This window comes from Ochrobactrum sp. AN78, from assembly GCF_029909885.1.
Taxonomy (GTDB): Bacteria; Pseudomonadota; Alphaproteobacteria; order Rhizobiales; family Rhizobiaceae; genus Brucella; species Brucella quorumnocens.
The window spans coordinates 1-57,671 of sequence record NZ_JASAMU010000017.1 but is presented as its reverse complement, the minus strand read 5'-3'; the positions used below and the strand labels follow the sequence as shown (position 1 = coordinate 57,671).

Genomic DNA, 57,671 nt, shown 5'->3' with positions numbered 1-57,671 from the left:
CCGGCAAAATTGTCGGTGCCGACAAAGGAAGTCACCTCGACATTGTTCGCCGGCACGTCAACAGTAATGACCTTGATGCCCGCTTTCTGCGCCTTGTTGATGGCGGAGCGGATGCCCTTGCTGTCGACGGGCGAAATAATGATCACATCGACGCCCTTGGTAATGAAATCCTCGACATCCGCCAGCTGCTTGCTCAGATCCTGATTGGCAATGGACACTTCCAGCGCGATGCCGTCGGACTTGGCCTGCTTCTTCATCGCCTCAGCGAGTGAAATATAAAAGGGGTGCTGCTGGGTGAGGAGGGATGCGCCAATGCCTTCGGCGGAGGCGATTCCACTGAGCATCGCCAGGGCAATGCCAGAGAAGAGAATACGAGCGAGCGACTTACGAAACATAATTTCCTCCGACGAGAACCGGCCTGGCCGGCTCCTCCTGATAATTGGGGTCCCATGGCAATCCGTGCGGCGTGGACACCGAACCGGTGGCCAGGGCGTGCGGAAGGCAGGCTCCGTGCGTGGCCCAAGCGAGCCGACTATAGACATGCGGAAGCTTGTTCGGGGAGTCAATATAAAAATTAGCGCGTGTAAAAAAGTGGATGATTTTTACACTGGCTTTGGTCGCGACACCCCGGTGTTTATGGGCGAGAAATGCCGGGACTGCGGGGCGCATTTTACAAACGCAGTTGCTTCTGTGTAAAAAAAATTTTACGCATAGAAAGAAATATGCCGCTGGAGATATGACTCGAGGGGCTCGGGAAGAATGGGCAATGGCTGACCACAAGATCCGAACGATGGAGGAATTCGCGGCGGCCAGTGGGCTTTCGCGGCCAACCGTTTCGAAATATTTCGACAATCCCGAAAGCGTCAAGGCCTCGACCCGCGCCCGCATCGAACAGGCGCTGAAGGACCACAATTATCAGCCCAATATTTTTGCGGTCAGCCTCAATCGGAAAAAGCCGAAGAATATCGGGGTCATCGTCCCGCACATATCCGATCCCTTCTACGCCGAAATCATCCGCCAGATTGAGATGCGCTGCCTTTCCGAAGGCTATTGGACGATTGTGCTGTCATCGCATGGCGACCGCAAGCTGGAAGCGCGGGCAATGCGCACATTGATGTCGCTGAAGATTGCCGGCGTGCTGATGGCGCCGCTGGGATTTGATACCGACACAAAACTCTTGGCCAGTCTGTCCAACGCCATGCCGGTGGTGTTCCTGGACAATCGGATTGGCGAGGATCAGCCCTTTGTCGGCACCGATAATCGCCAGAGCATTGGCAATATCACCGAATATTTGTGCCGGACCGGCGAGCATCCGTGTTTTCTGGAAATGCCTGCTGTCAATCAGAACGCTTTGGACCGGCGGTCTGCCTATGTCGCGACGATGGAACATCTGGGTGTCGAGCCGATCGTCCTGCCGATGGCGGCGCGCAACTGGAATTTCGAGGAACTGGGCTATTGCGAGGCGGGACGGATCCTGGATCGTGGCGGCTTTCCGACACGCACGGTGCTTTGTGCCAATGACCGACTGGCATTTGGTGTCATTGCGGCAGCCTTTGAAAGACGGCGGCATGTCGGCCGTGAGGCCGGTTGCGATTTGCGGGTTGCCGGCCATGATGATCACCCGCTCAGTCGCTTTACCTGTCCGCCCCTGACCACAGTGGCGCAGGATTATCGCATGATCGCCCAATTGGGGCTCGACATGTTGTTTTCGCGCATTCATGCGCAGGAGAGCGGCGCTGCGGTGGAGACCGAGCTGCGCAGGCTCGACAGCCATCTGATCATGCGCGGCTCGGCCTGATCGGGCCTGTTGCGGCCCTATATCCGATGCGGATGCGGGCAATGGACCGTCAAACCGCATCTCTCACCAAAACCCATTTAAGAATTTGCTTATTGAAACGGCAGTTTTGCTGTTAGCATTGTGCGAAAGCGGGCAAGAAAAAGCCTCGCTTGACAAGCCGCATGGGACTGTTCATAAATTTTACACATGTAAGAAATTTGCTATGCATTCGTAAAGGAGGAGACGAAATGCGAACCAAATCTTATCGTGCAGGACTGATTGCATCGGTGGCGATGCTCGCCATTGGATGTGGAGCGGCGAGCGCTGAGGAACTCACCATCGCCACAGTCAACAATGCTGACATGATCATCATGCAGAAGCTGTCGTCGGAATGGGAGAAGGAAACCGGCAACAAGCTCAATTGGGTGGTTCTGGAAGAAAACGTGTTGCGTCAGCGTGTGACCACCGACATTGCCACCAAGAGTGGACAGTTCGATATCATGACCATTGGTGGCTACGAAGCGCCAATCTGGGGCAAGGCAGGGTGGCTGCTTGAGGTGGGCGATCTGGGTGATGATTATGATTATGATGATCTGATCAAGCCGGTGCGCGCGGGTCTCACCGTTGATGACAAGCTTTACGCCGTGCCATTTTATGCTGAAAGCTCGTTTACCCTCTACCGCAAAGATCTGTTTGAAGCGGCTGGTCTGACCATGCCCGAGGCACCAACCTATGCGCAGATCAAGGAATTTGCCACCAAGCTGACCGACAAGTCGAAAGAACAATATGGTCTCTGCCTGCGCGGCAAGCCGGGCTGGGGTGAAAACATGGCCTATCTTGGCACGCTGGTGAACACCTATGGTGGTCGCTGGTTTGACGAGCAGTGGAAGCCGCAGATCAATTCGGATGAATGGAAAAAGGCGATCAATTTTTACGTTGATCTGATGAAGGAAGCAGGCCCTCCCGGGATCACCTCCAACGGTTTTAACGAAAATCAGGCCTTGTTCTCGACCGGACATTGCGCGATGTGGATCGACGCAACCTCTGCTGCTGGCCGCATCTATGACAAGACCCAGAGCCAGGTTGCAGACAAGGTCGCCTTCACCAAGGCGCCCGTTGAAGTGACGCCGAACGGTTCCGCCTGGGCATGGTCATGGAACCTTGCGATCCCGGCATCGAGCGCCAAGGCGGAAGCAGCAAAGTCGTTCCTCAAATGGGCGACCTCGAAGAAATATGTCGAGCTGGTCGGCGAGAAGGAAGGCTGGGTTGCAGTTCCCCCAGGCACCCGTCAATCGACCTATGCCAATGAGAACTATCAAAAGGCGGCACCTTTTGCCGAGACGGTTCTCAAGGCGATCGAGTCTGCTGATCCAACCAAGCCGACGAAGGACCCGGTACCCTATACAGGGATCCAGTTTGTGGCGATCCCGGAATTCCAGGCCATCGGCACGATTGTCGGTCAGGCGATTTCCTCGGCGGTTGCTGGTCAGCAAAGTGTTGATGCAGCGTTGGATGGCGCCCAGCGTCAGGCAGAGCAGATGATGACGCAGGCCGGTTACATCAAGTAGACCGGTCCCACAGCCGGATCCTGCCGCTTGAGTTCAGATCAGGCGGCAGGGCCAGGCGTTGCATGGCTCATGAGCATGGGGACCAGGATTGTGAAGCGGTTCTGCGTCCTAACCTGCGAAAAAAGGCAACCGAAGAGCGGCCTGACGATGCCGTTTAACCGTCACTGCTCTTGGTGGAGTGAGAGCAAGAGCGGGAAGGGAGGGGCATTTCATGCCATCTAGCAATGTCGCCGTTGCCGGCACCAAGTCTCGTTTTGCATCCAGATCGCGCCGGACCATTCGCACCGGCCCTCTGCTTGCACCAGCGGTTATTGTGCTGCTTTTATGGATGATTGTTCCACTGGCAATGACGCTGTGGTTTTCATTCCAGTATTATAATCTGATCAATCCCTTCGTGACAGGCTTTGCCGGTGTCTCGAATTACAGCTTCCTTCTGTCCGACCCCGGCCTGTGGTCAGCGATTGCCAACACCTTGATCCTGCTGGGATCTGTATTGGCGATATCCATCATCATGGGCGTGGTGTTTGCGGTTGTTTTTGACCAGGATTTCTTTGGCAAGAACATTGCGCGGCTGCTGGTGATCGCGCCTTTCTTTGTGATGCCGACGGTCTCGGCCTTGATCTGGAAAAACCTGCTGATGCATCCGGTCAATGGCTTATTCGCCTTCATTTCGCGCAGCCTTGGCCTGCCGGTGGTGGACTGGTTTTCGCAATTCCCGATGGCTTCCATCATCATGATCGTCTCCTGGCAATGGGTGCCTTTTGCGACGCTTATTCTGATGACGGCGATGCAGTCACTGGATCGTGAGCAGATGGAGGCGGCGCGCCTGGATGGCGCGAAAGGTCCAGCGATGTTTTATTACATCATTCTGCCGCATCTTCTGCGTCCGATCTCCGTTGTCATCATGATCGAGACGATTTTCCTTTTATCGATTTTCGCGGAAATTCTTGTCACCACCTCAGGCGGTCCTGGCATTGCCACCACGACGCTGACCTATTTCATCTATCTTAAAGCGCTGTTGCAATGGGATATTGGCGGGGCATCGGCGGCGGGCGTCATTGCCATTGTGCTGGCCAATATTGTCGCCTTCTTCCTCATTCGCACCGTTGCGCGCAATCTGGATAGTTAGGAGGCTGCGATGGCTCAAAAACGTAAATTCAACAAGGCCACGGTCACAGCCGGGATCATCGGCTGGGCGGTTGCGCTGCTGATGTTCTTTCCGATCCTGTGGATGCTGCTGGCGGCATTCAAGACCGAGATTGATGCGGTGGCGCCGCCAAAACTGTTGTTTTCCCCCACACTTGAGAATTTTGCGGCGGTCAACCAGCGGGCTGATTATTTCCGCTATGCGATGAACAGCGTGGTTGAAAGCCTCGGCGCGACCATTCTGTCGCTGATCATCGCGGTGCCAGCGGCTTATGCGGCGGCGTTCTTTCCGGGAAAACGCACCAAGGATCTGCTGCTGTGGATGTTGTCGACCAAGATGCTTCCGGCGGTTGGCGTGCTGGTGCCGATCTATCTTCTCGCCCGCGACAGCGGCATGCTGGATACCCGCACCGGGCTGATCCTCATCTTCACGCTGTCCAATCTGCCGATTGTCGTCTGGATGCTTTATTCCTTCTTCAAGGAGGTACCGCACGAGATATTGGAGGCCAGCCGTATGGATGGCGCCAAGGTCGGACAGCAGATCCGCTATCTGTTGCTGCCGCTCAGTCTGCCGGGCATTGCATCGACAGCGCTGCTCTCGATCATTCTATGCTGGAATGAAGCTTTCTGGAGTCTCAATCTGACGGCGTCTCGGGCCGGGCCCTTGACGGCGTTCATTGCGTCCTTTTCATCGCCTGAAGGTCTTTTCTGGGCAAAACTCTCGGCGGCTTCGACGCTCGCCATCGCGCCAATTCTTGTGTTTGGTTGGATTACGCAGCGCCAGCTGGTGCGCGGTCTCACCTTCGGCGCCGTGAAATAAAGGGAACCCCATGGCTACGCTTTCTTTTCATAATGCGACAAAATCCTATGGCAATGTCGATGTCATTCAGGGCGTTGATCTGAATATTGAAGACCGGGAATTCGTGGTCTTTGTCGGCCCGTCGGGTTCGGGGAAATCAACGCTGCTGCGGATGATTGCCGGCCTGGAGGAAATCACCGGCGGCGATCTTACGATTGACGGCCAGCAGTGCAATGACGTGCCGCCTGACGAACGTGGTCTGGCAATGGTTTTCCAGACCTATGCTTTGTATCCGCATATGAATGTGCGGGATAATATGGGTTTCGCCCTCAAGCTTGCAGGGGTGTCCAAGAGCGAACGTGACGGCAAGGTCGAGGAGGTGGCAAGGACCCTTCAGCTCGACAAGCTTCTTGATCGCAAGCCGCGTCAGCTTTCCGGTGGCCAGCGCCAGCGTGTTGCCATCGGTCGTGCGATGGTGCGGGAACCGAAAATCTTCCTGTTTGATGAGCCATTGTCAAACCTCGATGCTGCGTTGCGCGTTCAGATGCGCATCGAGCTTGCGCGTCTGCATGACCGATTGAACGCGACGATGATCTATGTGACGCATGATCAGGTTGAAGCGATGACGCTGGCCGACAAGATTGTGGTGCTGCGCGACGGTCGGGTTGAACAGATGGGGTCGCCGCTGGAACTTTATCATCATCCGGTCAATCGCTTTGTGGCTGGTTTCATCGGCTCGCCAACGATGAATTTCATCGATGTCACGGTCAGGGCCGCCGACAGCGATGGGGTGAGGGTTGAACTGAGCAACGGCAACAGCATCACGGTTCCCGTCAAAGCCCAAGGGGCGGAGGCTGGCGACACACTGGTTCTGGGCGTTCGCCCAGAGCATCTTCATCCTCAAAGCGATGGCATTCTGGACGGTGAAATCATGGTGGTGGAGCGACTGGGCGGGGAGACCTATCTTTACGTCCAGAATTCTGCGGCCAGGGATCTGATTGTCGCGGAGGCGGGTGGCGGCAGCACGGCGCGCACCCATGAGACCGCCCGGCTGGGCTTTAACCCGGCAGATGCGCATCTGTTTCAATCCGACGGTCTGGCATTGGAGCGTCAGGAGCGGCATCCGCTTTTGCAATCTGAAAAGAAAACGCATCTTTAAAGCGCACTCAGCGCTGAGTTTATAACGCGCATCCAGTCCGACGGCCTGTTGGCATGTTCGGGATGTGCTTGGACTGCACGCAATAACTGTCCCGGAGAATTCCCATGAGACTGAAAGATAAGGTTGCCCTCATCACCGGCGCTGCACGCGGTATTGGTCTTGGCTTTGCTGAAGCCTATGCGCGTGAGGGGGCCAAGGTGATCATCGCCGACATCAATATCGAACGCGCGGAGGAAGCGGCGCGTGGCTTGGGTGGCGCGGTGACAGCGGTGAAGCTTGATGTGACCAATCTTGCAGATATTGAACAGGTGGTGGCCGCCGTCGACAAGGATTTTGGCGGCATCGATATTCTGGTTAACAACGCAGCGATCTTTGATATGGCACCAATCAACGCCATTACCGAAGAGAGCTATGAGCGTGTTCTTGGGATCAATTTGAAGGGACCGCTGTTCATGATGAAAGCGGTATCGAATGTGATGATTGAACGTGGTCGTGGTGGCAAGATCATCAACATGGCGAGCCAGGCCGGTCGCCGCGGAGAGGGACTGGTGACGCTTTATTGTCTGTCCAAAGCAGCGATCATCTCCGCCACGCAATCCGCAGCTCTCGCCCTGGTTAAGCACAATATCCAGGTCAATGCGATTGCACCGGGGGTGGTGGATGGCGAGCATTGGGATGTGGTCGATGCGAATTTTGCAAAATGGGAGGGCTTAAAGCCGGGCGAAAAGAAGGCGTCCGTTGCCAAGTCCGTCCCGATCGGGCGCTTTGCAAGCCCTGACGACATTACCGGCATGGCGATTTTCCTGGCTTCGTCGGAAAGTGATTATATCCTCGCCCAGACCTTTGGTGTCGATGGCGGAAACTGGATGGCTTGAGCCATTTTTAGGTGCACAGATGAAAGCCATATATTTTACCGGGCATGGTATCGCGGCGCTTGCCCAACGCCCTGACCCTGAGCTTAAACCCGGCCATGCCTTGATTGAGGTCAAGGCTTCCGGGCTCTGTCACACCGATATTGACGTGTTGCATGGTCGGTACGGATCGAGTGCATTTCCGCTTATTCCGGGTCATGAATATGCCGGTGTGGTGATCGCGGTTGCGGATGACGTACGCCATGTGAAGGCTGGCGACCGGGTGGCCGTCGATCCCAATATTCCCTGCGGCCATTGTCGCGCTTGCCGGAAGGGGCTGACCAATCTTTGTGCTGAGTTGAAAGCCTATGGCGTCACCCATGATGGTGGTTTCGCCGATAAAAGCCTGGTGGATGCGCAGCATCTCCACCCAATCGGCGATTTGCCGTTCGATGTGGCGGCACTTGCCGAACCGCTGGCCTGTGTTCTCAATGGGCTTGGCGCGGCGGGGCTGAAAACGGGTCCGCAAGGCTGTGAAACGGCTCTGGTGTTTGGAGCAGGGCCGATCGGCCTGTTGCTTGCTTTGTCACTCAAAGCGCAAGGCGTTGAAAAAGTCGCTGTTGCCGATATCAACGAACATCGGCTGGCTTTAAGCGAAAGTCTTGGCCTGGAAGCGGTTGTCTCGGGATCTGGGGAGATTGATGCGCGCAGACAGAGTTTTGATTTTGTGGCTGATGCGACCGGCATTGCCAACGTCGCGGAAGGCATGGTCAGCTTTGCGGCAGAGGGTGGGACGGTGCTGGTGTTCGGGGTTTGCGCACCCGATGCACGCATTGCGGTCGCGCCATTTGAAATCTTCCGGCGCCAGATCCGGATTGCCGGTTCGCATTCGCTCAATCGCAATATTCCGCAGGCGCTTGAGATTCTGCAAAAGGATAAGGGCGAAATGGCGCGACTTGTCTCACATCGCCTTCCGATAGAGGAAATGCTGCCTTTCTTCACAAAACAGGCTGGTGATCCTGCGACGATGAAGGTCCAGTTTTATTCGGATGGAAAGCACTGATTTATAGGATTGCTATCAGAAGAAGGGTGCGGCGTAACTGCACCCTTCTTGGTGTTCAGTGCCGTAAAGGTTGTCCTCATACAGATTGATAACCGAGAGCGCGCTCTGTAACCGATCCCAGCCGGCAGCCTCGGCCTCATCAAACAGTTTCTGCAATGCTGGTTTAAGCGCAAGGTCGCTTTCGCACTGGCACTTGCTTTCACCCACTGCGGTTGTCGGTGCATTGATCTGGCGCAACATTAAAGATTTCCTCGCATAGATCGATTGCCATGTTGACCAGTTCCTTGCGTTGATCACAACGCGCCGCAAAAGGGGATTTGGGACGAGCTTCAGTTTTCAGGAACACGCTTTTCATTGCAAAACGGATCGGGTGCGCCAAGGTTTTCCTGTGCCACTTGTTTCTTCCTATTCAAACATTACAGGGTTTATACAAAGTCTATATGAAATTCGGCTCACATCATCCATCGGGCAAATGACGTATTTCCGTCGTCGTCTGAAAGGAAAGGGCCAGATACGAGACCTGACCCTGAGAAGGTGATGATTAGCGTTGTGCGACAGGTCGAACCAACGGTGTGACACGTCTGATGGTCACACGTCTGTTTTCCTGTTCGGCTGTCTGGGTGCGGATTTTCAGGAAACGCTCGCCATAACCCTGGGTGACCAGATTTTCTGCCGGAATATCGTAAACCTCGGTCAACAGGTTTGCGACCGATTCCGCGCGCTGATCAGACAGGACGAGATTGGAGCGATCAGAGCCGACGGCATCGGTATGGCCTTCAATGAAAAAGGTTTCGCCAGGATCTTTTGCCAGCACTTTTTGCATGGCATTGGCGACTTTTCGCAATGTCTTAGCCTGTGACAAGGAAACTTCGGCACTTCCGGTTGCGAAATGTATCGTATCGAGATCAATACGGCGCACCTTATCCCGCAGACGTGCGGAGTGACGCACCTCATCGATGGTATAAACCCGTTCAACACGCTCTACAGGCGGCATCGCTAAAAAGTCATAAAAGTCGCGTTCCGGATCTTGCGCCACATCGATAATGTAGTCGTTGACCGGAATTGTCAGCCGCATCGGAGGCAGATCATAGCCGACGTCGAAGATTGCCGCACGCGGGCTATCGTCATATTCAGGAGCATAAATCATTAAATATTCATTGCCATCGCGATCAATGCGCGAGCGCTGCAGGATATCGCCATAGCGGTCATAGACAGTAACGATTTCATGGCCGCCGGGGCGCACGATCGTTTCCCGTAAGCGCCCGCGTGGAAGCTCATCATAATAGGTGTTTTCGGCGTTGCGGCGCAGGCGAGGGCGGTCATCGCCACGCACAAAGATGCGATCACCAGCATCCAGAATGACCCGGTTATCGATCTGCTCAATGACCTTCACATTCGTCACGTTGTCGTTGACAGTCGTGTTGTTGACTGTGGTGTTGTTGACGACAGTGTTGTTAATGACCGTGTTGTTGACGATGTTTGTCGTCTCAGGAACCATGAAAGCCGGCGCGTCTTTCACACGTGTGCCTTCCTCTTTGAGGTTTGCCTCAATTTTTTGCGGGAGGGCGGCCTTCAGATTCTCTGGAATTTCGACCTGAGCCGCAGCGTCGTCAACTGGGGGAGGCAGTTTCTGCTCCTCTGTCGCACGCTGTTGCTCTCGCGATTTGCGGCGCTCTTCCCTTGATTGTTGACCGCCGAAATTGTCAGCATCCTTGTCGCTATCGAGAATAGCAGCGCCGTTTTCGACCGGCAGCACCACAGTCTCGTCGGTGCTGTCGGGATCACGGGCAATCTGCTCCTTGAGCTCGGGTGTGCGTTCGTCGATGATGTCAGCCGGCGGGTTCTGTGCGGCATTTTCAGGCTGTAACACTTGCGGCGTCCCACCGGCTGGTTGCGATTGGGGCTTTTCCCCGCTATCGGGTTCAGGGCTAGCCGAACTTCCGCTATCCGCGGGCGCCTGAGGATTGTCGGGAAGCGCGGGACTGTCGGTTTGCTGCGGCGGCGAGCCAGGCTGTTCGGCATCCGGCGCGGGCGCCTGCTCCTGCGGTGCGGGTTGCGGCTGCGGCGTTGCGGGTGGCTGCGGATCGGCTTGGGGCGCCTGCTCCTGCGGTGTCGACTGCGGTTGCGCGTTGTCCTGCGCTGATGCGGCTTCCGCCGCTTCGCGTGCCTTTCTTTTGGCTTCGTCCTCTATCGTCTTTTGTTGCTCAACGCTCGGCTGTTGTTCTGCCGCTTCACGTCGGGCTTTCTCCTGGGCCTGCTTTTGCTCTTCAGCTTGACGCTGAGCTTGCTCATCAGCGGCTTTTTGTTGCTGCTCGGCTTCACGCTTTGCCTGTTCTTCGGCCGCCTTTTGTTGCTCGGCGGCCTGACGCGCGGCATCCTCAGCCTGTTGGCGACGTGCTTCCTCTTCAATGGCATTTTGTTCGTCAGCGGCGCGCTGCTGTTCCGCCGCCTCGCGCTGCGCCTGTTCGGCGGCGCGCTGCTGTTCCTGTGCCTGTTTGTCCGCTTCCTGTTGCGCCGCACGCTGCTGTTCTTCAGCGTTGCGTCGGGTTTCTTCTTCCGCCGCGCGTTGCTGCTCTGCGGCCTGCCTTTGCGCCTCTTCGGCGGCGCGCTGCATTTCTTCGGCCTGTTGCTGCCTTAGCAATTCCGCGTCGGAGTCTTGTTCACCGCTGTCCTGCGCAAGCAGGATGGCTGGCTCGCCGAGCGGTTGTGCGTGGACCGGCTGCATCATCACGGATGCAGAGAGTGCCGGCAGAACAACGGTTGCGAGAAGCTTGCAACGAATTTTCATAATCCCTCTCCTTAAGGACGGCAGACATAGCTTTGGCCAACAGACGCGTGGCAGATATGGGACCGGTTGCGCTGTTGCTTTTTATTGCTTGAGCGCAGAATCCGGCGAGATCACGACTTCGTTAGCGAAAAGACGATGAATGGGAGCTGAATAAGCGTGAAAAAGCCGCGTTCACCAAGGTCACAGCGGGCCACAGGGCGTGAATGCTTAAAATTTAACAGCAAATCTATTCTGCTTTACGCGTTTGTTTGCAGCCCATATGAATGTGGGGGTGTGTTTGCAGTGCAGGATGGAGCGCAAGAGAACACAGGGTTGCGTTGCGGCAAGAACTGTTACGGTATGCGAGGCAAGGGCAAGGGGACAGGGTGGACGCAAAATCTGTTTATTTAACTGTCACGATGATCATCCTTGCCAATGGCGGGATGCTCCTGGCGATCAACCGCGATTTTCCCGTCTCGCTGCGACCGGCTGCTATGAACTGGATGTGGGCGACACTTGTCGTTGCAGCGGGCTGCGTGACGTTTGCCGTTGGCGGGTTGCTGCCGCGTAGCCTGTCAGTGCTGGTGGCCAACAGCTGTCTTTTTGCCGGGCTCTGCCTGTATTACCGGGCGATCAGGACTTTCCAGAATCTCGGCGGCAATCTGTTTCCATGGCTGGTTTTTGGCCTTGGCATGGTGGTTTTCCTGTATTTTCTGGTGATTTTTCCCGACACGCTGGCGCGGATCGTGGTGGTTTCGATTGTCTGGATATGGTTGATGGCTGCCAGTATCCGGCTGCTTGCCGACAAGCGCCACCGGGATGGATCGCGCAGCCGCATCATGCTGATCTCGCTTTACTGCGCTGCGTTGATTTTAACAGCGCTCAGGGCGCTGTTCTATATAGCCACCAAGGCCGGTGCGCAGCTTGACATTGCTGACAACAGCAACTGGATGAACACCATCACCCCAGTATTTCTGGCCATTCTGCCGATTATTGGCACCACGGCCTTTATTCTGATGTGTACCGATCAGGTTCGTCGCCGCTGGGAACGGGTGGCATCAAAGGATTATCTTACCGGACTGCCCAATCGCCGGACATTGAATGATGTGGGGACGGAACGATTTGAGCGGGTCAGGCACTTGCAGGTGGCGCATGCCGTGGCTGTTCTTGATATTGATGACTTCAAGCGCATCAATGATAATCATGGCCATGAGGTCGGCGATCAGGTCCTCAAGCGTGTCGCGGCCTGCTTGCAGGCGAGCATGCAGGCAGATGATTTTGTCGCCCGTTCGGGGGGTGAGGAATTTGTCATCATATTTGGTGAACGCAACAGCGAACTGCCGCTGATCGCGACAGAAGCCATCCGCCGGACGATAGCGGAGGCTCCATTCATCGTGGGGGAGGACGCCTTGCATGTGACGGTATCCATCGGTGTTGCCCAAAAGAAGGCAACATCATCAAGCTTCGAAAGCCTTCTGCGCAAGGCTGATCGCGCGCTTTATCTCGCCAAGTCGAATGGCAAGAACCGGGTGGAGACGGCCGCGCAGCCCGACGCTACGTCAGGATCTGTGTGACGGAGCGGGTTGCCGAAATCATCATCGGCACAAATTGCCGGACGAGCGTGTCTTCATTGTAGCGCAGATTTGAGGCAGCAAGGACGGCTGCGGCGGTCGTGTATCCGTCCGGCAGATAGATAGGAGCCGCCAGCGCAATGTCGTTGGTATAGACTTGCTCCTCAGCGATGGCAAAACCACGCTGTCTTGTCTCGGAGATACGGCGCCAGATCTTTTCGGGATCAAAGACGGTTCTGGGCGTATAGGCACGCAGATCACTGCGCGCCAGAATATCGTGAATTCTGGCATCTTCGAGCCCGGCGAGAAAGACCAGGCCGGCTGCCGAACAATAGGCGGGAAGCCTGCTGCCGACAATCACATCATTGTCGAGCGTATTGGCTGACAGATAGCGGGCGAGATAGATAATATCGGTATCGTCAAGCAGGGTCAGCGAAATGGTTTCGCCCGTGCTCCGGTTGAGGTGAAGCAGATAGGGATGGGCCCTTTGCACCAGCAAGCTTGAACGCGTGTAGCGATAAGCCATGTTGAGTGATTTGGCTGCAAGCTCATAGGTCTTGCTGCCCGGGACCTTTTGCAAATAGCCAAGGGCAAGCAAAGTATGGGCGAAGCGTTGCGCGGCGGAGCGATCAATACCTGCTCTTTGCGCCAGTTGCGTCAGCGTCTGACGCGGATGCAGGGGGTCGAACGCTTCCAGAACGCGGAAGGCCTTTTCGACCGCCCGGACCATCATCGGGTCATCATGCTCGTCTTCGTTCAGTCCCATTCATGCCTGTCCTCTGGCTGTGGTGGCATTGCCGATGCCATTCACACGTCAATCTTTTACTCTGTGTTCTTGAAGAGCGAAGCGACTTTTTTGACGTCTCCACAATCAAAAGCTGCAGGATGCGGCGACCAGGAAGATGCCGCCCGGCGGCACCTTCCATGGTGATGTCAGAAACGGATGCTCTGAAGCGTCGTGATATCCATGCCCGCATCTTTAAAACCTTGAAGAAGCAGCGGTACAATGGTTTGTTTGCTGCGGTTCTCGTCGGCCCAGGTCTGCAGGAATTGCTGAACGCGCCCGTCCTCGTCCTTGCGGGTGGCGGCGGAGACCGGGATGCCGTGAACGGGTTCTGGCAATGTGTAGCTTGAGAACGCGCCGCGCGCGCTTTCGAAGGTTTTCATGCAGATCGGAAGTTCCTGCAGCATATAATCAGCTCGACCCGACTGCACGGCCATGATGGCCTCACTCATTTCCTTCAGGCTCATGATCTTGGCCTCAGGCATGTCTTTCTTGATGAAAGCGGTCTGTGCGGCGCCGGTCACCATCGCAAAGGTGACATTGGGAGAATTATACTCGGCCCATGTCTTCATTGGCTCCTTGCCCTTGGCGCCGATCACACAGTCGGACATCTGCCAGACCGGGCCAGCCATCGCCAGCGCCTTCTTGCGCTCTTCGGTTGCGGTCATGCCGGGGAAGATGTCGAGACGACCCGACTGCAGGTCTAGCACAATGCTTTGCCAGGTCACTTCACGCCATTTCAGCTTGAGATCCTTGCCCATTGCCTTGCCAAGATCGGCCGCCATCTGGCGACAGACGCGGGGACCATAGCCAGCATATTCGAGTTCGCCGCCGACATGGAAGGAGGTCGGCGGATAATTCCTCACGCCGCCACACACCACTTCGCCGGTCCGCTCGATCTTGTCCCATACGGATTCAGCCATCGCCGGCGCCGCGATTGTGATGCCGACGCAGCCCAAAAGCGCCGCCGTGATTGTTTTCATCATTGTGTTCATTCCCTTCAACTGCCCTTCTGTGTGGGGGCTTGATATGACCGGATGCACCTTGTGACCATTGTGTGTGTTGCGACAAGAGAAAAATCATTTCCAAGCGATTCTTTGCATAAGAACAGCGATAAAACTGCTTAAATGATTTAAAACAATCATAAAGCGATTACAAATAATCGCATCGCAATTAAAAAAGAATATTTGTGTAAAAATACTTGGTGGTTTTGTCGAATCGGGCTAGCTGCCAGAAAAAGGCAGCCTGATCCGGACTCGGTGCCGCCGTTAAAAATGGGAGTGCATTCGGATGTATCAATTTGACTGGTCCGTTATTCAGGACGGACAATTGTGGCTCAATGCGATCGGCGTGACGGTCGCTTATGCGGCTGTCACCTCCTTGGCTGGCCTGTTGATCGGTGTGTTTCTGGGGCTCGCTCTGGTGGCGCGGATCCCGGTGCTGACCTGGATCATCAACGCCTATATCCATCTGTTCCGATGCACGCCGCTGCTGGTTCAGATTGTCTGGTTCTTTTACGCGCTGCCGATGCTGACCGGCTATACTTTGCCGGACTGGTTTGCGGCCGGGCTCGGGCTGACCTTGTATATGGCGGCATTTTCGGCGGAGATATTCCGCGCCGGCGTCATTTCCATCGACCGCGGCCAGTGGGAGGCCTCAACGGTGTTGGGGTTTTCCTATGTCACCAAGATGCGCCATATCATTCTGCCTCAGGCGACCCGGCGGATGATCCCGCCGATCGTCAGTCAGACCATTTTGCAGCTTAAAAACACCTCGCTTCTTTCGGTGGTGGCGGTGCCCGACCTGATGTACGCGGCTGGCAGCCTGACGATGGAAACCTACCGACCGCTGGAAGTCTACACCTTTGCGGCGCTGCTCTACCTGGCGATCCTCACACCTGTGACGCTGATTGCGAACCGTTTCGAAATCAAACATTGAAGGTGGCTGCGATGATCAGAGTTCAGAACCTCCGCAAGACATTTGGCACGCATGAGGTGCTGCGCGGCATAGACCTTGTTGTGGAGCGCGGCGACGTCGCGGTGCTCATTGGCCCGTCGGGCTGCGGGAAATCAACGCTGCTGCGTTGTCTCGATCTGCTTGAACAGCCGACGGAAGGCTTGATCGAAGTGGCCGGCAACCGCCTTGAATTCGGTCCCAAGAGCAAATATCCAGAACGGATGAAAGCCCAGTTCCGTTCAAAGACGGGGATGGTGTTTCAAGGCTTTAATCTTTTTCCGCATATGACTGTCTTGCAGAACGTCATGTCAGGCCCTTTGCTCAACAAACTCAAGAGCAAGCATGAGGCCCGCGAACTGGCACTCAAACTGCTCAAACGGGTGGGGTTGTCAGATAAGCTTGATCTGTATCCCCGCCAGATATCGGGTGGCCAGGCGCAGCGTGTGGCGATCGCTCGTGCTCTGGCACTGGAACCGGACGTGATGCTTTTTGACGAACCGACATCCGCGCTCGATCCGGAACTGGTCGGCGAGGTTCTTGACGTGATGCAGGGGCTGGCTGCGGAGGGAACCACGATGATCGTGGTTACCCATGAGATGAGCTTCGCCCGCAACGTCGCATCCAAGGTCATTTTCATGGAAGCCGGGCATGTTGTGGAAACAGGTGCCCCTGAAAAAGTGCTTCGGGAGCCCAAAACCGAACGTCTCAAAAGCTTCCTTTCCAAAGTTGAGCACTAATCGATTTACCAGACACAAGCGGATGATTGACAATGAAACATTTTGATCTGCAGGGCATGTTTCCCGCCATTCCAACACCATTGACCGAAGAGGGTGCGCTCGATGTGGCCAAGCTCGAAGGACTGATTGAAGCCAACATAGCTGGCGGTGCGAGGGGGCTTGCGCCGGTAGGGGGGACGGGAGAATTTACCGCACTGTCCGCGGCAACGCGGATCGATGCCGTGCGCGAAACGGTACGGCTCGTCAAGGGTCGTGTTCCGGTGGTAGCTGGTGTTGTTTCTCCGGGCTGGGCCGAAGCGGTAGACCATGGGCGGGCTTTTCAGGAGGCGGGTGCCGATGCCTTGTTACTGGTGACGCCGTTTTACGTGATACCGAGCCAGCAGGGTGTGATCGATTATTTCCGTGCCTACCGCAGCACGGTCGATTTGCCGCTTGTTTATTATGACGTTCCGGCGCGAACCAGCTTTGTCACGGCAGTTGATACGCTGCGGACACTGGGAGAGGATGGCACCATTATCGGTGCCAAGATCTGCAATACGGATGCCTATTACTTCCAGCGTCTGTCGGCGGCCATTGGCGAGCGTATCGCATTGCTGTCTGGCGACGACATGATGTATGCGATCCATATCATGCATGGCGCAACGGGAGGTATTCTGGCCAGCGCACCCATGTTGCCGGCTTATTGGACGCAGATCCACGATACACTTGCCGCTGGCAAGTTTGCTGAGGGGATTGCACTGCATCGAAAGCTTCTGCCGACTTTCGCGGCGCTGTTTAATGAAGTCAATCCGGGCCCGCTCAAAACCATGATGGCGCATTTGGGACTGCCCGTTGGCCCGGTGTCATTGCCGTTGAAGGCGCCGAGCAATGCGACACAGCAACTCATCGCTGAAGCCGTTGAGGGTTTGCGGGCCCAAGGGATCGCTTAAATTATGGCAGGCGGGGCGCAATTTCTTGATTTTGCAGAGGCGCGGGAACAGGCGAAAAGCTTTCTTCCGCGCGCATTGTTTGATTATATCGATCGGGGAACGGAAGCAGAATCAGCCTTGAAAGCGCTGCATCATGGCTTTGCCACACGCCGTATCGTGCCCCGCGTTTTGCGCCCAGTTTCAGCCCCGGATGTCGCGGCGCGATATTTGGGCGCGACGCATAAATGTCCGTTTGTGATCGCGCCGACTGCGCTCGCTGGGATGGTGCGCCATGATGGAGAAGTCCTGATGGCGCGTGCGGCTGGGCAAGCAGGCTTACCTTTTGTCGTGGCAACGCAGTCATCGACAAGTATTGAACAAATATCGGCAAATGCTCCTGGAAGTGAGTTGTGGTTTCAGCTCTATGTTTGGCAGGACCGTTGCGAAACGTGGAAACTCCTCGAGCGTGCCAGAGCCTGTGGTGTTGAGACATTGGTTCTGACGGTTGATACGCCTGCGTCGCCAAAAAAAATTCATAACCGCCGCAATGGATTTGGCGTTCCTCTGCAGCCCTCAATAACGCTTGCCCTGGACCTTATGCTGCATCCGCGTTGGACCTTGGGAGTCATGGGAAGCTATCTGATGCGTAACGGATTTCCTTCCTATGCGCATTATCCCGGCGATGTTGCCAAAGCGGTTACCAACTCCATTCGTGATCCGCGCTTTGCCCTCGACACGGTTCTTGATCCCGACTTTCTCAAGGACCTTCGCCAGCGCTGGCCGCACAAACTGTTGATCAAGGGGGTGCTGTCCGCAGCGGATGCAGTCGAGATTTTCGATTTAGGCTGCGATGGGGTTGTGGTATCGGCGCATGGCGGTCGAAATCTTGATAGTGCTGTTCGACCATTGGATGTCTTGCCCCGGATACGAGAAGCGGTTGGCCCAGACAAAACGCTTTTTGCTGATAGCGGTGTGAGGCGTGGGTCGGACGCAGCAAAGCTGTTGGCTGCGGGCGCTGACGGTGTGTTGCTGGGGCGTGCGCCGCTTTATGGACTGGCGGCGAGCGGCGCTCATGGTGTCGTCGAGATGATCGAGCAGTTGAGGGAAGAATTACGCCTGTTGCTGGCTTTTGCAGGTGCTGAGGATATTTCCGCACTGCGTCAGACCGAGTGGATCATGGAGAGCGCATCGAGACAAGGGTGATCGGCCTGCGGGGATCCCGCTTCGACCGGAAAAAGATGCGCGCTAAAACAGATAATGAGAGCGCCGATCTGATCCAATCAGATCCAGACGCGCTCATCCGCCACGCCCCCCAATTTTCTTTAGAGTTCACAGGTAGGAAGATGCTGTCCAAGCCAAGCTCCAACGATGTTTTCTTAAACGACCTTATCCAGGCGATTGGAAGCCAATATGTGCTGACAGAAGCCCATGACAAAGAACCTTACCTGACGGACTGGCGCGGGTATGAAAAAGGAGAAGCACTGGCTGTTGTCTTGCCTGCAAATACCGCTCAGGTCTCAGCCCTTATGAAGCTTGCGGTTAAACATGCGAGCAAGATTGTGCCTCAGGGGGGAAACACCGGACTCTGTCAGGGCGCGGTGCCGTCAGGGTTGGACCGCACAATTGTCATGGCTTTGCGTCGTCTGGATGTCATCCGCGAAATCGATAAAGCGTCAAATATCATTGTCGCGGATGCCGGATTGACACTGACCGCCGCCCATGATGCCGTTGCGGCCGTAGACCGACGTATTCCATTGCATCTCGGCAGTGAGGGCAGCGCGCAATTGGGCGGTCTTGCCTCCACCAATGCAGGGGGCACCAGCGCGCTTCGCTATGGCCCAATGCGTGACCTTATTTGTGGCATCGAAGTCGTGTTGCCTGATGGTCGTGTTTTGAGTGATTTGAAGGCGCTTCGCAAAAACAACACCGGCTATGATCTGAAAAACCTATTCATTGGCGCTGAAGGCACATTGGGTATCATCACAGCGACGGCGTTGCGTTTGCAGCCCATGTTGCGTTCATCGGGTCATGCCTGGATCGCACTTCCCGATCTTGATGCTGCGGTGAGCATATTGATGGGTTTGCAGGATCGCTTTGATACGGCGGTTCAGGCGGCAGAACTTTTATCAGGCACTCAGGTTGAACTGGTGCTTCAGCATATTCCGCGTGCCAGACATCCGCTCGAAAGCCGTCCCGAATGGTCGCTGCTGGTCGAGCTCGGCAGTACAGACCCAACAGCACAGTTGCATCAAGCGCTCGAAGAGTGGTTATCCGAGCAGTTCGAAGCCGGATTGGTTGTCGATGCCTTCATCGCACAGAGCCAAGCCCAGGCTGAAGACATCTGGCATTTAAGACATTCCGTCTCGGAAGCCAACAAGGTGCATGGGCATAGCCTCTCGCACGATATCGCCGTTCGAACGACGCTTGTTCCTGATCTGATCAAGCGGGCGCGTGCCGCGGTCCATGAAATTTATCCTCAAGCCCAGATTCTCATTGTGTCGCATATTGGGGATGGAAACATTCATTTCATTGCGCATTTCACCCATGATCAGTGGTCCTGCTTTCCCGATGACGCGACGGTAACCAGACAGATTATGAAGCGCGTTCATGATGTCGTCGATGCGCTCGGCGGTACGTTTTCGGCAGAACATGGGATTGGTCGAAAACTCGTGCAGGAGCTCGCTTTGCGCGCAGACCCAGTTCACATGGCGCTCATGCAATCCCTACGCGATCTAATTGATCCTGACCGTCAAATGAATCCGGGAAGCGTGCTGGCTGTCGAGCACGTAGCCTAAACGGACAGGGGAATAGGGATACTCCAAACTTTATCGGGACAATCTGTTCTCATCATCGATTAAGACGAGGCGGAAAGGGGCTGATGAGCCCCACCGCCACAACACGACATTGAGATCATCCAAGCCTGCTCCTTTTGCAAAGCTGCGCACCAACAAGCCGTTATAGCCTGCAGCTATCAGGCGCCGAGCAAAGACTTGAGTTGGTGCCTCTCGGTTCAAACGCATTTGTTCACGCCAAGCCGCGTCGCCGAGCAATGACCCATCCAGATCCATCTTTTTTAATGCGGTTTCATCACGGCAATCGAATAGGCGATCGATTTCTGCCTCATAGGCGACGAGTTTTGTGGGTTGCAGACTGCCAACCTGGTTGGCTTCACGAAGTGCGGTCATTATAGTGAGAGAGGCGTAAAGCGCCGGAACCCCTTTTGGATTGAAGCGACCGCCAAAAAGCGCGGCGCCGCGCCCAAAAAGCGGTTCGCGCGCATAAACAGGGTTTAAGGCCCGATAGAGTTTGTCACGATAAACAATCGACATGGTTAGGCATGCACGCCAGCATCGACCGCATCGATATAGTCGAGAATCTCACTGGCTCTCCCGTTGAGAACCAATTGCATCGCCGTTCGGCCCGAAAACCCGGCCAAGGGTACGGAACGATACCAGGCATAAGCCATCAGTGCTGAACCGAAACGCGGTTCGACTTTGTTGAGGACTTCTACCATTTCCCGCAGTCGCCTTTGGGTTTTGTCGGATTGCACGCGATCTTTGCGTTGCACCGCATCGCGCCCCAAACCTGCAGAGCGGGCGACTTCATCGCTTGTCGTGCGCAACGCAACTGCGATTTTGCGCGGCGCAAACAGACCATTATCCGAATATTGTGCGAGCCCCATCCTAGAGACTCCTTCCATCAAGCCATTCATTCTGACGCAATATAACGTCATTATAAATGGCATTCAAGAGAATTGGCCATGTCCCGTGTCAAAATCGCAAGTTAACTCAGCTCACGATCAATATCACGGCGCAGAACGATCGCTGTTGTGAGGTCTTCAACAATATCGTGGCCTGCAATCAGATCGCGTACGCGATTAAGACCGTCAATTGAACCGGTTTCGAGTTCGACGATAAGGTCAAGCTGACCACTCACCGACGATACCCGTCGCACTTCTGGATGACGGGCCAGGAGATCGAGCAATTCATGCGCAGGGGTGCGTCGCAGGTTGATCAACAAGGCCGCTCGAATGACATTGGCATCGATCTCACCAATATCCGCCCGATACCCTCTGATCACGCCACTTCGCTCGAGATTGGTGACGCGTTCGCTTGTCGCGCTTCGCGACAATCCAATACGCCCGGCAAGCGTTTTCAGCGCGATACGCGCTTCCTTTGACAGGATTGCCAGTATTTCACGATCTTTCGCATCAAGTTCACGCATCATTATCCTGTTCACGTCACCGGACATATGCCGGTTCATTCCGACAAAGTGCCGGTTATCCCGACAGGATACTTGATGCCCGAAAATCCTTTGCATGCCAAGCTGGAGACAAGAAATGTAACCTGGAAAAATATTGGCTATGACTGATCTCTCTCACCCCGCGCCTCAGTTTTCAGCGATTGAGGCGGAACGACTGGCGCAAGACCTGTTCGGCGTTCAAGCGACAGCTTCGCAACTCGATAGCGAGCGTGATTGTAATTTTCGTCTCAAGACCGGCACGGATGCGGATTGGATACTGAAAATCGTCAATGCCAGCGAACCAAAAGTAGAAAGCGAGTTTCAAACGGCGCTGCTTCATCATCTCTCGGCGGCGAATGCCCAGCTCGCCGTTCCTCATTTAAAGCCCAGTCTTTCAGGGGATGTGCTGGCCTCGACACGCGCCAGAGGCGGGGAGAAACATGCGCTGCGTCTTGTTGGCTGGTTGCCGGGAATCCCGCTGGCTGAAGTCAAGAGAACGTTCGAACTGATGCGCAATCTGGGCCGCTCGCTTGGCGAACTCGACCATGCGCTGCAGGGCTTTATTCATGTGGGCGCATTGCGTGATCTTGATTGGGATTTGCGCCATGCGGCGCGCGCACGCGACCGCCTGCACTTTATTGAGGATGCGGGTAAGAAGGCATTGCTCGAGCGCTTCATAACCCGCTTTGAAAGCTTTGTGGCCCCCAAGCTTGCAAGCTTGCGTGCGCAGGTTATCCATAATGACGCGAATGATTGGAATGTGCTTGTCGATAACGACAATCATGAAAAAATCGCTGGCCTGATCGATTTTGGTGATGCCGTTCATACGGTGTTGATCGCAGAAGTCGCAATCGCCTGTGCTTACGCTGCGCTGGATACTGAAGATCCAATGGGGGCTGCGGCAGCCCTGGCTGAAGGGTTTCACGAGCGTTATCCGCTCAAGGCGGAAGAAATTGATCTTCTCTTCGATCTGATTGCGATGCGCCTTGTCACCAGTGTTACATTTTCTGCGTCGCGCCGCGAAAAGACGGAGGACAATCCATATCTTGCGATCAGCGAAGCACCTGCCTGGCGTCTCCTGGAAAAAATGGATGCCATGAACCCGCGCTTTGCCACTGCGATTTTGCGCAAGGCATGCGGCTTCGATGCAATCGACGGAGCCGGCACCATCCGCCAGTGGGTATCTGATCATGCGAAAACATTTGCGCCAATTGTTCGCCCCGCACCGGCCACGCTGAAAAAGGCAATTGTGCCCTATGGTGATGCTTCGCATTTCATGACGGTGGCCTCGGCAGAGCAACGCGCACAAGAAGCGACACAATGGTGGGACGATTTTTGTGCACAAAATGATATAGAGCTCGGCATTGGTTCCTGGGGCGAAAAGCGAACGGTCTATACCGACAAGGCATTTCAATCACGGTTCATTGACGGACAGCGGCGCATTCATCATCTTGGCGTCGATTTGTTCATGCCAGCAGGCACACCGCTCTATACGCCCCTGGCTGCGACTGTTCTCAGTGTTGAAATCGAGCATGAGCCGCTCGGCTATGGCGGTCTGGTGACGCTTGAGCATCAACCAGAAAACTGCCCGCCCTTCGTGACGCTGTGGGGGCATATGGCCCATGAGGCGCTCGGCAGATTGAAGCCGGGCCAGAAACTGCAACCCGGTGACCTTGTTGGCCATATGGGTGATATTGATGAGAATGGCGGGTGGACCCCCCATCTTCACTTTGCGATGACAACAAATGTCAATTTGACCGCAACTGAAATCCTCGGCGTTGGTGAAGCAGCATATCTTGACGTGTGGGCCGACCTGTTTCCGGATGTTGCGGATCTGGCTGGCATTCCGTCAGAGATCTTTGCTCAAGATGGGAGAACTCGCGCTGAAATCATCGAAAGGCGCAAAGAAATACTGCTGCCAAACCTTTCGATTTCCTATTCCGAGCCGATTAAGTTCGTCCGTGGAGACGGTGCCTGGCTGATTGATGACCGGGGACGGGCTTATCTCGATTGTTTCAACAATGTCTGCCATATCGGGCATGCTCATCCGGAGGTGGTAGAGGCAATTGCGCGTCAGGCGGGCCTGCTGAATACCAATACCCGATACCTGCATGACACCATTGTCGAATATGCAGAGCGGCTGACCGCCACATTGCCCGAAGGGCTGACTGTCGCATCCTTCGCGTGCTCGGGAAGTGAGGCCAACAGTCTGGCTTTGAGAATGGCGCGCAATCATACGGGCAGCAATGAAGCCATCGTCCTTGACTGGGCTTATCACGGCACCACGCAGGAACTCATTGACCTCAGCCCCTACAAGTATAAGCGCAAGGGAGGGAAGGGGCGCCCCGAGCATGTGTATGAAGGCACTATTCCCGACAGCTATCATGCGCCCCACGACTGGCCGTTCGAGGAGCATGGCAAGCGATTTGCGCAAAATATTGCCGAGAAAATTGATCGCATGCGCGGCCAAGGAAAAGCACCGGCATTCTTTTTGGCTGAATCCATCCCCAGCGTCGCTGGTCAGGTGTTTCTGCCCGAAGGCTATTTGAAAGAAGTCTATGCTATGGTGCGTGGAGCCGGCGGTGTTTGTATCGCTGATGAAGTTCAGGTTGGCTTCGGTCGCGTTGGCAGCCATTGGTGGGCATTCGAGCTGCAGGATGTCGTGCCTGATATTGTCACGATGGGCAAGCCGATCGGCAACGGCCATCCGATGTCTGCCGTTGTGACCACGCGGGAAATCGCTGATAGTTTCAACAATGGCATGGAATATTTCAACACATTTGGCGGCAATCCGGTCTCCTGTGCAGCAGGACTTGCGGTGATCAACGTCATCGAGCGGGATGGCTTGCGCCAAAATGCGCTCGACGTCGGTAACTATCTGATTGATGGCTTTCGCGAAATGCAAAAGCGTTTTGAAATCATCGGCGATGTTCGCGGCCAAGGTCTGTTTCTGGGGATTGAACTGGTCACGGATCGTAAGACCAAGGCGCCCGCGACCGATTTAGCGAGGCGTATTAATGATGGGGCACGCCAGCGCGGTATTTTGATGGGCACTGAAGGCCCTCATGACAACGTGCTGAAAATGCGTCCCTCAATGGTGTTTAGTCGCGACAATGCTGACCATTTGCTTGATGTGCTCAATGACAGTTTTGTATCTGCGCTGAAATAGCCGCTCGTTAAAACCTCTCACAGGAGGCCATGACCGCCCGGCGTGTTTCGGGGTGGTGATGGCCTTTTGCCGTCTACGCGCGGCTTAAGGCTTTGCGTAAGTCGCGTCACGCCTCGCGGACGGGTCCCTGTGAGGTGTTGGGAGCGCCGACAATATGCCGGTAGATTCCGGCAATGTGTCGGGCCGGCAGACAAATTGCAGGATGCTTGCAAAGGGAGCCTGTGCCAAGCTCATTCTCGAAGGTTAATGGCAAACCATAACCCCAAAACAAAAAGACAAATCCAGAGGAAACTCAAAGTCATGCGTTCCAAGTTCAACAGCCTTTTTGCTGCCGCCGCTCTCGCCCTCGCGGTTGGCTTTTCGAGTGCTCCCGCCCAGGCGGACGAGCTGGAAAAGCTCAAGACCGCCGGGGAAATGCGGATTGCCATGAGTGGCCAATATCCGCCGTTCAGCTTCACCAATGAACAGAATGAAGTGGTTGGTTTTGACGCATCGATCGGCTCGGAAATCGCCAAGCGGATGGGGCTGAAGGCCAAGATCGTCACCACCCCTTTTGACGGCATCATTGCGGGGCTGCTGGCCAAAAAATATGATGCCGTCGTCGCGTCCATGACCATCACGCCCGAACGCGAGAAGGCGGTGGATTTTGTGGGACCTTATTATCATGCCGGTCGAACGATTGTCGTCAAGGAGAGTTCTTCCATTCAGAAACTTGCGGACTTGAATGGCAAGACTGTCGGTGTGACCATGGGTGACGCCCATGAAAAATGGGCCAAGGCGCAAGGGGATTTGAGCGTACGCACCTATAAGGGCCTCCCTGAAATGCTCATTGATCTGGATGCGGGCCGGCTGGATGCTCTGGTCATGGACAGCATTCCGGTGATGATTGCCGTCAAGGAGACCGGACAGAAAGTGCGCATTCTGGACACCCCCGACATTGAAGGCGGTCGGGTGGCTCTGGGTATCGCAATCCGCAAGAACAACCCTGAACTCAAAGCGGAAATGCAAAAGACCCTGGAAGCCATGCTGGCTGATGGCGGCTACGAAAAGATTTCAATGGATTGGATCGGCAGCGACATCCGCTGATTGGATTACAGTCCGGCCCGAAGCAGTTCGGGCCGGTTCCCTTGACGTTTCGGAGTATGCTTATGGATCTTGCTTTGATGCAGCGGGTCCTCCCGTTCTTTCTGGAGGCTGCGTGGGTCACCGTGCAGATTTCTGTCCTAGCGCTTGTGCTGGGCTTCGCCATCGCCGCCTTGCTCGTGTTGGCGCGCCTGTCAAACAGCGCGTTGCTGCGCTTTTTATCAGGTGCTTATGTAAGCGTATTTCGCGGCACGCCCTGTCTGGTGCAGTTGTTCGTTCTGTATTTTGGCGGCCCGCAGATCGGGCTGGAGCTGGAGCCCTATGCGGCCGGCGTGATTGGGCTGGGATTGAACATCGGTGCTTATATGGCGGAATCCATTCGTGGCGCCATTGCCGGCGTCGACAGGGGCCAGGCCGAAGCTGCCCGATCGATTGGTTTTGACCGCGGCAGAACGCTAAGGCTGATCCTTCTGCCGCAGGCGGCCCGACTGATGATCCGCCCTCTGGGCGTCAATGCAGTGGCTTTGGTTAAGGGGTCGGCCCTGGTCTCGACGATTTCGGTGGTCGAGCTGACTTATACAGCGCAGCGTTTCATCAGTTCCACCTATAAGCCATTCGAGATATTCGCGGTTGCGGCGGTTCTCTACATGGTCATTGTTTATGTTGTCGTCACGATCGTTGATCTGCTCGACAAACGCTTCGCGCCGCGTTGAGGGGCAAGTTCATGCCAGCACTTGATTTCAGTATTGTCGCCCCCTATGCCGATATCCTTCTCACCGGACTTGGCTGGACTCTGGTTCTCGCGATTGCCTCCAGTGTTCTCAGTTTTGTCTTTGGCATCCTGTTTGCACTGATTGTTCTTTATGCGCCCGGGCTTCTCGCCTATCCGGTGCGCTTCTTCATGTGGCTGTTCATGGGAACACCGCTGCTGTTGCAGCTTTATCTGATTTATTATGGTCTTGTGCAGATTGGCATTGATATTCCGGCGCTGTTTGCCGGCATTATCGGATTGAGCCTGCATTTTGCCGTTTATAATGCGGATGTTCTGCGTGCCGGGATTGTCTCGGTCGATCCGGGACAGACCGAGGGCGCGCGCTCGATTGGCCTTAGTCGTGGTCAGGCCCTGCGCTATGTTATTATCCCTCAGGCCATCCGCAACACGATCCCGCCGATTGGCAACAATATGATCGTGCTGCTCAAGGATACCTCACTGGTTTCCATTATCGGCATTGCCGAGCTCGTGCATAGTGCGCAGATCGCGATCAGCGAGACCTACAGCCCGTTCGAATTCTATCTAACTGCGGCTGTGCTTTATTACATCGCCAATCTTGTCATGGAGGCGATGCTGCGACGTATTGAAAGAAAAGTGGAGGTCACGCGATGAGTGGATCCTTAGCCATGGTTGAAGTCAAGGCTGCTCGCAAAGCCTATGGCGCGCTTGAAGTCCTCAAGGGGATCGATCTGTCGGTCACGCGCGGGCAGATCATTGCGATCATCGGCCCGAGTGGCTCCGGCAAGAGCACGTTGTTGCGGTCGATCAATCATCTTGAGACACTGAATGGTGGGGAGGTCTGGCTTGACGGCACTCAGGTCAACCAGCCGCTCAAGGGGCAGGCCTTCGAGAAGCACATCAACGCGGTGCGCCAGCAGATGGGAATGGTGTTTCAGCACTTCAACCTTTTTCCGCATCTCACTGTGATCGACAATATTACCTTGGGTCCGATCAAGCTGAAAAACATGCGCAAGGCGCAAGCCCGTGCTCTGGCGCTTGAATTGTTGGAAAAAGTTGGCCTTGCAAGCAAGGCGGATGTTTATCCCTCGCGTCTTTCCGGCGGGCAGAAGCAGCGTGTAGCGATTGCCAGAGCGCTTGCGATGCAGCCGAAGGTGATGTTGTTTGATGAAGCGACATCGGCGCTGGATCCGGAACTGGTTGATGAGGTCAATCTGGTGATGAAACAGCTGGCGGCTGAGCATATGACCATGTTGATCGTCACCCATGAGATGCGTTTCGCGGGTGAAGTGGCCGATCGCATCCTGTTCATGGATGGCGGGGTGGTTGTTGAAGAGGGCGCTCCCAGTGAGTTGCTGCGCAATCCGCAGCAGGAGCGCACACGCAGTTTCCTGAAAAACTATCTGGCGGGCTGACGGCGCGGCCTGGGGTGATCTGCGGGTGTTACGGCGATTAGGTGGGCTGCGCTGTCCAATAACCCTTGCCGATCGCCCGCCCGGTCCCGTATATCTCCGCAGGCGTGCGGTGATCGAGGTCATAGACCCCATTATTGACGAGCGGGGCCGTGGGGTGAGCACCTTCGCCACCCTTTCGTGCCGGCAGTGAGCTCCAAGAACTGTCGCACGCCAATAGGCCGGCACAGTCGTACCCGCCACGGCAGCAGCAATTTCAAGCTGCGCCGCCTCATCGTCCGTTAATCGGAACCCGATGAGACGTCCACGGATTCTGCCTTGCGTTTGTTCGGGCGTCGGGGCTTAGCGCTGGCTGATCTCTCGGGCAAGCGTTTTTGTTTAACAAAAACTATGCTTGCTACTCTCTCTAAGTTTTGTATTATCGCCCATATTTTTGAATAAATTCAATACAAGCGGATACTTGATGAGTACAGCCATACAACGGCGTGGATTGGCTTTCGGAGTAATAATTATTGTAGTGCTGCTCTTACCGCTGCTTCCTTTTGCTTTAGGCTTATGGAGCACATTTGTCGTGTTTCACACATCTCGCGGCACTCCACATGTTCGGCTAAGGTTGATAGGGTTTACCATCGTAGCAGCTATATCTACCGTAACCTACAATCTCATTGGTCAGTGGCTTATTGGCAATCATTTGACCCATGCCGATATCGGCATAGAAGCCAACAGTCATGCCTTGTTTTGGGGCAACGTGTGGATAGGTACTAGTACGCTACTTTTGTGGGTTTCATGGGGTATGACAGGAGGCCGATGGAAAGACGCAAAACCCTATTTCATAGCTCTGGCTAATTGCTTGTTTAAAACTGAGCCCATCGGCATTCATCACGAACATATTAAGGGAATGCAGGTCATTGATTGGACAAATGCACGCCCGCCTCGTTGGATAAATAACGAAGAGCCAAAGCCTGTATCGCTGGGTTGGGTCGCATACCCCTCGCTGGATGTTGAAAAACAGCATACCATTATCGAAGGCGCCACAGGCACCGGCAAATCGCAAATGATAAAATGTGCTGTCGCTGAAATCCTAGAGCGCGGTGATACGCTAATCACGCTCGACCAAAACCGTGATCTATTCAACACATTCGCAGTTATAGCAGGGCAGAAAACCCCGATTGATATACCGGACAAAGAAAATACGTGGTCGCCAGCGAACGAAATCGAACGCGACGCCGACTGGATGCAGTCAGCGGGAAGCCTCCTCGGTGATGGGACCGGGGAAAGTGCTGAATGGCGTAGCATGGCAAAGGCTTTGTTTGCTTCTGTGGTTGCTGGATACGCAAAAGCCTGCGGAGAAGTGGGGCGTCCCTTCGTCAATAGTGAGTTTTACGATCTATTACTCTTTGAACCCGAAGATCAAATTGCGTCTTTCGTAATAGGGACTCCGGCATCTGCGCTCCGTCAGGTTCCTGGACCAAGAAAAAGCCGTAAAACCGCAGTTCTAGTTTTGCCTGGGCAACCTCACTGGCTGCTATCGGCGATCAAAGCATTAAACATCGCCCTGTCCATCAGATCGCGGTATGGCCTGCGGATTGACCTGGGATGAATGGAAGCACCACAGCAGGTCCGCGGAGCATTGCTGGATTGACGACAGGATCAATTCAGGGAAAGTCCAGTTTTTTATCGTGAAAGTGAGTTTGCGTCGGGCATTGCATCTGCCTATTTCACCGTTCCGGAAACCGTTTATTCCTAATGAGTTCAATATGGTCTTTGGACTTTTTGATAGGCTTCACGCATGGAGCCGCGCGCATCGTTCGATGGCGATAGCATTTCCCACACTGGAGGAGCTCGCGACCAGAAAGCACGCAAGTATTGGCCCGACGGGGGCAGTTATTGCGTTCTACACGACCAACAGCTTCTATGAACACGAGAAGGATCGCCTTCTCGCAAGCGCTCGATATCTTGGGCTCAAGATCATCTCCGTTGCCGTTGAAAATAAGGGAAGCTGGGTGCGCAATGCGGGGCTAAAGCCCAGTGTGCTGGTGCAACAGCGCAAGCTGGTGAGAGGTCCGCTGTTATATGTCGATGTGGATGCGGTGTTTCATCGCGATCCCTGGCCGGCATTGCAATCCATTGAGAGCGACATCGCGGTTTACTATGAAAAGAGCGGCCACCTTCTCAGCGGAACCGTGCTCATCAACGACACCCCGTCCGCCCTCGCTCTTTTGGAAGCGTGGCAAAAGGGATGCATGGACGCGCCGGAGGTTTGGGATCAGTTGGTGCTGGAACAGATTGTCATGCAGGATTCTGCCGAAACTTCGCCACGCTATTCGATAACCCGGCTTCCGGTGTCGTTTTGCTGGATCTTCGATGATCTCGAGAACGAGCCGGTCGAGCAAGTCTATATTGAGCACCTTCAGGCCAGTCGCGAAGCGAAGAAACGCCGACGTTTCCTGGGCCGTATCGGAAAGCGGTTGAAACGCAGACGTGACCGCATCGTGGAGATTGAGCGCATTTTATTAAGTGAGACCGATGCAAACTGCAGCGAAGATTTTTCGATGAGGGATGACTAAATGTCGGTACCTGTTCTTCTATATCACCAGATCGCACCTTTGCCCCAAAAGGACATACCGTTTCATGGGTTGCTGGTGCATCCGACCCGGTTCCGGAGCCAGATGAAATGGTTGAAGAGAGCGGGTTATCGCGGGCTCTCTCTGCGTGACGCCTTACCTTACATCCGAGGCGAGAAAACGGGCAAAGTGGCTGCGATCACTTTCGATGATGGTTTTCTTAATGTCCTGGAAAATGCCGCACCGATATTAGCCGAATGCGGCTTCACGGCGACCAATTATTTCGTCGCCAATCAGGTTGGTGGAAGCAATGTCTGGGATCAGCCGCTTGGGGTTCCGAAGACGCCGTTGATGTCCATCGCGCAATTGCGGGAGTGGGCAGCGCTCGGACATGAGGTCGGTGCGCATACGCTTGATCATGTGCATCTGACCGAAACACCTGACAATGAAGCGAAAAGACAGATTTCACAATCAAAGACGATTCTGGAGAATATTCTGGGTGAAGAAGTGACTGGCTTCTGTTTCCCATACGGCGAGAATAATCCTATTCATCGCGCAATGGCCCAAGACGCGGGGTTCACAACAGCCACCACCACGGTGCGAGGTCGTGCAGGCCCGGCGGACGATCTGTTCGGACTGCCTCGGATTAGCATCCGCAGACGGGATATTTGGCCGAAGTTCCTCACCCGGGTGTTGAAGTAGTGAAGTGCCGGCTCATTCAACCGAGCATGCTGAGCGAGAGACAGTTTTCTCAACCTCATCAGAGCGGCGTTGTCCCGGCACACGGGGACGCGGACAATAACAAACGGAAATGACGTAAAGCTTTGTGATATTGACGTTGCCGTGACCCGGGCGATCAACGGTTTCTCTGGGACAAGCAACTCGACCGACTTCGTGTTGAATTTTGTGTTGGCGGTTGGCGTATCGTTACGCGCTTTGGCAGGGCGCGCGCCATGGTGACGAGGTCCGGACAGGCAGCACATCAGTCTCACCGGCGATGACATCTCGACCGGGACCGACAGCGCCGATCTCAGGCCCACGGCGGCGAGTAATGTCCATCCTCGCAGCGTGATTATGGTATATTCTCTACAAGCAGGCAGTTTCACGCCTTTCGTGTCGTGACACCAAGAATACTCTATTCGCCGGATACGATGCGGGAGCGGAGAACTGGACGGTCATCGCCTCACTCATCGAAAGCTACAAGCTCAACGCTGTCGATCCATTCGCCCATCTGAGCACCACACTGACCGCCATCTCGACGGCCAGGGAGTCAGATTGACGAACGGCTACCGTGGAGCACCGGACCTACGTCTCGGATCGACGACCAAATGCCGTGAGTAAAACCGCTCCGATCAGACCCGAGGTGAGTGAACCCAGCAATATTCCAATCTTAACGTGATCCTGAACGGTCGGATCGTTGAACGCCAGCAATCCGATAAACAGGGACATGGTGAAGCCGATACCACACAAGAGCGCCACCCCGGCCATCTGTCCCCAGCTCGCTTTTGCAGGGAGCTCGGCGAGTTTGAGGTTCACAAGAACTGCGACTGTGCCAAGAATGCCGACCAGTTTTCCGAGCATTAGTCCTGCGGCCACCCCCATGGTCAGCGGCTCGGCGATGATTGACATAGAAACCCCAGCAAACGAGACGCCCGCATTGGCAAATCCAAAGATGGGCACGATCGCAAACGCAACGGGCTTGTGGAGATTGTGCTCCAGCTTATGGAGAGGGGAGTCTGCGTGACTGGCTTCCGGGGTGCCCGGCGTGCGTTTCAACGGAATCGTCAGCGCCAGTACGACACCCGCCAGCGTAGCATGGACACCGGATGAGAACACCAGAACCCAAAGCACTACACCCAGCGCCAGGTAGGGCCACAGTGTCTTCACGCCCATCCGATTGAAGATAATGAGGGTTGCGACGACAATGGCTGCGCCGCAAAGTGCCAGAAGATTGAGGGCGGCTGTATAGAACAGTGCAATTACGATGACTGCCCCAAGATCATCGATGATTGCCAGTGCGGCTAGAAAGATTTTCAGCGATGCTGGGACACGTTTCCCGAACAGCGACAGAACGCCGAGCGCAAAGGCGATATCGGTCGCCGTGGGAATGGCCCATCCCCTGAGCGCGGACGGATCGTTCCAGTTAAAGTAAATGTAGAACAGCGCAGGAAACACCATCCCGCCAGCCGCAGCAGCTCCCGGCAGTACCCGCCGGCTCCAGCTCGATAGCTGGCCGTCCAACGTCTCCCGCTTTATTTCCAGTCCCACCAGCAGGAAGAAGACAGCCATCAGTGCGTCATTGATCCAGTGCTGGACGCTGAGCGGCCCAATATAGACATGAAGGATGTGGAAATACGCCTCCGCCATCGGCGAATTTGCCATCGTGATTGCCAGTGCGGCAACGAACATCAGGATGATGCCGCCTGATGCCTCATTGTCAAGAAAGTGGCGGAGTGTGGATTGAATGCGGCCCTTAGACATCGTCGAAGACATGGGTTCGCGCTCCTTGTGAGAGGTTGATCTTAGTCTCCGTGGATTTCGGGGGAACCCGCAGCACCGCAGCACGCGCTATGGGCAATATGTAGCCGCTATCCTTCTGGATTTCCACAAAATTCGACCACCATGAGCCAGATGATCAGCTGCTTAAGCTTGCCTTGGTCAGCCTCGACGACATTGTTCAGGTATTTGACCTGCTGAAGCCCCAGTTCATCAGGGCATTTGCCTTCGGCCTTCAACTGCGCGATGGCAATCCCGTAGGTTGGTGCTTTGTCAGTGTTGATTGCACGCGACTTTTCCCAGTCATAAGACGCTCCTTTCGTCGATAGTTATATTACCCTCAACGTTTGGAGAAGATTAGGCCCGATTTGAACGCGCTGACCAACGCGCCCTAGTGAAAATCGGGCATGTTAGTTTAATTTGCTGCAGCAGCTATGAAACCGCAAAGTCCTTTGCGCGCCACCGACGTGCTGATCGTCTGCCCCACCTTGAGCGTGAAGATAGCGTCAACGCGTACACTCTTGCCTTGCTTCCGAGCGGTCACGCGCAAGGTCTGCATACGACCTGATCCGGACCCATCCTGAAAGGCGTCAATGGAGGAGAGCTGCTTGTTGATCGTGATGCCAGAAAAACCGTCGGCTGCGATAGCTTGTGCCATACGCTGCAAGGCATCTGCCGATTTCACACCTGCAAAGCTTTGTGTCGCGCGGTAGACTGTCGGAGTTAAGAGGGGGACGCCTTCCGATTTAAAACTTTGTTCACACGAAGCAGCGACGCCCACACTAGTTGCCATAAGAGTCAGCAGACCTGTAATCAGACACACTCGCATTCATACCTCCTTCAGACATATGGGGACCCGGCCTTCGGTGACGACCACAAAAGCAGGCAGATAGAAAATACAACAACGCCGTCACAATGCCAGTAATAATCGTTGTTTATACCATCCTTATCCTGTCGTCACGCGACCAAAGTGTTGGAACTGTCTGACTTTTGAGAACAAAGTGTGTTCACGCTGCGGGAATACAATTCTCCTGCCACGATGGGGTTCCGTTGCAAAAACCCGTTGCGCGCACCGCGGACACCTTAAATTTGGACGCAACGATACCGTGAGAGCGGGCAAATTGCTGCTTGAGCGAAAGCGCGTCATGAAGGACCAAGGCGATTGCAACTGCCTCTGAGCGTTTCAACGGTCTTGTCGTCAATGAAAATCGGGAACGTCGGCGTGTCCTTGTTCGGGCCTCATGTCAGTGGTCGGCTCTCCAAGAGCGCGGCTTCCTGCATGGCAATCAAAGCGCTTCTTGCACTTATCGTATATTGAAAGCCCGAGAAGGGGTGGGCAACGGTCGGTCAGCTTGCGGGCAGCGGAAGGCTGCTGCTGCCTGCAAAAATCTGTCGTGCAAGTTGGTCTTTAACGGTCGATGATTGCGCCAAGAATTCCCGTGAGAATTCACAGTCAGTACGTCCTAATAAATTATTGAGGAGTATCGAGACAAATTAGCCATATACCGAACGGAGTTCGGCGATTGTGCCAGTGAGAAACGGGTTATCAAAGGCCCTAATCAAACATCTAATTTTTCGGAGAACGGAGTAGGCAGAACTCTTCGCCTCGGAACCGAATTGCAACGTAGCTACATTGGTTCATGTGCTCGATCAAACAAGCTTGCTCGGGAGTTGACATTTCTTCCATCGTGCAGCGCTCTACAGCGCATATCTGACTATAAATCTGACCGGTTGGAACATGCGCGACGAAAAGCGAGGTCTTCGGTCCTTTCGGGTTGTGGGTTTCATATGCGGCTACCAACCTCTCGAAAGCCTCACGATCCTCTCCCACCGGGTCAAGGTCGATCCCCATCTCGCCAACCTCACCAACCATGTTCATGTAGCGCAGATGTTTTTTTTCAGAACAAATTAGTTGATCAGCTTTTGCGGGGATCGAAAACAACAAGACAATGGCACTGAGTATAACGCCCATCTTCTGCATGAATTCTCTTTCCATAAGCGATTAAGGGCCGAAGTTCGGCTTTGGCGTCAATTCCAGCCATCTTAGCGCCCGCTTGATGGAAAGTCATTCATAACGACAATCGGCCAGAATGATGGTCGGAAACGGTGATGAAGAGTTCCTGCACTCTGCGGCAGGCATATCTTGGCTGGCTTTTATGACCGGACGGTCCGCTTGCGGCGGCTTTATGGCCGGTAGAATCCGAGGAGCTTTGACGCATAGTCAAGCATCGACCTTCGGATGTAATATGCTCTCGCTTCGTTTAAGGTGGCCAGCTCAGTACCTTCATACGCGCGTGGGAGGAGTGCCTGACTTGCAATACATCGATCAGATCATCATGTTCACGGCGGGCATATGGATGAGTGCGGTTGGCTTTGGCCACATTAAATTCAGCAGTACTCAGGAATCGTTTAATCGTCTTGTTTCGCACTTCAAATGGATAGGCCCACTGCTTGTACTGATTGCTGTTGCGCTCGGCTTTGCACCACGACCATAAATGGATCCGCCGAGCCAATGCTCGAGTGAAGCACAGTTATATTTGTAAACCGGAGTTAGAGATATAATGTGGAGGCGTATAACGGTTCTTAGCGGCATGTGCGCTGCATTTTTGAGTGTTGGAGCAACCACAGCGATATCGGAGAACATGACGGTAGACCGTCTTCTCGCCATCTGCGAAGCGCCCGATGTGCAGGCGGCGACGGTTCAGGGTGATAAACTCGGCTGGCAGCGGCTGACCGAGCGGAAACAGAGGAATGGAGTACTCATTTCATTCGCTACAATGGCGGCTCTGGAGAGGCTGTAGGTTGGCGGCGGGAAAGTGCAGGTCGATGCGTTCATTGTGGTTCTGGGTCGCAGTCGGTCCAAACGGACACAATGCATGTACATATTCGACCGTGAAAACTGCCGTATTGCTGGATGCCTTTTCGGCGCGGCTTGGCCCTCCTGGCACTCAGCACACGGAGGACGCGATAGAAATGATATCGGCTTATTGGAAGCAAAATGCGGACGAGTATTCCTTCAATCAGATAGGATCGTCCGCTACCCTCACTGTCGGACCGAGCAGAAGAAGCAGCCCGCGCATCGACAGACCGTCGCACACTTCCTAACTTTTGCGACGAACTGTCCTTCCTTTTGTGGGATCGTTAATCGCGTCGCTCAACTCTGTCGTAAAAGTCGCGGTTTTGCGCCCGATTTTTGCGGCGGCCAGTGACCGGTTTGGGTCTGTAATCAGACATAGGGGCTAGATACTGGTTTAAAATCGACAATGAGCTTACGGAGTTAGCCAGTCCACAAATCCGGGTCGCTGGAACTGCGGCTAACTTGAAAAAAGCTGGATATCGGTGCGGACCGATCGACTTTACCTCGATTAACCGAATGCGACACAGCGCAGCCGTAAAACCCTCCTGCCGGGTAATTGCTATTCGTATTTGCTACGCCCTTCTCGAGCCTGCGAGCAACGGCATCGTTGTGGCAAGGATGGATACCCGCGAGCCAAAATTGGCGGACTGTAAAGGCGAAGTTCAGACTTGAACGTATAGTGATACAGCGTAATTTGGGCGGACAACTCGGGAAAATGCCTCATCTGCCCCGATTCTATTTGGTTTTGGAGATTACATGATCAGAACATCGATATTGGCTGTATCGCTTGCGATCATTGCCATGCCAGCCTTCTCAGGGTGACGAAAGCAATCGCTCAGGTCATTACGAAAGCGAAGGCGGAGCGTCGCTCACTGTTGAACTGACTCATAAGTCAGGCAATGACTATTCCGCAGCGATTTCGACGACGGTGAAAATGACCGATAAAGCACCTGGTTGTGGTGGAAGTCTGAAAGGTGATGTTACGATTACCGGCACCAACGCAACCATGTCCATACCCAATGAAGGGTTCATGGAAAATCAAAAAGAATCCGTGAAGAACAGCCGACTTTGCAAAGTGAGTTTTAAATTCGTAGATCAGTACACCTTGAAGTTGGAGGAAGTTTCCGGTTGCTCATATTATCATGGCGCCAGCTGCGATTTTAATGGCACCGTAGTGCATGAAGCGAGCGGAATTTAGCCAAGGCGGCAAGTCGTCGACGAATTAGAATTTAGACACTACAAGCATAATGGCGATAGTCTCATAGGAAACGTCGATCCCACGTTCGAGCAGCATTTCCTCAACTTCACGCAGGCTTATGTTGAACCGCAGGTAAAGCCAAACGGCGTGAGCAATGATTTGCGGTGCAAAACGGTGGCGCTTGAAATTGATAACTGGTGTTTGCATCAGCGAAAATTAGGACCAACCCGGCAAAACAGGTGGGCTCAAAACACCGCTTACGTTCGTGGAAGCGAGGGCTTTCGAAGAGAATTTGAAGCCAAGGGGACCATGGAGATCGCCTCGGTATACGACGAGGTTGAGCGAGTTGCCTGTGATATCGGTTTAGAATGAAAATTTGCATCAGAGTGATGCAAAATTACAAAGCCGAGCTGCTCTAATTCGCTTCGTCTAATTGTCTAAGAATTCGTTTCGCGCGCTTTTGGACTTTATATGAGACACGGCTTAAGAGATCATGACCCCCGACTTGTGTCTTGGCTATTTCATTGGCGACCATCTCAGCATGCTCTAGTACAGTCTCGGCCAAGGATTGCACTCTGCGCAGGGTTTTAGCCGGACTGAGGCTAACACTCGTCGCCAATTCTTTCCAATCGGCTGCGTGCAACTCGTTAGCATTCGTTTTGCCAGCAATCGACTGAGCCAAGGATTGATCTGCATTTTTGTAGATGGAAGCGCACATCAGATCGTACAGCGGAGCCAATCTAGCTGATCCTCCCTGACCAATCAGGATTGAGTAGTTTTTAGCGTGAGCATCAGTATTGCAGATCAAAACATTGAAGATAACGGCATCAAGGAACTTTTCGCGCTCACCAGCCGAAATGAACTCTTCAACGGCTTTAAACATGCGGACAAGCGTTGGGCCATTCCGACCACCGAACCTAGAGCGTTCATATTTTTGAGCAGGAAAGTAACCCAGCACTTGGCAGAAATCTTCTTGATGGATACGGCGCACGAAGCCTTTGCCGTCTCGAATGCGGTCATAGCGTTCGACGAGGAGATACGAGCGACTTCCTGCTACTCCCGTTGTCACGTTCGCAACATCAAGACCGCAATGCATGGCGAGACGCATGCAGAAAGCTTCGTTCTGAACGCTTGCAGGAAACCGAGTTTTCAGAGCATCAGGTTTCAAAATATGCGTTGATGGTGTCCCCTCAGTTGGTACCCCAAGCATTCCATCATCGAGCATGTAGACAGGCAGTTTGTCTTGAACTCCAGCTAGAGACATGGATACGCCTTCAGTGCCAATCAAAAACGGCTTCTCTGGCAGCTCATTGATTATCTTCTCCAGTGTTGCTTCATCTGGGATGGGTGTAACACTCGTACTCCCACTTTTGCGCGGCGCACCGACTGATATTGCACCAGCGGTATCTCTTCCGAGGTGAGCTAGCACACCGACGATGTCTTGCGGTGACACCTTGAGCCGCTGACCAATCTCACTCAGATGGCTTTCCGGCATCAAGTTAGCAAGCCACGGCAGAATCTTATCAGGGCCATATGATGACGTTTTTGTTGGCATGGTCACGGAGAGAGGGAAGGCAGACTTTTTACTTGCCCATTCGTCCAGATAAGAGAAATTCAAGTTCTCATCGGAGTGGAGCTCGCCAACTGCAAAATCTTCATAAAACAGAGTTGTCATTACAAATAGCCTCGGCGTTTAGTATTTTGGCAAGAATGACAATTCGTCGTCGTCTTCTGGTAACGTTTGCCGATTAACTGTAAGCGAATTTGCATCGATGAGATTAATGCCGACTTCACGGGCTACCAACAGAGCCTTCCCGAGTTGGCATGTCGGCTTACCGTTTTCCAGGTCGATGATAAAGCGATCTCCGGTACCGCATCTTCTTGCCAAGTCGGTTTGTGTCCAGCCGAAAGCTTTTCGCTTCTCGCGAACCAGTGCCCCCAAATCTGCAGCTGACTTTATCAATCGCCTTCTCCTTTGCATCTTACCGTACGGTAATATTTAGGCGAGTTAAAGTCAAAACATACCGAGCGGTAATATTTGAAGAACGGGGACAACATTCTTACCGCTCGGGAATCTTTCAAGCAAAGCTAGAGATTTGTTACCGTTCGGTAAGACAGACGGTTCTGACGGGATAGACGCCCCTCCGATGGCGTTGATGTGGCAGAATGGGTTCGTTGAGCACCATTGAGGAGGATGCGGCCATGGAAGAGATTACTACAGTCGGTTTGGATCTGGCGAAAAATGTATTTCAGGTCCACGGAAGTGACAGTGATGGGCGAGTTCTGTTGCGCAAGAAATTACGACGAGAGCAATTGCTGTCATTCTTCTCCAAACTACCTGCTTGCATGGTGGCGATGGAAGCGTGTTCCAGCAGTCATCATTGGGGTCGGGAGATTGGTGGAAAAGCTACTCCAACTGCATCATGCCGTAGGTAAAGCTATCTGATTATGCTGCTTCCTGCAAAAGAGAAGCAAAGACTTCTGCAGGCGTTTTGTACCCCAAACATTTCCGCGGTGTATTGTTGAGCCGATGACAGATGAATGCGAGGTCTCGATCACTGAGGGTGAGCGGATCAAGGTCTCGGGGAAGCCAGCGTCTTGTGCGTCTGTTGGTGTTCTCAACGGTGCCTTTCTGCCAGGGTGATTGCGGATCACAGAACCATGTTTGAGACCCTATCCCATTCTGTAGATACGACCACTCTGTAAACTCCGTACCACGATCAAACGTGATTGATCGGCGGGCCATTTGGGGCAGGGGTTGGAGTACCCTAATCACGCCATCCATCACCGGCCGTGACTGACGATCATTGTTACGTAGCAACACCGCAAAGCGGCTCACCCGCTCGACCAGAGACGTCACATTGGCTTTGCCGAACCTCTTGCGAAACTGGATGAGGTCGCACTCCCAATGACCGAACTGCTTGCGCCTGGCAACCATGTCTGGACGATAAAGGATGCTCAGTTCTGGTGGAAAGCGGCGTCCATGATGACGCCGGGCATGACGTGGGCGGCGTCGGGCACGACGTTCCGGCAGAAATTTCCAAAGCTCTTCTTTTCGACCGTCGGTGGAATACACAAACTGATAGATTGTTTCGTGACTGGCAGAGATGGGATGTTGCTCCAACCTAGGGAACTGGCGAACTCTCGAGCAACAAAAGCGAGAGGCAGAGACGCTCAAAATGCGACCGGATACTTTCGAGCCAACGAACAGAATAGCGGAAGCACCGCATCAATCAAAACCGCAGACATCGCAAAAAAGTAAGCAAGATAGCGGTGTAGAGTATGACTGAAAATCGTTTTCTCAGAGAGGGAACTTGCGTCACGGCTTGGACATTAGTTCGCTTTCCGACGGATGCTGCTCACGCTAATCCACCTACAAACCCGCTCATTTCTTTAAGGCGGACCATTGAAAACCGCACGGGACCTTTGCATCCGCGAACTTTGCAGACAGCTTTGCTTTCGATCTGGTCCAGATAGAGCTTCACAAAGTTGCGCTCGACCTTTTTTGATGAGCTGTGCAAAAATTATACCGGAAAACGTAACCCCGGCCATGAGGGCGAAACCCGCGGTGCTCACCTTACGGCCCTTAGACACTTTAAAATAGTGAGCCTTCATTAGCCCTGCCTTATTGATAACAACTTGGCAGCCGTAACGGCCAACACTAATTCAAGATATGAAGAAGCGCACATCGATATATCGCATGCAATTTTCTTGCGTTTCATGATTGCGGGAGCCTCCGGACCAAGTAACTGGTTTTCCCAGTTATACAGTGTCGGTCTGCATACGCCGAGCTTTTCGGCCAGAGCCTGCGCACTTGCTTGCCGATTATAAAGTCCGACGACGCCAGCCTTCTTCAGCGCATCAGGGTATCGTGGACGTCCAGTTCTTCCAGTGACGGCTTTGCTGGTTTCGGGAAACGCCTCACGAACCCATGCTGTCAACGTTGCACGACCGGGATAGCCCAAAGCGCGCATCGTTGCAGAAACACAACAACCATGCGTGCGGTAGTGCTCAACAGCCGCTTCTTTCTGCGCCTGTGTGAACTTTGGGGCTCGGGGCGCAAATCCTAAACGCAGATCAAGAAGGTGCTCGTATTCCAGGTACCAACCCTTCAAAGCATTATTGCTTGGGTAGCCCAACTGGCGAATAGTCGCTTTCGGGCGCTTGCCCAGCTTGATGTAGAGCGCAACTGCTCGCAACCGGTCTTCGTAGGAATACATGAACTAACTCCCTGATAGTCCAGGTTTTCGTCCGCACCCCCAAACGTTGCTATATTTCCAGGGCGGGAGTCCGGTTTGACCCGACACCCCTTTTGCTTAGGGGCCCGCGTCAACGCCAAATGTCAAATGCTAAAGGATCGGCATCGTGACTGTTCATGGCGCTATGCAACAGTGAAAGACATAGTCAAAGACAAGGCTGGGGGCAATCTGTGGTGATGGCGCGAGCGATCTCGACGTTCAAAGAGCGCGCTGCGTGGTCATTGCACAGCCGATTGCCGCTCGGAACATCATCTGCTTTCCCGTTGCGGACAAGCCCCAGGAAACCAGAGCGTCGCAACCGTTCCGATGTCAGAGATCCGGCCCCTCTATATTGGGATTTTGACAAAGTCCTAACGATAGTATTAACCATTTTATACGAGTATTCTACCGCTGAATCCATGCCTTGTATTAAACGTTACTTATATAAGACATGCGTAATACATAAATTTACAATCTCTTCATGGGATCGTCACCCGCGATCCCTGATCGACAAGCCGAGGTCTTGATGGCGCACAGTTCTGGAAAATGCTCTGAACACTTGAAACTGCTCGCATCGGTCTCGGTGCTTGTTCTCGCGCAGACGGCCGCTAGCACACCGTCGGTTGCGGACCCCTATTATGTGGTGAGTGGCAGTGTCTATCCTGCGCCGCCGGCCGATGCGCCGATCTATAATTTCAACAACGGGCAGATGTCGGTGGGGCAGAACTCTGCGGGCTCACTCTCGGTCAAGGACGGCGCCACACTGACTGGCGGATTTCTCCTCATCGGCGCCAAGGGCGCAGGCACCATGACTGTTGCCGGCCAAGGCACCACGGTGTCAACGGCCAGCATGCTCTATGTCGGCAGACACAGCGCCGGAACGCTGATAGTCAGTGATGGCGGGCATATCCAGGCAGATTCATCATCGGGTTTCATTGGTCTCACCATTGGATCGGAACAAGGCACGCATGGGCAGGCCACGGTCACTGGACCGGGATCGAGCATCGGAAGCAATGGGATCATCGTTGTTGGCAGTGCGGGGACGGGCAACCTGACAATAGCCGATGGCGGTCAGGTCAGCGGCTACCAGCTCTATCTGGGCAATACCGGATCCGGTTCAGGGACAGTCACCATCACAGGACAAGGCTCGGCCTGGAGCGGCGAGGACGGCATCTGGGTTGGACAATTCGGTAACGGCAGCCTGAATCTTTATGATGGCGGCACCATCAACGATTCCGCGCTGGAGATTGCTTATCAGAAGGGAACCACCGGTATCGTGAACATCGGTGGCGGTGTCGGCGAAGCCGCGCAAGCAGGCGGCATCATCAATGTCGATCAGATCGAGTTCAACCGTCAGGGGGGCGGCAGCAACGGCGTCCTGAACTTCAACACCACCGACACGGTCAGCGTGCATGCCCGCATCATCGGCATTGGCACCATCAACCAGATCGCCGGCACAACGGTTCTGACAGGCAACAATTCCCTGTTTGCGGGCGGTGTCGCCATCAGCGGTGGCACCTTGCAATTGGGCGATGGCGGCACTAGCGGCAATCTTGCAGTCGATGTATCGACAGGCACGGACGCCAGCCATCACGGCACCCTTGCCTTCAACCGGTCGGACATCGTCACCTTCAACACCGTGATTTCCGGCACCGGTTCGGTGCTGCAGATGGGCAGTGGCACCACGGTGCTGAGCGGCGAAAACAGCTATTCCGGCGGCACCTTGATCAGCGCCGGCACGCTGTCGGTTGCCGCTGACGCCAATCTCGGCCTCGCCTCAGGCGGCATCACCCTTGATGGCGGCACCCTGCAGGTGACCGGCACCGCCTACACGCAGACGAGCCGGGATCTGATCATTGGCAGTTATGGTGGCGGCTTTGACATTGTCGATGCCGGCAATCGCTTCACGGTTTCCCAGGACCTGACCGGCCAGGGCGGGATCTGGAAACTGGGCAATGGCACACTGGTACTCACCAGCAGCAACAGCTATTCCGGCGGCACGCGGATCACTGCGGGAACGGTTTCGGTGGCCGCTGACGACAAGCTCGGCCTGGCCTCGGGTGGCCTCACCCTTGATGGCGGTACGCTGCAGGTCACCGGCGCCCTCTATCAGCAAACCGATCGCAGCATGACGCTGGGAGAAAATGGCGGTGGCTTCGACATTGCGGATTTGAGCAACACATTCACCGTAACCCAGCCGATGAGCGGCACAGGACGGCTCTGGAAGCTCGGCGCTGGCACATTGGTTCTGGCGGGCGACAACAGCTTTTCCGGCGGACTTTCCGTCGAAGCCGGAACCGCAAAAGCGGGTATCATCGATCATGCCTTTGGCTCGGGCATTCTGAGTGTCAGTGCGGGCGCAAACGCTGATCTTGCCAATTTCAACACCACCACGGGCGGCCTGTCAGGCGCCGGTAGCGTTGCGCTTGGTTCGGGCAGCCTGACGCTCGCGCAATCCGTCGACACCGTTTTCTCCGGCACCATTGCGGGCAGTGGCGGCCTTGCAAAGAATGGCAGTGGGGCTCTCACGCTTTCGGGCGCAAACAATTATCTGGGCGCCACCGCCGTCAATGGCGGAACGCTGCGCCAGGGCGCAGCGGGCGCGTTGAGTGCGGCATCAAGCTATACGGTCGCGGCCTCAGGCACACTTCAACTTGGCGGCTTCAACACCACAATGGCCGCACTCGGCAATCAGGGTGACATCCGTTTTGGCGGCAGCGGCGGCGCCCGACTGGCGATCACCGGCAATTATAGCGGCGGCGGTTCTATCACCCTCAACACTGAGCTTGCGGGCGATGATTCCATCACCGACCAGTTGAAGGTCGAGGGAGACACCGCCGGTGCCACCCAGCTCACCGTGATCAATCAGGGCGGCTCCGGTGCACAGACGGTCAATGGCATCAAGCTCGTCGATATCGGCGGCACTGCGGCCGGCACCTTCACGCTTGCCAATGGCTACCAGACCAAGGATGGCCAGCAGGCGGTGGTCGGTGGCGCCTTTGCCTATACGCTGCAACAGGGCGGCGTGAAAACACCCGATGATGGCGACTGGTATCTGATCAGCCATATGGCCGATCCAGATTGCTCGGACGGCAACTCTTGTGCGCCGACCCCGCGCTACAGCGCCGGGGCGCCGCTCTATGAAGGCTATGTGCAGAACATGCTGATGCTCAACAAGCTGCCGAGCCTGCAGCAGCGTGTCGGCAATCGTTACTTCGCTGACACAAGCGGCGAGAGCTTGCAGGATGACGGACGTGGCGAAGGCGCAAATGTTACCTCTCAGGGCGTCTGGGCCCGCGTCGAAGGCGCGCATAACCGGCTGGAACCCGCAACCTCGACGTCACGGATGAAACAGGATATCAATACGCTGCAATTGCAGAGTGGCATTGACGGGCAGTTCTATGAAAACGAAAACGGACGTCTGATCGCCGGCATCACCGGGCAATATGGACACGCCAAAGGCGATGTCTCGTCGCTGCATGGGGATGGATCGATTTCAACCGACGCCTGGAGCCTGGGAGCGACTGCCACCTGGTATGGCAATGACGGATTCTATCTTGATGGCCAGGGACAGGTCAGCTGGTTTGACAATGATCTCGATTCCTGGACCGCAAATCAAAGCCTCGCCCATGGCCGCACGGCCACCGGCTATGCCGTAAGCCTGGAAACAGGAAAGCGGATGGCCCTTGATGGAAACTGGTCGCTGACCCCGCAAGCCCAGCTGTCCTGGTCTTCGATCAGTGCCAATGCGTTTCGCGACGCGTGGAATGCGCGGGTCAGTGTCGATGATGGGGCGAGCCTGCTCGGCCGTCTTGGTCTGGCCGCGCAATATGCCACCTCCTGGAAGGATGATAGCGGGCGCATAAGCACGGCCTCCGTCTATGGCATTGCCAATCTCTATCAGGAATTGTTAGGCGGCAGCACGGTCAGTCTCTCCGGCGTCGATTTTGACACCAACAACGACCGCAGCTGGGGCGGGATCGGCATGGGAACCAGCTATGCCTGGGCTGACAACACCTATGCGCTTTATGGCGAGGGATCGATCAATACCGGCCTTACGCATTTTGGGGATAGCTATGTGTTGAAGGGCAATGCCGGTTTCAGGGTCAAATGGTAGCCTTTACCCAAGCGCTGGACGCCGCACGTTACCGGTAATACGCGTGGAATGACGGAGCTCTATATCAAGAATGCAGGTGGCACTGGGCCCCAGACAAGAAATAGTATTAAGATTGTGACTGTGGTTGGGGAATAGGGCGTAGAGCTTCCCAATGAAACCGCGCGCCTAGAACAGATACCGCGGATTCTTCAGGACTTGGTGTGCCGCTTTGCGATAATTTTGCAGCATCTGAAAAGATCAACAATTCGCTGAATGAAGCGCAAAGGCCGCTATGGCATCGATTTTTTTCGCAAAATTTTGCGTCTTACAAACGCTGTAGAAGGCCGGAGCGGCCGGGACACGCGGAAAATGGGTTAAAATCAGTGGTTGGTCGGTCAGGGCTTTTAGGCAGAAATTGACTTGGACGACGGGCGGTCTGATTGTTTTTAAATGATATTTTTCTCGATTTTGGATAATACTTGCATTTTAACTTTGATAGAGATGTATAGTTTCCGTTTTACGTTTCCGTATCGTCTTAATATTAGGATTATATGATATAAATTTCACAATAAATTGATTTTTTTACCGGTTTTAATTCAATGGAAAGCGGGTTCAAATAAGAGGCGTAATATTTGAACGAGGGAAGCGATGCTTTATTGTATGCGATATCTCTAATGTTGCTCAAAGGCATGTCGTTTTGCCATTACGCAGCAGTGAGACTGTATACGGGGCAGAGATTGCGCCCATTCGTTTGAAGAGACGTCCGTCACTTTTTTCAGAACGAGCGCAGATGCTGGAGTTTTTGCATGCGTAGATTGAATGATGAACATGTTTCTCCGCGAACTGCCGGTTCTGCGTTTCTTGATCCAACTGCCGGCCTAGAGCACCCGGCATTCAGGCGCATCTCTGTCGAAGAATCTTGTTTAAGCTGCCGTAGCCGGCTTGTCACAGCACTGCTGGCGGGGACCATGCTCGGCCTTGTGTTCACGGGGGGCGGAGTTTCCCAAGCTTTGGCGAAAGGTGGTCAGGGCGGAGCAACCACAGGCGTAGAGACGGATTGCGGTTATGGCGGTGCCGGTGGTGCGAGTTATGATTCCGCGAACCAGGCGGATGATTACAACGGTAAGGATGCGACTTATGGAGCTGGTCACCTCAGTACGGGTTGTGGCTACAATGGCGGCGGTGGCGGCGGTGCCGGCGGGACTGGCGGAAAAGGCGTGGCCTCCAATATTCAAAGCGAGCCAGCCGCTGGCGATGGTGGCGATGGCGGTGCCAATGGCCAGGTTGTAAATTCAAATGTCCATCTCTCTACAGATATTCAAGCTGGTGACGGTCAAGCCGGCAAGGATGGCCGTTGGGTCGGCGCGTCTGGTGGCGGCGGCGGGGCCGGTGGCTATGGTCTGATTGCCACAGATCAGGTGACGACGATCACAAATGCCCATCAGATAAAGGCCGGTCAGGGAGGCAGTGGAGGTGCTGGAACACCTCACGACACGCACTCGCCCTCCTATGCTGCCGGCGGTGGCGGTGGCGGTGGCGATGGCGGGGTCGGGATTTTCACCCAGAATGCTCAAGTTACCAATTCTGGCATGATAGTCGCTGGCGATGGCGGCAATGGCGGGGCAGGCGGATATGATAAGAATGCTGTCAGTATTGCGGCTGCCGGCGGCGATGGTGGGGCAGGCGGAGCCGCCGTTTTTGGCAATGAGAATAATCGTGTTTCACAGGGAACTGTTACCAATCAGGCAAATGCAACCCTACTTGGCGGCAAAGGGGGGCGCGGGGGCGATAACTCGGTCGCTTACGGTACGTTTTACTTTCCAAATCTCACAGGCAGTGGCGGAGCCGGTGGCTCTGGTGTTGCTTATTTTCAGGCGGTTACAAATTATGGTAATATCATCGCGGGTGATGGTGGCGACTCCGGTGATTATTATGGTAATGGCGGTTCCTACCGTGGTGCTATGCTGGGCGGTGCAGGTGGTGACGGGGTTGTAAACGGCTATACAAATTTCCAAAAAAGCGTCGTTAACCATGGAAATATTACGGCGGGGCGGGGTGGCAACGCAGGGCGGTTTAGTGCGACTCAGTACGGAAGTGGTCCCGCTGGCAATGGTGGTTCCGGTGGCACTGGTATAAATTTTGTTAACTCGGGTTCAGGCTCCAATATAACAAACAGCGGTACAATTACGGCGGGCGCTGGTGGCAATGGCGGGTCGGATTCTTACGGGCAGAGCGATATCGGGAATGGTGGCAAGGGCGGCTCCGGCATTTTTTCGAGTGTTGGAGCTGTTATCAACAATAGCGGGACGATTATCGGCGGCGAAGGGGGAGCTGGCGGTACGAACTTAACAGTCAACTGGCCTTATGGCGATACAACCGCCAATGGCGGTGACGGCGGCGCCGCGATTGAAGCTGGGGCTGGTTCCCTAGTCACCAATAGCGGCAAACTCTTTGCAGGCCAGGGCGGTGCTGCTGGCAGCAATACATCCACAGAGGGCGGGAAAGCGGGTGCAGATGGTCTTGCGATCAATGTCGGTAATCAAAGCACGCTTACAATCCAGGCGGGATCGGAAATTGTCGGCGGCGTTGTGGCGGCCCTTTATTCATTGAACGGCCAGAACGCTGTTGCTGACAGCCACCTTGTTTTAGACGGAACAGCCGATTTCAGCTTCTCGGGCGGCATCAGTTCCAATCTTGCCGAGCCGGGATTTCAGTATCAGGGATTCTTGGATCTCGAAAAGACAGGGAGCGGAACGGTCACCCTGACTGGAACCAACACCTATACCGGCCCGACAAAGTTGACCGGAGGCACGCTGTCGGTTTCCTCCGATGACAGTCTGGGTGCTTTATCCGGGCCGACGATCAGCATATTGATTTTCCAGGGTGGCACCTTGCAAGTCACCGGCACGGCGATGACAGAGCTGGCGCGCGCGATTGACTGGACGGCAGCAGGTGGTGGCTTTGATATTGCGGACGCAAATAATGTGTTCACAGTGAGCCAGACGCTTGGGACCGTCGCAACCCCTGGCGGCAAGCTGACCAAATCCGGTACGGGTACGCTGGTTTTATCGGGAACAAATCTTTATAGCGACGGCACCAGCCTTCAAGGCGGCACGCTTTCGGTGTCGTCTGATGCCAATCTCGGTGATGTGAGCGGTGGACTTTCTTTTGCAGGCGGCACACTGGAAGTGACCGATACGATTGTGTCTTCGCGTGCTGTGAGCCTTGCAACCGATGGCGGCACGGTGTCGGTTGCAAGCGGCAAGACCTACACGCTGTTGACTGCAGTGAGCGATCAGGCCGCAGCGGCAGGCACATTGACCAAGTCGGGCGATGGTACCCTGGTGCTTGGTGCTGTAAACAGCTATTCGGGCGGCACAAACATCCTGGGCGGAACTTTGCAGTTGGGCGACGGCACTGCCGGTCATGACGGGATGATTATCGGTGATATCGTCAATAATACCAGTCTGGTTGTTGCCAATCTTGGCGATACGGAGCTGACTGGCGATATCAGCGGCACAGGATCGCTGACGCAATCAGGCCCAGGCGTGCTGACGCTATCAGGCAACAACGACTATACCGGCGGCACATACCTTCTGGCCGGCACCGTCTCGGTGGCGCAGGAGGAGAACCTCGGCAATGTGACCGGGGCACTGAACTTTGACGGCGGCACCTTGCAGGTGACCGGCACCGACTTCAACCAGACCAATCGCAGCATCAACTGGGGCAATCAGGGCGGCGGCTTTGATATTGTCGATGCCCATAACACATTTACCGTCGCTTCAGCCTTTTCTGGCACAGGTGCGCTCACCAAGACCGGGGCCGGTGCCCTGGTGCTGACGGCAGACAGCTCCCTCTATAGCGGTGCGGTGGATGTGAAGGCGGGTGATCTGCGCCTTAATGGTGCAAAACTCGGCGGCACCTTACAGGTGGAGGATCAGGCGGATCTGGGTGGCGATGGCACCATCGGTGGCGCAGCAAGCTTTGCTTCAGGCGCGACATTGTTTGGACAGACCGGGCAGAAGCTTTTCTTTGGCAATGGCCTGACACTTGCAGCAGGCAGCCAGACCGATGTGACACTGACCGGCGGCCCTTCCACCAATGCGCTGTTTGATGTTACTGGCGATCTGTCGCTCGATGGTCAACTCAATGTCGATGATGGCAGCGTGGTTGGCGCCGGTGTCTATCGCATTTTTGACTATTCGGGCAATCTGACCCACAATACAATGACGATCGGCACGGTTGCCGATGGCAATGCGTCCGATTACAGCCTGCAGACCTCGATCACCCATGAGGTCAATCTGATCAATAGCGGCGGTCGCCACTTCTCCTTCTGGGATGGCAGTGAGATGAGCGGCGACGGCACTGTTCATGGCGGTGACGGCACCTGGGATAGTATAAACAGCAACTGGACCAGTGCGGACGGTAGCGCCAATACGCCGTGGTTTGACGATACATTTGCGGTGTTTGGCGGGCCAGCCGGCACCGGTGGCACCGTGACCCTTGATGGCGGCTTTACGCCCAGTGTCAATGGCATGCAGTTCATGAATGATGGCTATGTGCTGACCGGCGGTTCACTGACCCTTGCCGGCACCGGCGATCAGCTGATCCTTGTTGGCGATGGCTCGCTCGAAAGTTCTTCAATGACTGCAACCATTGCAGCCTCGATTGAAGGCAATGAAGGCTTGCTTAAATCAGGCGCAGGGCAATTGGTGCTGAGCGCTGCCAATAGCTATACCGGCACCACCACGGTGACCGAAGGGCTGCTGACGCTGGGTGATGGCGGCAGCCTTGATGCATCCAGCAATATTGTTCTGGCCAATACGCGCTATGGCACGGGTAACTTTGCCATTAACAAGAACACGGACTTCACGCTGTCAAACCAGATCAGTGGTCTGGGTGAAGTCTATAAGCGTGGCACGGGTATTACGACCTTCTCAGGCGACAACAGTTTCTCGGGCGGCTTGAATGTGGAAGCAGGTACAGCCAAGGCCGGGATTGCCGATCATGCCTTTGGCTCAGGCCTTGTGAAGATTGCCGATGGTGCAATCCTTGATCTTGCCGATCTCAACGAAACGATCGGCGGCCTTGATGGTCTGAACCCAGCCGATGGTCATGGTCATGACGGCAATATCACGCTCGGTTCTGGCACGCTCACGCTCAATCAGGATCTGCATGGCGATTATTCGGGTGAGATCTCAGGCAGTGGCGGGATCGTCAAGAATGGTGCGGGCGATCTGGTGCTTTATGGCGCCAACAGCTATGCGGGCATCACCAATGTGACGGCAGGCGCACTTGTGCAGGGCGCGCAAGGGGGCTTCTCACAAGCCTCATCCTATCAGGTCCAGGATGGTGCCGAGCTTGATCTTTCCGGCTTTGCCACCGGGATGGCCGGGCTTCAAAATGGCGGCCGGGTCAGCTTTGGCGGCACAGGCGGCACGGTTCTCACCATTCATGGCGATTATGTCGGCACAGGCGGCACGCTTATGATGTCGACGGTGCTCAGTGATGATAGCGCACAGACCGATCAGCTTGTCATCACCGGCAATAGCGCGGGCAATAGCAAGGTCTCGATCAGCAATCGCGGTGGCTTTGGTGCGCAGACGGTCAATGGCATCAAGATCATTGATGTCGGCGGGCAGTCAGATGGCAGTTTTGCGCTCAATGGCGATTACACGACCAAAGACGGTCAGCAGGCGATCATGACGGCGTCTGCCTATGCTTATACGTTACAGAAGGGTTCTGGCAGCGGCAACAAGGATGGCAACTGGTATCTGGTCAGCCAGAACACCAGGGCAACCAATCCAACCGACCCGACTGATCCGACCGATCCAACGGATCCGACAGATCCAACCGGTCCACGCTATTCTGCGGCGGCACCAATCTATGAATCCTATGGTTCAACCTTGCAGGCCTTGAACCGTCTGCCCACCTTGCAGCAGCGTGTGGGCGACCGTTATCTCGATAAGGAGGCCTTGCTTCCAAGTGCTCTCTCTTCCACAGACAGCGCTCAGAGCGGCGAGACCACGCCGGCTGGCATCTGGGGCCGGATTGAAGGGGCGCATAACCGCATTCAGTCCGCTTCCACAGCGGGTGATCTCAACCAGAACATCAACACCGTCATTCTTCAGGCCGGTGTCGATGGCCAGTTCTATGAGAATGAGCAGGGCCGTCTGATTGCCGGCATCACCGGACAATATGGCAATGCCCATGCCCGGATCGACAATCTGACCGGCGACGGCAGTGGCGAAATCAACACGCAGGGCTGGGGCCTTGGGGCGAACGCCACCTATTATGGCAATAATGGCTTTTATCTCGATGCACAGGCTCAGGCCAACTGGTATGACAGTGATCTCGATGTCGATGCGGTCAATCGCGGCCTTGTTCATTCCAACAAGGGCTTTGGCTATGCATTAAGCCTTGAAGCAGGCCAGCGCATCACGCTCAATGAGAGCTGGTCGCTGACGCCGCAGGCGCAGCTGATGTGGTCGTCGGTTGATTTTGACAGCTTCACCGATGCTTATGACGCACGGATCTCAAGCCATGAGGGCGACAGCCTGACGGGTCGGATTGGACTGGCTGCCAATTATCAAAATAGCTTCACCGGCGCAGATGGTCGCAAGGTCGACACGTCTCTCTATGGCATTGCCAATCTCTATCAGGCTTTGATCGGTGAAAACCGCATTGATTATGCCGGCACGCGCATGGCGACCGATGATGACAAGAGCTGGGGCGGGATCGGCATGGGCGGCACATATCAATGGGCTGACGCCAAATATGCGCTTTATGGTGAAGCCACCATCAACACAGCACTTAATCATTTTGCCGACAGCTACACAATCAAAGGCAATCTCGGCTTCAAAGTCAGGTGGTAGGAGACGGTCAATCTGCAAAGAAACGCAGCGGCTGTTCGTCGAGGTTTTGTCTCAATGTTCCGGATAGGTCAGTCTTGAGACCGCGTGTTATCCCACATTCGGAATCGATTATTGATAGGCTTGTGCTGGGCGCTTGTGAGTTATTCGAACGACGATGAACAGCAGACAGGTCTTTATGAAGAAAAGCGATCCAGCCCCGTGAACTCGGGACCAGGGGAAGCTGTTCACACAGCACGACTCAGGAAGAACGCATAGGCCGCATTTGATCGCAGGCTTTGATGCTTGCGGCAGGCGTGGCTTGCATTACGAGAGACAATCGCAACTGCAGGAAATTGGCCGCAATGGGTTTAGTGTGCGGTTACAGGTCTTTGACTAAAAGGACCCCAAGTGCGTAATTGGCGGAATGGATATCCGCATAGCCGTTTCCCAGATCAAAAAAATAATACATGTCGGGGAAGGCTTACGTGGAGGACCAAAAATTTTCACCTTCCCCGAAATCGGCCTTCTCTATATCCGGAAAGAGGCCTTTTTCAAGCTGCGGACCGGAACAGGTCGTTTGCAACAAGGTTGCTAACTCATCAACGGTCGGCAAACGCCATCCCCGGCCTGATTTAGCAGCTTGGACCTCCGCCTCGCTATGGGTAAAGGCATCGGCCTCACCGCGGCAGGTTTTTTCTCTGGCGCTCCAGTGCATGCCTAGCGCACATCGTTTCCAGATCAATTTTGCCTTTTTGTCGATACCAACGTCCTGGCGAATTTCCAAACGGGTTTTAGGACTGTCGGTACAGGCATTTGCCGAGCCCATCGAAAGGAGTGAGACAAGAGTAGTCATCATAATTGCTGGAATGCGCATAGAGATCGAGTCCTTCTTTGAGGATGCGTGCATGCTTGCAGCGATTTGCGGCACGATCTAAGCAGAACCCGGTAACGCACCGTTTTTTTGGAGTTTGCTTCGATGTTCTGAACGAGGCCGGGATCTCAAACTGCTCGATACGCCTTTTAACAGATCAATCTCTCGAAACCGAATAGCCCCCGTTTTGGGGCGAAAAGAGAAATCCATGGGGCAATCCAAGGATGATTGCTTTCAATCCCGCTATTGGTGCCTTCTCGCAGTTCAAGTCTCTTTGTGATCGTCTGCCGAGTAAAGTTTAGCCGCGATAAACTATCGTGCTATCTCGCACCTATGGTTTGATCTGCCTGCCCTCATACGCGCATTGGCCCCTTGCTCGTTGGGGGGAGCCGGCCGCACGTGGCGGCTGCATTTACTGCGCGCGCCACACCTGTCTTTTCAATGGTCATTTGCATAAACCGCATCACGTGGCGGATCGTTCCATCTGTCGCATGCGCCTCCAACCCATCATGAACCCTTTCACGGAGCAAGTTGATGCCTCTTTTTGAAAGGCAGGCCGTTTCGTAATGCCCAAGAAAGAATTGGGTGATTTCATGCGGGTTCCCCTCAATGATCTGCTCAAAACTGTCAAATCGCGCAGGGGCTTGAAAAGCGGGATGGGCGGCGAACACGTCTTTAAGCCCTGCGATTGCACGGCTGCGGCTATCGCCGAGTGATTGGAAGCAACAGGTTCGATGCTGCTCAGCAATCACCTAAAGCATTCCTGCTAGATCATACGGCCTGGCCCCTCTGATCCAGTCGGGATAATGCACGAGAACACGCTGCCATGCTTCAACACGCGCGCCAGTTCATCGACTACGCGATCAAGCTCAGTCATCAGCATCAGAGCCATGTGGCAAAGGACGTAATCAGCGCTTTGCGAAGCAATCGGCAATTCTTGCGCGCGGGCGCAAAGCAGGCGGACATGCGATCCACTCAACCGTTCTTCGGCCGCTTGGATTTCATCCGGAGAGAAATCAATACCGATGATCTTGGCGCCCTTGGGACGGAACGCAACAAGCCTCTGGCAACGATAGCCATCACCACAGGCCAGATCGATAATCGTTCCTTCATCGCCTTGGGGGATGATGTCCACCAATCGATCATAGGTTGATCGGTCGTCGATAAGATTGCCGGCCTCAGAAGCGAAGCAAGAGGAGGTCATCCCCGGAAAGCGCTGATGGGCGTAAAGCAGAAACTGTTCGGTTCTAAGGCTCTTCACAGGCGACGATGCTCATTTGTTTCGATGATGACGTTTTTCTCGCACCAGATTTACTGTTCTATGGCAGGCAGCATATTGGGTCTATCAAATCAAACAGCATTCAATCGCTTCGGCAATGGCAATGAAAAGGGAAAGTATTAGTATAGGTGGAATTACCCATCGGTGTGGGCGGGATTATGGAAGGACTTTGTGTCGGTGCTGCTCGGGGACTGTTTGATAATAGGGCAGACTTGCCCGGGGTTCCGGTTTGCTCCAGCTTCGTTTCAGGCGGCGGCCAAACTGAGCGCAGGCTTCAGAGGATAGCTGATTAGGCTTTCAGTGACAGAGATACGGCGATAGCGGAAATGAGATTTCGAAGTTGTGATGGGGCTTCGGGTGACAGCTTGGCTCAACCGAAACGCTCGAACATTGCCCCCGATTTTTAATCGATAGCTGGCGGGGCGGTATAGGAACATGCTCTGGACGGTCAAACTGAATGCTCCGAACGGTCATGTTTTGAGATGATTGCCCTATTCCGGTTCGGCAGGAACCGTCGCAGCGTCATTAAAGCATGAAGACCATCGATCAACAATCGCAACTTGAAGGGAAGGATTTATGGGAGAGATGAATGAGGTCCTGATGCAAGGATATTAAACACCAGGACCTCAACGGTCGGCCTTACCAGGGCATCCTCGCAGATGGTGACCTATTTCAGTCCGATATAGATGGTAGCAGGATCGGGACGCGTGGCGTCTAGCCCTGGCGGAGGGCCGATTAAATCTCGCGACGCTTAACTGTCTCTATGGCGGGTCAATTCCAGCTGGCCGGGATGATTTCATAGCAATAGTTGGTCGATGGGGCTGCGCTTAGATCATTGGCGATTGCATTGCGCGTGCTGGTCAGGCACTTTCGCAGAATGATTGAATGAGTTTCAAGACTTCGAGTTCCTGAACATATCGGATACCGAAACCCGTAAGACAGAGCGCCAATGGCGCGCCGTTGCTGAAACCGAAGGCACCTGCGATTATGCAACGTTGCGGCGTGCTTAAGCGATCACAGCTTTAAATGCTTCCACATACTTGCCGGGCTCGAAGGGGAGAATATCAGTTTTTGATAGGCCCAGTCGTTGAAAGGGGTCCTCGCGCATTATCTCTTGCAGGCTTTCCAAGCTCTCCGCTTTTGCAATGATTATTCCTCCGGTGCGAGGAATTCTGCGGCCCGACGCCAAAAATACACCTTCAGCATAGCCTTTATTCAACCACTCGATATGGTCCGGTAATTGCGCATCTATTTCACTCAACGGACGCATATAACTCAAAATGACAATATATAAAATATTCATAATAGACCCCTTCACAATTCATTAAATACTGCTAAAAGCGAAAGCAATACTTATACTCTATCTGAATACAAATGAAACAAAATATTTCCACATTCGTCCTTTTGCACAGCCGGATCGACACTTTGACCACCCACCCAGCGATGGATGATTAAATTCAAACGGCGGTTGGAACAGTGAGATCGGAGGGTGCGGATTGTCCGAACCTTACGCCATCCAATCTCTGTCAGTCACGAAACAATCTATCAGTTTGTGTATTCCACCGACGGTCGAAAAGAAGAGCTTTGGAAATTTCTGCCGGAACGTCGTGCCCGACGCCGCCCACGTCATGCCCGGCGTCATCATGGACGCCGCTTTCCACCAGAACTGAGCATCCTTTATCGTCCAGACATGGTTGCCAGGCGCAAGCAGTTCGGTCATTGGGAGTGCGACCTCATCCAGTTTCGCAAGAGGTTCGGCAAGGCCAATGTGACGTCTCTGGTCGAGCGGGGGAGCCGCTTTACGGTGTTGCTACGTAACAATGATCGTCAGTCACGGCCGGTGATGGATGGCGTGATTAGGGTACTCCAACCCCTGCCCCAAATGGCCCGCCGATCAATCACGTTTGATCGTGGTACGGAGTTTACAGAGTGGTCGTATCTACAGAATGGGATAGGGTCTCAAACATGGTTCTGTGATCCGCAATCACCCTGGCAGAAAGGCACCGTTGAGAACACCAACAGACGCACAAGACGCTGGCTTCCCCGAGACCTTGATCCGCTCACCCTCAGTGATCGAGACCTCGCATTCATCTGTCATCGCCTCAACAATACACCGCGGAAATGTTTAGGATATAAAACGCCAGCAGAAGTCTTCCGACAAAAACTCATCGCAAACAGACATCGTTTTGCGTAAACTCAAACGGCAAAAGTCGCGCTTCAGCCTGACCTCACACGCAGTGGTGTCTGGTAGCTGGACAACGCTTGATCAGGAGCTGGACCAACTGGCGGATGTTCATATCGCACCCGCTCATCCCTGTCCTACATGCAGCAAGGCCTTGCGCCGTATCAAGGGAAGCAATGGCTTTTTTTGGGGATGTTCGGATCGCGACTGCAAGACCACCTTGCCCGATGTCAACGGCAAGCCGGGAGAGCGTAAGCCACCGCGTCCCTTGAGCGGCTTTAGCTGTACGGCGTGTGGAAAGCCGCTGACCCGCATGCGCGGCATGAGCAAGCCCAAGCAAAAAGGCAACAACCCCGTCCATACGATTTTTATAGCTGTAGCGGATTTCCAAAGTGCAAGACCAGCATCAATACCGGGGTGGACGGCACGCCCGCTTTCGGTGACCGCAAAACATCTCAGAAGCGAACATCGTAACTGACTCCCGATTTAAGAATTGGAAATTCAGTGTGAGTGTGAGCCGGGTCTCCTCCCTATTTTAGCATACCACTATATTGGAATATACATCGTTATATTGATCTAACTAATATTCGCGGCATTGTGACTTTCCCGAGGGATTCAATCATTTAGGTGCGACTTTGATGTTTGTCCTGTTCGAGTATCGGTAATCCTACGGTATCGAACTATCATTATTTTTAAACTTAGTACCAATCATCAATGCATAATAGGAGGACAGTATACGCATTCTGTTGAATGAAGAAATGACACTTGTTTCTGGTGGCGGTGGACTCGATTCCCCTGGAAAAAGCGACGCCAATTATGGCGGAAGCCGTGCTAGCGCTAGCAACTCGCATGGGGCAGAAAAAAATAACGGGCGTCCATCGAATTCCGGTTGGGGCGAGAGAGCTGGTAGCGTAATCGGGGGATTGGCGGGTTCGGTCGCTGCTGGTGCTATTGCACCTGGCGTAAGTATTGCAAAAGCTTTGGGAGGCGCCTGGGGAAAGCTTAAAGGCGGTGCGATGGGCAACACTGTCGAGAATGGCTTCGTTTCTGGAGCAAATGCCGCCATTGATAAAGCGCTTCATGACGCACAGAATGCATCAGGTCGCGCTGCAGCAAGCAGTTCGCGTTGGGGAAATAGATAGATGAAATGATGTTTCGCCGCCAATGAGTACCGTTCTTCTGACAGGTGGCGAAACATATTACACCCTAAATGGTGGTTTAGGCTCCAAACCCAATTAAACATTTGATCAAATTACTTCTTCATGATTCACTCTCCTGATAACGGGAGTTTTGGAGCATGGCAGGAGAATTCTG

47 protein-coding genes and 8 pseudogenes (1 of these 55 running past the window's edge) are annotated in these 57,671 nt (G+C 54.4%); 34 read left to right on the top strand and 21 right to left on the bottom strand.

Annotated elements, in window-relative coordinates; all coding sequences use genetic code 11:
• Positions 1-395: the 5' portion of a substrate-binding domain-containing protein gene (locus tag QBD00_RS21985; RefSeq protein WP_151095233.1), read on the bottom strand. The gene continues 508 nt to the left of window position 1, outside the view; the window shows 395 of its 903 coding nt (coding positions 1-395); its start codon is at positions 393-395; its stop codon lies beyond the left edge, outside the window.
• Between the two features lie 371 nt (positions 396-766).
• Here QBD00_RS21985 and QBD00_RS21980 point away from each other — a divergent pair, with 371 nt between their 5' ends.
• The 7 genes from QBD00_RS21980 to QBD00_RS21950 all read left to right on the top strand — a co-directional run bounded on the left by QBD00_RS21980 (position 767) and on the right by QBD00_RS21950 (position 8,363).
• Entirely contained in the window at positions 767-1,798 is a 1,032-nt protein-coding gene (locus tag QBD00_RS21980) for a LacI family DNA-binding transcriptional regulator (RefSeq protein ID WP_151095235.1), read from the top strand.
• A 227-nt stretch (positions 1,799-2,025) separates the two neighbouring features.
• Positions 2,026-3,345, top strand: a complete 1,320-nt coding sequence (locus QBD00_RS21975) for an ABC transporter substrate-binding protein (protein WP_191793915.1) — start codon at positions 2,026-2,028, stop codon at positions 3,343-3,345.
• 211 nt (positions 3,346-3,556) lie between these two features.
• Entirely contained in the window at positions 3,557-4,474 is a 918-nt protein-coding gene (locus QBD00_RS21970; protein WP_151095237.1) for a carbohydrate ABC transporter permease, read from the top strand.
• Between the two features lie 9 nt (positions 4,475-4,483).
• Entirely contained in the window at positions 4,484-5,311 is an 828-nt protein-coding gene (locus QBD00_RS21965) for a carbohydrate ABC transporter permease (protein ID WP_151095239.1), read from the top strand.
• A gap of 10 nt (positions 5,312-5,321) precedes the next feature.
• The gene (locus QBD00_RS21960; RefSeq protein WP_151095241.1) at positions 5,322-6,449 is read left to right on the top strand and encodes an ABC transporter ATP-binding protein; all 1,128 of its coding nucleotides are present in this window, start codon (positions 5,322-5,324) and stop codon (positions 6,447-6,449) included.
• Positions 6,450-6,553: 104 nt separating this feature from the next.
• On the top strand, positions 6,554-7,324 hold the full coding sequence (locus QBD00_RS21955) for an L-iditol 2-dehydrogenase (RefSeq protein ID WP_151095243.1): 771 nt from the start codon (positions 6,554-6,556) through the stop codon (positions 7,322-7,324).
• Positions 7,325-7,343: 19 nt separating this feature from the next.
• Complete coding sequence (locus tag QBD00_RS21950; protein ID WP_151095245.1) at positions 7,344-8,363, top strand: zinc-dependent alcohol dehydrogenase family protein; 1,020 nt, start codon at positions 7,344-7,346, stop codon at positions 8,361-8,363.
• Between the two features lie 15 nt (positions 8,364-8,378).
• Here QBD00_RS21950 and QBD00_RS21945 read toward each other — a convergent pair whose 3' ends face one another.
• Together QBD00_RS21945 and QBD00_RS21940 are read right to left on the bottom strand one after the other, a co-directional pair.
• Positions 8,379-8,603, bottom strand: a complete 225-nt coding sequence (locus tag QBD00_RS21945; RefSeq protein WP_151095247.1) for a hypothetical protein — start codon at positions 8,601-8,603, stop codon at positions 8,379-8,381.
• 301 nt (positions 8,604-8,904) lie between these two features.
• Entirely contained in the window at positions 8,905-11,151 is a 2,247-nt protein-coding gene (locus tag QBD00_RS21940) for an OmpA family protein (protein WP_151095249.1), read from the bottom strand.
• A gap of 365 nt (positions 11,152-11,516) precedes the next feature.
• Between QBD00_RS21940 and QBD00_RS21935 the strand changes: the two genes are divergently transcribed.
• Positions 11,517-12,704 (top strand): GGDEF domain-containing protein, encoded by a 1,188-nt coding sequence (locus QBD00_RS21935; protein WP_318580539.1) that lies wholly within the window; start codon positions 11,517-11,519, stop codon positions 12,702-12,704.
• Here QBD00_RS21935 and QBD00_RS21930 read toward each other — a convergent pair.
• On the bottom strand, positions 12,685-13,467 hold the full coding sequence (locus tag QBD00_RS21930) for an IclR family transcriptional regulator (RefSeq protein WP_151095253.1): 783 nt from the start codon (positions 13,465-13,467) through the stop codon (positions 12,685-12,687). The two genes, QBD00_RS21935 and QBD00_RS21930, sit on opposite strands and share 20 nt — an antisense overlap.
• A 167-nt stretch (positions 13,468-13,634) precedes the next feature.
• Complete coding sequence (locus QBD00_RS21925) at positions 13,635-14,471, bottom strand: transporter substrate-binding domain-containing protein (RefSeq protein ID WP_191793918.1); 837 nt, start codon at positions 14,469-14,471, stop codon at positions 13,635-13,637.
• A 304-nt stretch (positions 14,472-14,775) separates the two neighbouring features.
• Here QBD00_RS21925 and QBD00_RS21920 point away from each other — a divergent pair, with 304 nt between their 5' ends.
• The 5 genes from QBD00_RS21920 to QBD00_RS21900 all read left to right on the top strand — a co-directional run bounded on the left by QBD00_RS21920 (position 14,776) and on the right by QBD00_RS21900 (position 19,881).
• Positions 14,776-15,423 carry an amino acid ABC transporter permease gene (locus QBD00_RS21920; RefSeq protein ID WP_151095256.1) on the top strand — a complete coding sequence of 216 codons (648 nt, stop codon included), beginning with the start codon at positions 14,776-14,778 and terminating at the stop codon, positions 15,421-15,423.
• Between the two features lie 11 nt (positions 15,424-15,434).
• Entirely contained in the window at positions 15,435-16,178 is a 744-nt protein-coding gene (locus QBD00_RS21915) for an amino acid ABC transporter ATP-binding protein (protein WP_318580538.1), read from the top strand.
• Positions 16,179-16,210: 32 nt separating this feature from the next.
• A complete protein-coding gene (locus QBD00_RS21910; RefSeq protein ID WP_191793920.1) occupies positions 16,211-17,107 on the top strand; it encodes a dihydrodipicolinate synthase family protein in 897 nt (298 codons plus the stop codon).
• 3 nt (positions 17,108-17,110) lie between these two features.
• Complete coding sequence (locus tag QBD00_RS21905) at positions 17,111-18,289, top strand: alpha-hydroxy acid oxidase (protein ID WP_318580537.1); 1,179 nt, start codon at positions 17,111-17,113, stop codon at positions 18,287-18,289.
• A gap of 140 nt (positions 18,290-18,429) precedes the next feature.
• Complete coding sequence (locus QBD00_RS21900; protein ID WP_318580536.1) at positions 18,430-19,881, top strand: FAD-binding oxidoreductase; 1,452 nt, start codon at positions 18,430-18,432, stop codon at positions 19,879-19,881.
• A 30-nt stretch (positions 19,882-19,911) separates the two neighbouring features.
• Here QBD00_RS21900 and QBD00_RS21895 read toward each other — a convergent pair whose 3' ends face one another.
• From QBD00_RS21895 to QBD00_RS21885, 3 genes are all read right to left on the bottom strand, one after another.
• Positions 19,912-20,409, bottom strand: coding sequence for an RES family NAD+ phosphorylase (locus QBD00_RS21895; RefSeq protein WP_191793933.1), 498 nt, complete (start codon positions 20,407-20,409; stop codon positions 19,912-19,914).
• A gap of 8 nt (positions 20,410-20,417) precedes the next feature.
• Positions 20,418-20,768 (bottom strand): hypothetical protein, encoded by a 351-nt coding sequence (locus tag QBD00_RS21890; protein ID WP_318580535.1) that lies wholly within the window; start codon positions 20,766-20,768, stop codon positions 20,418-20,420.
• 101 nt (positions 20,769-20,869) lie between these two features.
• Positions 20,870-21,310, bottom strand: a complete 441-nt coding sequence (locus QBD00_RS21885; protein ID WP_112813077.1) for an Lrp/AsnC family transcriptional regulator — start codon at positions 21,308-21,310, stop codon at positions 20,870-20,872.
• Positions 21,311-21,449: 139 nt separating this feature from the next.
• On the opposite strand from QBD00_RS21885, the gene QBD00_RS21880 reads away from it, so the two are divergent.
• From QBD00_RS21880 to QBD00_RS21840, 9 genes and pseudogenes are all read left to right on the top strand, one after another.
• Positions 21,450-24,497 (top strand): aminotransferase class III-fold pyridoxal phosphate-dependent enzyme, encoded by a 3,048-nt coding sequence (locus tag QBD00_RS21880; protein WP_318580534.1) that lies wholly within the window; start codon positions 21,450-21,452, stop codon positions 24,495-24,497.
• A 300-nt stretch (positions 24,498-24,797) separates the two neighbouring features.
• Positions 24,798-25,583, top strand: a complete 786-nt coding sequence (locus tag QBD00_RS21875; RefSeq protein ID WP_151095270.1) for an ABC transporter substrate-binding protein — start codon at positions 24,798-24,800, stop codon at positions 25,581-25,583.
• A gap of 62 nt (positions 25,584-25,645) precedes the next feature.
• Positions 25,646-26,293 (top strand): amino acid ABC transporter permease, encoded by a 648-nt coding sequence (locus QBD00_RS21870; protein ID WP_151095272.1) that lies wholly within the window; start codon positions 25,646-25,648, stop codon positions 26,291-26,293.
• A gap of 11 nt (positions 26,294-26,304) precedes the next feature.
• On the top strand, positions 26,305-26,964 hold the full coding sequence (locus QBD00_RS21865; protein WP_151095274.1) for an amino acid ABC transporter permease: 660 nt from the start codon (positions 26,305-26,307) through the stop codon (positions 26,962-26,964).
• Complete coding sequence (locus QBD00_RS21860; RefSeq protein ID WP_318285425.1) at positions 26,961-27,725, top strand: amino acid ABC transporter ATP-binding protein; 765 nt, start codon at positions 26,961-26,963, stop codon at positions 27,723-27,725. The genes QBD00_RS21865 and QBD00_RS21860 overlap by 4 nt, the downstream gene beginning before the upstream one ends.
• A gap of 460 nt (positions 27,726-28,185) precedes the next feature.
• Positions 28,186-29,322, top strand: a complete 1,137-nt coding sequence (locus QBD00_RS21855; RefSeq protein WP_318580533.1) for a type IV secretion system DNA-binding domain-containing protein — start codon at positions 28,186-28,188, stop codon at positions 29,320-29,322.
• Positions 29,297-30,289 (top strand): putative nucleotide-diphospho-sugar transferase, encoded by a 993-nt coding sequence (locus QBD00_RS21850; RefSeq protein ID WP_318580532.1) that lies wholly within the window; start codon positions 29,297-29,299, stop codon positions 30,287-30,289. The genes QBD00_RS21855 and QBD00_RS21850 overlap by 26 nt, the downstream gene beginning before the upstream one ends.
• A complete protein-coding gene (locus QBD00_RS21845) occupies positions 30,290-30,988 on the top strand; it encodes a polysaccharide deacetylase family protein (RefSeq protein WP_151095278.1) in 699 nt (232 codons plus the stop codon). It begins immediately after the preceding gene.
• A gap of 424 nt (positions 30,989-31,412) precedes the next feature.
• Positions 31,413-31,623: pseudogene (locus tag QBD00_RS21840) on the top strand (transposase domain-containing protein); the annotation flags it as partial.
• Here QBD00_RS21840 and nhaA read toward each other — a convergent pair.
• The 4 genes and pseudogenes from nhaA to QBD00_RS21820 all read right to left on the bottom strand — a co-directional run bounded on the left by nhaA (position 31,592) and on the right by QBD00_RS21820 (position 34,763).
• On the bottom strand, positions 31,592-32,779 hold the full coding sequence (gene nhaA, locus QBD00_RS21835; RefSeq protein WP_318580531.1) for a Na+/H+ antiporter NhaA: 1,188 nt from the start codon (positions 32,777-32,779) through the stop codon (positions 31,592-31,594). The pseudogene QBD00_RS21840 and the gene nhaA overlap by 32 nt on opposite strands.
• Before the next feature lie 140 nt (positions 32,780-32,919).
• Positions 32,920-33,087 (bottom strand): annotated as a pseudogene (locus QBD00_RS21830) (DDE-type integrase/transposase/recombinase); the annotation flags it as partial.
• A gap of 110 nt (positions 33,088-33,197) precedes the next feature.
• A complete protein-coding gene (locus QBD00_RS21825; RefSeq protein WP_318580530.1) occupies positions 33,198-33,611 on the bottom strand; it encodes a hypothetical protein in 414 nt (137 codons plus the stop codon).
• A 738-nt stretch (positions 33,612-34,349) separates the two neighbouring features.
• Entirely contained in the window at positions 34,350-34,763 is a 414-nt protein-coding gene (locus QBD00_RS21820) for a hypothetical protein (RefSeq protein ID WP_318580529.1), read from the bottom strand.
• A gap of 331 nt (positions 34,764-35,094) precedes the next feature.
• On the opposite strand from QBD00_RS21820, the gene QBD00_RS21815 reads away from it, so the two are divergent.
• The 3 genes from QBD00_RS21815 to QBD00_RS21805 all read left to right on the top strand — a co-directional run bounded on the left by QBD00_RS21815 (position 35,095) and on the right by QBD00_RS21805 (position 36,837).
• Positions 35,095-35,277, top strand: coding sequence for a hypothetical protein (locus QBD00_RS21815; protein WP_191793934.1), 183 nt, complete (start codon positions 35,095-35,097; stop codon positions 35,275-35,277).
• A gap of 147 nt (positions 35,278-35,424) precedes the next feature.
• Entirely contained in the window at positions 35,425-35,583 is a 159-nt protein-coding gene (locus QBD00_RS21810) for a hypothetical protein (protein WP_191793926.1), read from the top strand.
• A gap of 843 nt (positions 35,584-36,426) precedes the next feature.
• On the top strand, positions 36,427-36,837 hold the full coding sequence (locus tag QBD00_RS21805) for a hypothetical protein (RefSeq protein ID WP_191793929.1): 411 nt from the start codon (positions 36,427-36,429) through the stop codon (positions 36,835-36,837).
• Positions 36,838-36,891: 54 nt separating this feature from the next.
• Here the strand turns inward: QBD00_RS21805 and QBD00_RS21800 are convergent.
• Positions 36,892-37,044, bottom strand: a pseudogene (locus QBD00_RS21800) (IS6 family transposase); the annotation flags it as partial.
• A gap of 58 nt (positions 37,045-37,102) precedes the next feature.
• On the opposite strand from QBD00_RS21800, the gene QBD00_RS23670 reads away from it, so the two are divergent.
• Entirely contained in the window at positions 37,103-37,204 is a 102-nt protein-coding gene (locus QBD00_RS23670) for a DUF4113 domain-containing protein (RefSeq protein WP_412535056.1), read from the top strand.
• A gap of 48 nt (positions 37,205-37,252) precedes the next feature.
• On the opposite strand, the gene QBD00_RS21795 is transcribed toward QBD00_RS23670, so the two are convergent.
• A complete protein-coding gene (locus tag QBD00_RS21795) occupies positions 37,253-38,512 on the bottom strand; it encodes a type II toxin-antitoxin system HipA family toxin (RefSeq protein ID WP_318580528.1) in 1,260 nt (419 codons plus the stop codon).
• A gap of 18 nt (positions 38,513-38,530) precedes the next feature.
• Positions 38,531-38,800, bottom strand: a complete 270-nt coding sequence (locus tag QBD00_RS21790; RefSeq protein ID WP_151095294.1) for a helix-turn-helix domain-containing protein — start codon at positions 38,798-38,800, stop codon at positions 38,531-38,533.
• Between the two features lie 239 nt (positions 38,801-39,039).
• Between QBD00_RS21790 and QBD00_RS21785 the strand changes: the two are divergent.
• Positions 39,040-39,234 (top strand): annotated as a pseudogene (locus QBD00_RS21785) (IS110 family transposase); the annotation flags it as partial.
• Positions 39,235-39,283: 49 nt separating this feature from the next.
• On the opposite strand, the pseudogene QBD00_RS21780 reads toward QBD00_RS21785, so the two are convergent.
• Positions 39,284-39,964: pseudogene (locus QBD00_RS21780) on the bottom strand (IS30 family transposase); the annotation flags it as partial.
• Between the two features lie 580 nt (positions 39,965-40,544).
• Positions 40,545-41,057 (bottom strand): annotated as a pseudogene (locus QBD00_RS21775) (IS3 family transposase); the annotation flags it as partial.
• 499 nt (positions 41,058-41,556) lie between these two features.
• Here QBD00_RS21775 and QBD00_RS23665 point away from each other — a divergent pair.
• The 3 genes and pseudogenes from QBD00_RS23665 to QBD00_RS21765 all read left to right on the top strand — a co-directional run.
• Positions 41,557-43,650: pseudogene (locus QBD00_RS23665) on the top strand (autotransporter-associated beta strand repeat-containing protein); the annotation flags it as partial.
• A 99-nt stretch (positions 43,651-43,749) separates the two neighbouring features.
• Positions 43,750-45,192 carry an autotransporter outer membrane beta-barrel domain-containing protein gene (locus QBD00_RS23660; protein WP_412535058.1) on the top strand — a complete coding sequence of 481 codons (1,443 nt, stop codon included), beginning with the start codon at positions 43,750-43,752 and terminating at the stop codon, positions 45,190-45,192.
• A 785-nt stretch (positions 45,193-45,977) separates the two neighbouring features.
• Positions 45,978-52,046, top strand: coding sequence for an autotransporter outer membrane beta-barrel domain-containing protein (locus tag QBD00_RS21765; RefSeq protein ID WP_318580526.1), 6,069 nt, complete (start codon positions 45,978-45,980; stop codon positions 52,044-52,046).
• A gap of 460 nt (positions 52,047-52,506) precedes the next feature.
• On the opposite strand, the gene QBD00_RS21760 is transcribed toward QBD00_RS21765, so the two are convergent.
• The 3 genes from QBD00_RS21760 to QBD00_RS21750 form a co-directional block, all read right to left on the bottom strand.
• Positions 52,507-52,899 carry a DUF1566 domain-containing protein gene (locus tag QBD00_RS21760; protein ID WP_318580525.1) on the bottom strand — a complete coding sequence of 131 codons (393 nt, stop codon included), beginning with the start codon at positions 52,897-52,899 and terminating at the stop codon, positions 52,507-52,509.
• A 350-nt stretch (positions 52,900-53,249) separates the two neighbouring features.
• Positions 53,250-53,648, bottom strand: a complete 399-nt coding sequence (locus QBD00_RS21755) for a hypothetical protein (protein ID WP_318580524.1) — start codon at positions 53,646-53,648, stop codon at positions 53,250-53,252.
• A gap of 14 nt (positions 53,649-53,662) precedes the next feature.
• Entirely contained in the window at positions 53,663-54,157 is a 495-nt protein-coding gene (locus tag QBD00_RS21750; protein WP_318580523.1) for a class I SAM-dependent methyltransferase, read from the bottom strand.
• A gap of 899 nt (positions 54,158-55,056) precedes the next feature.
• Between QBD00_RS21750 and QBD00_RS21745 the strand changes: the two genes are divergently transcribed.
• Positions 55,057-55,185 carry a hypothetical protein gene (locus QBD00_RS21745; RefSeq protein WP_318580522.1) on the top strand — a complete coding sequence of 43 codons (129 nt, stop codon included), beginning with the start codon at positions 55,057-55,059 and terminating at the stop codon, positions 55,183-55,185.
• Here QBD00_RS21745 and QBD00_RS21740 read toward each other — a convergent pair.
• Positions 55,182-55,478, bottom strand: coding sequence for a YciI family protein (locus tag QBD00_RS21740; protein ID WP_318580521.1), 297 nt, complete (start codon positions 55,476-55,478; stop codon positions 55,182-55,184). The genes QBD00_RS21745 and QBD00_RS21740 overlap by 4 nt on opposite strands.
• Positions 55,479-55,673: 195 nt before the next feature.
• Here QBD00_RS21740 and QBD00_RS21735 point away from each other — a divergent pair.
• The 3 genes and pseudogenes from QBD00_RS21735 to QBD00_RS21725 all read left to right on the top strand — a co-directional run.
• Positions 55,674-56,369: pseudogene (locus tag QBD00_RS21735) on the top strand (IS30 family transposase); the annotation flags it as partial.
• On the top strand, positions 56,362-56,835 hold the full coding sequence (locus QBD00_RS21730) for a hypothetical protein (protein WP_318580520.1): 474 nt from the start codon (positions 56,362-56,364) through the stop codon (positions 56,833-56,835). The pseudogene QBD00_RS21735 and the gene QBD00_RS21730, both read left to right, overlap by 8 nt.
• Positions 56,836-57,115: 280 nt before the next feature.
• A complete protein-coding gene (locus QBD00_RS21725; RefSeq protein WP_318580519.1) occupies positions 57,116-57,499 on the top strand; it encodes a hypothetical protein in 384 nt (127 codons plus the stop codon).
• Positions 57,500-57,671 lie beyond the last annotated feature (172 nt).

Bases quoted from the DNA above. Each gene is read 5' to 3' on its own strand.
- QBD00_RS21980 (WP_151095235.1), top strand. From the start codon at position 767: ATGGCTGACCACAAGATCCGAACGATGGAGGAATTCGCGGCGGCCAGT.
- QBD00_RS21975 (WP_191793915.1), top strand. From the start codon at position 2,026: ATGCGAACCAAATCTTATCGTGCAGGACTGATTGCATCGGTGGCGATG.
- QBD00_RS21970 (WP_151095237.1), top strand. From the start codon at position 3,557: ATGCCATCTAGCAATGTCGCCGTTGCCGGCACCAAGTCTCGTTTTGCA.
- QBD00_RS21965 (WP_151095239.1), top strand. From the start codon at position 4,484: ATGGCTCAAAAACGTAAATTCAACAAGGCCACGGTCACAGCCGGGATC.
- QBD00_RS21960 (WP_151095241.1), top strand. From the start codon at position 5,322: ATGGCTACGCTTTCTTTTCATAATGCGACAAAATCCTATGGCAATGTC.
- QBD00_RS21955 (WP_151095243.1), top strand. From the start codon at position 6,554: ATGAGACTGAAAGATAAGGTTGCCCTCATCACCGGCGCTGCACGCGGT.
- QBD00_RS21950 (WP_151095245.1), top strand. From the start codon at position 7,344: ATGAAAGCCATATATTTTACCGGGCATGGTATCGCGGCGCTTGCCCAA.
- QBD00_RS21945 (WP_151095247.1), bottom strand. From the start codon at position 8,603: ATGTTGCGCCAGATCAATGCACCGACAACCGCAGTGGGTGAAAGCAAG.
- QBD00_RS21940 (WP_151095249.1), bottom strand. From the start codon at position 11,151: ATGAAAATTCGTTGCAAGCTTCTCGCAACCGTTGTTCTGCCGGCACTC.
- QBD00_RS21930 (WP_151095253.1), bottom strand. From the start codon at position 13,467: ATGGGACTGAACGAAGACGAGCATGATGACCCGATGATGGTCCGGGCG.
- QBD00_RS21925 (WP_191793918.1), bottom strand. From the start codon at position 14,471: ATGATGAAAACAATCACGGCGGCGCTTTTGGGCTGCGTCGGCATCACA.
- QBD00_RS21920 (WP_151095256.1), top strand. From the start codon at position 14,776: ATGTATCAATTTGACTGGTCCGTTATTCAGGACGGACAATTGTGGCTC.
- QBD00_RS21915 (WP_318580538.1), top strand. From the start codon at position 15,435: ATGATCAGAGTTCAGAACCTCCGCAAGACATTTGGCACGCATGAGGTG.
- QBD00_RS21910 (WP_191793920.1), top strand. From the start codon at position 16,211: ATGAAACATTTTGATCTGCAGGGCATGTTTCCCGCCATTCCAACACCA.
- QBD00_RS21905 (WP_318580537.1), top strand. From the start codon at position 17,111: ATGGCAGGCGGGGCGCAATTTCTTGATTTTGCAGAGGCGCGGGAACAG.
- QBD00_RS21900 (WP_318580536.1), top strand. From the start codon at position 18,430: ATGCTGTCCAAGCCAAGCTCCAACGATGTTTTCTTAAACGACCTTATC.
- QBD00_RS21890 (WP_318580535.1), bottom strand. From the start codon at position 20,768: ATGGGGCTCGCACAATATTCGGATAATGGTCTGTTTGCGCCGCGCAAA.
- QBD00_RS21885 (WP_112813077.1), bottom strand. From the start codon at position 21,310: ATGCGTGAACTTGATGCGAAAGATCGTGAAATACTGGCAATCCTGTCA.
- QBD00_RS21880 (WP_318580534.1), top strand. From the start codon at position 21,450: ATGACTGATCTCTCTCACCCCGCGCCTCAGTTTTCAGCGATTGAGGCG.
- QBD00_RS21875 (WP_151095270.1), top strand. From the start codon at position 24,798: ATGCGTTCCAAGTTCAACAGCCTTTTTGCTGCCGCCGCTCTCGCCCTC.
- QBD00_RS21870 (WP_151095272.1), top strand. From the start codon at position 25,646: ATGGATCTTGCTTTGATGCAGCGGGTCCTCCCGTTCTTTCTGGAGGCT.
- QBD00_RS21865 (WP_151095274.1), top strand. From the start codon at position 26,305: ATGCCAGCACTTGATTTCAGTATTGTCGCCCCCTATGCCGATATCCTT.
- QBD00_RS21860 (WP_318285425.1), top strand. From the start codon at position 26,961: ATGAGTGGATCCTTAGCCATGGTTGAAGTCAAGGCTGCTCGCAAAGCC.
- QBD00_RS21855 (WP_318580533.1), top strand. From the start codon at position 28,186: ATGAGTACAGCCATACAACGGCGTGGATTGGCTTTCGGAGTAATAATT.
- QBD00_RS21850 (WP_318580532.1), top strand. From the start codon at position 29,297: ATGGCCTGCGGATTGACCTGGGATGAATGGAAGCACCACAGCAGGTCC.
- QBD00_RS21845 (WP_151095278.1), top strand. From the start codon at position 30,290: ATGTCGGTACCTGTTCTTCTATATCACCAGATCGCACCTTTGCCCCAA.
- nhaA (WP_318580531.1), bottom strand. From the start codon at position 32,779: ATGTCTTCGACGATGTCTAAGGGCCGCATTCAATCCACACTCCGCCAC.
- QBD00_RS21825 (WP_318580530.1), bottom strand. From the start codon at position 33,611: ATGCGAGTGTGTCTGATTACAGGTCTGCTGACTCTTATGGCAACTAGT.
- QBD00_RS21820 (WP_318580529.1), bottom strand. From the start codon at position 34,763: ATGCAGAAGATGGGCGTTATACTCAGTGCCATTGTCTTGTTGTTTTCG.
- QBD00_RS21810 (WP_191793926.1), top strand. From the start codon at position 35,425: ATGACGGTAGACCGTCTTCTCGCCATCTGCGAAGCGCCCGATGTGCAG.
- QBD00_RS21795 (WP_318580528.1), bottom strand. From the start codon at position 38,512: ATGACAACTCTGTTTTATGAAGATTTTGCAGTTGGCGAGCTCCACTCC.
- QBD00_RS23660 (WP_412535058.1), top strand. From the start codon at position 43,750: ATGGCCGCACTCGGCAATCAGGGTGACATCCGTTTTGGCGGCAGCGGC.
- QBD00_RS21765 (WP_318580526.1), top strand. From the start codon at position 45,978: ATGCGTAGATTGAATGATGAACATGTTTCTCCGCGAACTGCCGGTTCT.
- QBD00_RS21760 (WP_318580525.1), bottom strand. From the start codon at position 52,899: ATGCGCATTCCAGCAATTATGATGACTACTCTTGTCTCACTCCTTTCG.
- QBD00_RS21740 (WP_318580521.1), bottom strand. From the start codon at position 55,478: ATGAATATTTTATATATTGTCATTTTGAGTTATATGCGTCCGTTGAGT.
- QBD00_RS21725 (WP_318580519.1), top strand. From the start codon at position 57,116: ATGACACTTGTTTCTGGTGGCGGTGGACTCGATTCCCCTGGAAAAAGC.